Source organism: Prevotella sp. 885, from assembly GCF_002265625.1.
Classification (GTDB): domain Bacteria; phylum Bacteroidota; class Bacteroidia; order Bacteroidales; family Bacteroidaceae; genus Prevotella.
The window spans coordinates 1-53,508 of record NZ_NOVE01000019.1 but is presented as its reverse complement, the minus strand read 5'-3'; the positions used below and the strand labels follow the sequence as shown (position 1 = coordinate 53,508).

The 53,508-nt window shown below is 49.7% G+C and carries 37 protein-coding genes, 1 pseudogene and 1 CRISPR repeat array; of the genes and pseudogenes, 15 read left to right on the top strand and 23 right to left on the bottom strand.

The genetic code is table 11. The features are described 5' to 3' along the window. Positions 1-29: 29 nt before the first annotated feature. Positions 30-585: a CRISPR direct-repeat array (repeat unit 32 nt; unit sequence GTTTCAATCCACGCACCCACGTAGGGTGCGAC). 176 nt (positions 586-761) lie between these two features. From cas2 to CHL74_RS07645, 13 genes are all read right to left on the bottom strand, one after another. Further along, positions 762-1,052, bottom strand: coding sequence for a CRISPR-associated endonuclease Cas2 (cas2, locus tag CHL74_RS07705; protein ID WP_094880583.1), 291 nt, complete (start codon positions 1,050-1,052; stop codon positions 762-764). 3 nt (positions 1,053-1,055) lie between these two features. After that, positions 1,056-2,078: a type I-C CRISPR-associated endonuclease Cas1c gene (gene cas1c / locus CHL74_RS07700; RefSeq protein WP_094880582.1), complete on the bottom strand. Its 1,023-nt coding sequence runs from the start codon at positions 2,076-2,078 to the stop codon at positions 1,056-1,058. Further along, positions 2,062-2,733: a CRISPR-associated protein Cas4 gene (gene cas4 / locus CHL74_RS07695; protein WP_094880581.1), complete on the bottom strand. Its 672-nt coding sequence runs from the start codon at positions 2,731-2,733 to the stop codon at positions 2,062-2,064. Before cas4 ends, cas1c begins: the two co-directional genes overlap by 17 nt. A 9-nt stretch (positions 2,734-2,742) precedes the next feature. After that, entirely contained in the window at positions 2,743-3,594 is an 852-nt protein-coding gene (cas7c, locus tag CHL74_RS07690) for a type I-C CRISPR-associated protein Cas7/Csd2 (RefSeq protein WP_094880580.1), read from the bottom strand. A gap of 27 nt (positions 3,595-3,621) precedes the next feature. Continuing rightward, positions 3,622-5,394 (bottom strand): type I-C CRISPR-associated protein Cas8c/Csd1, encoded by a 1,773-nt coding sequence (gene cas8c, locus CHL74_RS07685; protein WP_094880579.1) that lies wholly within the window; start codon positions 5,392-5,394, stop codon positions 3,622-3,624. Then, positions 5,391-6,083, bottom strand: coding sequence for a type I-C CRISPR-associated protein Cas5c (gene cas5c / locus CHL74_RS07680; protein ID WP_094880578.1), 693 nt, complete (start codon positions 6,081-6,083; stop codon positions 5,391-5,393). Before cas5c ends, cas8c begins: the two co-directional genes overlap by 4 nt. 14 nt (positions 6,084-6,097) lie before the next feature. Next, the gene (locus CHL74_RS07675) at positions 6,098-8,284 is read right to left on the bottom strand and encodes a CRISPR-associated helicase/endonuclease Cas3 (RefSeq protein WP_094880577.1); all 2,187 of its coding nucleotides are present in this window, start codon (positions 8,282-8,284) and stop codon (positions 6,098-6,100) included. A gap of 3 nt (positions 8,285-8,287) precedes the next feature. Beyond that, positions 8,288-9,280, bottom strand: coding sequence for a helix-turn-helix domain-containing protein (locus CHL74_RS07670; RefSeq protein WP_094880576.1), 993 nt, complete (start codon positions 9,278-9,280; stop codon positions 8,288-8,290). Between the two features lie 896 nt (positions 9,281-10,176). Next, a complete protein-coding gene (locus CHL74_RS07665) occupies positions 10,177-12,744 on the bottom strand; it encodes a M6 family metalloprotease domain-containing protein (RefSeq protein WP_094880575.1) in 2,568 nt (855 codons plus the stop codon). 82 nt (positions 12,745-12,826) lie between these two features. After that, positions 12,827-14,227 carry an MFS transporter gene (locus CHL74_RS07660; RefSeq protein WP_094880574.1) on the bottom strand — a complete coding sequence of 467 codons (1,401 nt, stop codon included), beginning with the start codon at positions 14,225-14,227 and terminating at the stop codon, positions 12,827-12,829. A 39-nt stretch (positions 14,228-14,266) separates the two neighbouring features. After that, complete coding sequence (locus tag CHL74_RS07655; protein WP_094880573.1) at positions 14,267-16,438, bottom strand: S9 family peptidase; 2,172 nt, start codon at positions 16,436-16,438, stop codon at positions 14,267-14,269. Between the two features lie 168 nt (positions 16,439-16,606). Further along, entirely contained in the window at positions 16,607-18,508 is a 1,902-nt protein-coding gene (gene yidC, locus CHL74_RS07650) for a membrane protein insertase YidC (RefSeq protein ID WP_094880572.1), read from the bottom strand. Between the two features lie 29 nt (positions 18,509-18,537). After that, positions 18,538-20,148 (bottom strand): CTP synthase, encoded by a 1,611-nt coding sequence (locus CHL74_RS07645; protein ID WP_094880571.1) that lies wholly within the window; start codon positions 20,146-20,148, stop codon positions 18,538-18,540. A gap of 165 nt (positions 20,149-20,313) precedes the next feature. On the opposite strand from CHL74_RS07645, the gene CHL74_RS07640 reads away from it, so the two are divergent. From CHL74_RS07640 to CHL74_RS07630, 3 genes and pseudogenes are all read left to right on the top strand, one after another. Then, the gene (locus CHL74_RS07640) at positions 20,314-21,615 is read left to right on the top strand and encodes a DUF3078 domain-containing protein (protein WP_094880570.1); all 1,302 of its coding nucleotides are present in this window, start codon (positions 20,314-20,316) and stop codon (positions 21,613-21,615) included. A 27-nt stretch (positions 21,616-21,642) separates the two neighbouring features. Then, positions 21,643-22,313: pseudogene (gene tsaA / locus CHL74_RS07635) on the top strand (tRNA (N6-threonylcarbamoyladenosine(37)-N6)-methyltransferase TrmO). 42 nt (positions 22,314-22,355) lie between these two features. Beyond that, a complete protein-coding gene (locus CHL74_RS07630; RefSeq protein ID WP_094880587.1) occupies positions 22,356-23,765 on the top strand; it encodes a hypothetical protein in 1,410 nt (469 codons plus the stop codon). A gap of 636 nt (positions 23,766-24,401) precedes the next feature. Here CHL74_RS07630 and CHL74_RS07625 read toward each other — a convergent pair. Next, positions 24,402-24,812 carry a DUF3127 domain-containing protein gene (locus CHL74_RS07625; RefSeq protein WP_094880569.1) on the bottom strand — a complete coding sequence of 137 codons (411 nt, stop codon included), beginning with the start codon at positions 24,810-24,812 and terminating at the stop codon, positions 24,402-24,404. A 195-nt stretch (positions 24,813-25,007) separates the two neighbouring features. Here CHL74_RS07625 and dnaN point away from each other — a divergent pair, with 195 nt between their 5' ends. From dnaN to CHL74_RS07595, 6 genes are all read left to right on the top strand, one after another. Beyond that, complete coding sequence (dnaN, locus tag CHL74_RS07620; protein ID WP_094880568.1) at positions 25,008-26,132, top strand: DNA polymerase III subunit beta; 1,125 nt, start codon at positions 25,008-25,010, stop codon at positions 26,130-26,132. Between the two features lie 33 nt (positions 26,133-26,165). Then, complete coding sequence (locus CHL74_RS07615; protein ID WP_094880567.1) at positions 26,166-27,017, top strand: 3'-5' exonuclease; 852 nt, start codon at positions 26,166-26,168, stop codon at positions 27,015-27,017. Between the two features lie 37 nt (positions 27,018-27,054). Next, positions 27,055-28,275, top strand: a complete 1,221-nt coding sequence (gene coaBC, locus CHL74_RS07610; protein ID WP_094880566.1) for a bifunctional phosphopantothenoylcysteine decarboxylase/phosphopantothenate--cysteine ligase CoaBC — start codon at positions 27,055-27,057, stop codon at positions 28,273-28,275. Positions 28,276-28,362: 87 nt separating this feature from the next. Further along, positions 28,363-29,223, top strand: coding sequence for a DUF4835 family protein (locus tag CHL74_RS07605; protein WP_094880586.1), 861 nt, complete (start codon positions 28,363-28,365; stop codon positions 29,221-29,223). 17 nt (positions 29,224-29,240) lie between these two features. Further along, positions 29,241-30,908 carry a DNA repair protein RecN gene (gene recN / locus CHL74_RS07600; RefSeq protein WP_094880565.1) on the top strand — a complete coding sequence of 556 codons (1,668 nt, stop codon included), beginning with the start codon at positions 29,241-29,243 and terminating at the stop codon, positions 30,906-30,908. Positions 30,909-30,955: 47 nt separating this feature from the next. Continuing rightward, positions 30,956-32,632 (top strand): tetratricopeptide repeat protein, encoded by a 1,677-nt coding sequence (locus CHL74_RS07595; protein ID WP_176452195.1) that lies wholly within the window; start codon positions 30,956-30,958, stop codon positions 32,630-32,632. A 104-nt stretch (positions 32,633-32,736) separates the two neighbouring features. Here the strand turns inward: CHL74_RS07595 and CHL74_RS07590 are convergent, their stop codons facing one another. From CHL74_RS07590 to CHL74_RS07580, 3 genes are read right to left on the bottom strand one after another with little or no spacing between them, the layout of a single operon-like run. After that, entirely contained in the window at positions 32,737-34,500 is a 1,764-nt protein-coding gene (locus tag CHL74_RS07590; protein ID WP_094880563.1) for a di-heme oxidoredictase family protein, read from the bottom strand. A 27-nt stretch (positions 34,501-34,527) separates the two neighbouring features. Then, the gene (locus CHL74_RS07585) at positions 34,528-35,874 is read right to left on the bottom strand and encodes an imelysin family protein (RefSeq protein ID WP_094880562.1); all 1,347 of its coding nucleotides are present in this window, start codon (positions 35,872-35,874) and stop codon (positions 34,528-34,530) included. 45 nt (positions 35,875-35,919) lie between these two features. After that, on the bottom strand, positions 35,920-37,194 hold the full coding sequence (locus tag CHL74_RS07580; protein WP_254923246.1) for a hypothetical protein: 1,275 nt from the start codon (positions 37,192-37,194) through the stop codon (positions 35,920-35,922). A 419-nt stretch (positions 37,195-37,613) separates the two neighbouring features. Between CHL74_RS07580 and CHL74_RS07575 the strand changes: the two genes are divergently transcribed. The 4 genes from CHL74_RS07575 to CHL74_RS07560 all read left to right on the top strand — a co-directional run bounded on the left by CHL74_RS07575 (position 37,614) and on the right by CHL74_RS07560 (position 42,097). After that, the gene (locus CHL74_RS07575; RefSeq protein ID WP_176452194.1) at positions 37,614-38,570 is read left to right on the top strand and encodes a LuxR C-terminal-related transcriptional regulator; all 957 of its coding nucleotides are present in this window, start codon (positions 37,614-37,616) and stop codon (positions 38,568-38,570) included. A gap of 263 nt (positions 38,571-38,833) precedes the next feature. Next, positions 38,834-40,936, top strand: a complete 2,103-nt coding sequence (gene nrdD / locus CHL74_RS07570; RefSeq protein ID WP_094880560.1) for an anaerobic ribonucleoside-triphosphate reductase — start codon at positions 38,834-38,836, stop codon at positions 40,934-40,936. A gap of 36 nt (positions 40,937-40,972) precedes the next feature. Beyond that, positions 40,973-41,440, top strand: a complete 468-nt coding sequence (nrdG, locus tag CHL74_RS07565) for an anaerobic ribonucleoside-triphosphate reductase activating protein (protein ID WP_094880559.1) — start codon at positions 40,973-40,975, stop codon at positions 41,438-41,440. A 27-nt stretch (positions 41,441-41,467) separates the two neighbouring features. After that, complete coding sequence (locus tag CHL74_RS07560; protein ID WP_094880558.1) at positions 41,468-42,097, top strand: helix-turn-helix transcriptional regulator; 630 nt, start codon at positions 41,468-41,470, stop codon at positions 42,095-42,097. Between the two features lie 102 nt (positions 42,098-42,199). Here CHL74_RS07560 and cls read toward each other — a convergent pair whose 3' ends face one another. The 4 genes from cls to pheS form a co-directional block, all read right to left on the bottom strand. Beyond that, the gene (gene cls, locus CHL74_RS07555) at positions 42,200-43,471 is read right to left on the bottom strand and encodes a cardiolipin synthase (protein ID WP_094880557.1); all 1,272 of its coding nucleotides are present in this window, start codon (positions 43,469-43,471) and stop codon (positions 42,200-42,202) included. A gap of 39 nt (positions 43,472-43,510) precedes the next feature. Next, on the bottom strand, positions 43,511-44,485 hold the full coding sequence (locus CHL74_RS07550; RefSeq protein WP_094880556.1) for a KpsF/GutQ family sugar-phosphate isomerase: 975 nt from the start codon (positions 44,483-44,485) through the stop codon (positions 43,511-43,513). Positions 44,486-44,548: 63 nt separating this feature from the next. Further along, on the bottom strand, positions 44,549-45,316 hold the full coding sequence (gene kdsA, locus CHL74_RS07545; RefSeq protein WP_254923245.1) for a 3-deoxy-8-phosphooctulonate synthase: 768 nt from the start codon (positions 45,314-45,316) through the stop codon (positions 44,549-44,551). A gap of 223 nt (positions 45,317-45,539) precedes the next feature. Beyond that, on the bottom strand, positions 45,540-46,577 hold the full coding sequence (pheS, locus tag CHL74_RS07540) for a phenylalanine--tRNA ligase subunit alpha (protein ID WP_094880554.1): 1,038 nt from the start codon (positions 46,575-46,577) through the stop codon (positions 45,540-45,542). Positions 46,578-46,780: 203 nt separating this feature from the next. Here pheS and CHL74_RS07535 point away from each other — a divergent pair, with 203 nt between their 5' ends. Both CHL74_RS07535 and murB read left to right on the top strand, forming a co-directional pair. Continuing rightward, on the top strand, positions 46,781-47,629 hold the full coding sequence (locus CHL74_RS07535; protein ID WP_094880553.1) for a DUF4348 domain-containing protein: 849 nt from the start codon (positions 46,781-46,783) through the stop codon (positions 47,627-47,629). A gap of 2 nt (positions 47,630-47,631) precedes the next feature. Next, entirely contained in the window at positions 47,632-48,648 is a 1,017-nt protein-coding gene (gene murB, locus CHL74_RS07530) for a UDP-N-acetylmuramate dehydrogenase (protein ID WP_094880584.1), read from the top strand. Positions 48,649-48,787: 139 nt separating this feature from the next. Here murB and CHL74_RS07525 read toward each other — a convergent pair whose 3' ends face one another. Next, a complete protein-coding gene (locus CHL74_RS07525) occupies positions 48,788-49,948 on the bottom strand; it encodes a clostripain-related cysteine peptidase (protein ID WP_094880552.1) in 1,161 nt (386 codons plus the stop codon). A 125-nt stretch (positions 49,949-50,073) separates the two neighbouring features. Then, positions 50,074-52,785 carry a valine--tRNA ligase gene (locus CHL74_RS07520; RefSeq protein ID WP_094880551.1) on the bottom strand — a complete coding sequence of 904 codons (2,712 nt, stop codon included), beginning with the start codon at positions 52,783-52,785 and terminating at the stop codon, positions 50,074-50,076. Positions 52,786-53,508: the final 723 nt, after the last annotated feature.

The window sequence follows — 53,508 nt, the reverse complement described above, 5'->3', positions numbered from 1 at the left end:
TCGGCGGGCTTTACCTGGCGGTTAAGTGGGTTTCAATCCACGCACCCACGTAGGGTGCGACGTTTCTAAACACTTATTAATCATTTATAGTATGTTTCAATCCACGCACCCACGTAGGGTGCGACGCTTTTTATTTATAAAGCATTTGCTTTTATTTCAGTTTCAATCCACGCACCCACGTAGGGTGCGACACGAGCCGCAGAGCAAACGGCAATGGACGAGTTGGGTTTCAATCCACGCACCCACGTAGGGTGCGACAAGAGTAAACGCTTGCACCAAAGCTACATTGGAGTTTCAATCCACGCACCCACGTAGGGTGCGACCAATCGAGAGCAATGTCACAACCTTGCAGCAGGAGTTTCAATCCACGCACCCACGTAGGGTGCGACATGCACAACGTGTTCTGTCATTGACAGAGGAGAGTTTCAATCCACGCACCCACGTAGGGTGCGACCCATTGTGCAGGGCAATCGCAATATGATGAAGCAGTTTCAATCCACGCACCCACGTAGGGTGCGACCGAGAGCCGTTACAAGTCGCCATTACCAGAGCTGTTTCAATCCACGCACCCACGTAGGGTGCGACCGCATATTCAGCAAATGTCTGAATATCATATTACAAAAGTACATTATTTGCGAATAATATGCAAATTTTTGAATACTTATGTGAATCTTATGGGTATATAAATCTATCTATTTGATTTTCAAAGAGTGCGAAAGTCGCTGTATATTATGCAATACTATACGTTCGCACCCTTTATATCAGATTATCAGTTCTCCAGTGACGTCTATCCCCATATTCTTGCCGATAGTCTCCACTTTACGTTTCCAGTTTGAGCCTAATAGATAGAATCTGATGCTGTCTTGCGATGAGTCAATAATGTTCTCTAATTGACTTTTAAGCATAATATATTGCGATTCGGTCAAGACGCATTCAAATACTGAGTTTTGAACTCTCTTCCCATGATTTAGGCAGGCTTTTGCAACATTGCGCAAACGCTTGGCTCCGTTCAGGGATGTGATATTCACGTCATAGGTAATCAGTACGAACATAAGCTATTTGATTAAAAATACGGGATAATCGTCTATGTCCTTTCTTATAAACCTTGCCAATAACATAGACTGAATGTATGGAAGAAGACCAATGCTGACCTTCTCGTTTAAATATGGGTGTGTGATTTGTTCCTTTTTTCTGTTTTGCCAAGCAGACAGAATGGTTTTTCTTGCAGAGTCCGTCATGACTATACCATCATCTCCTTGCTTGACAAAGTCTTTTATGGATATCTGTTTTCTGTTTATTAATGACAATACCAACCTGTCACCCAGGTAGGCTCTAAGCTCTTCCATCATATCCAAAGCAAGAGACGGTCTGCCAGGTCTTAGAGTGTGCATAAATCCCACGTAAGGATCAAGCCCGACTGTTTCAAGGGCTGCTGTTATGTCGTTGCATATTAACGTATATACAAAAGAGAGCATAGCGTTGACCGCGTCTTTGGGAGGTCTGCGATTTCGTCCTTCAAACTTGAAGTCTTCCTTTTGGTTCAGCAACAGGTGTGAGAACACTCCGAAATACTTTGTTGCCGCTTCTCCTTCAATGCCTCTTACTGTTTCTATATTGTCCGCATTAAAGACACGGTGTTTGCATTTATGCAAGTATTCAGCTACGCTTTCTACGTCATGGTCTTCACCATTGTCACGGATGAAACGTCGTAGGATGTTATGATAGTTTTGTATTTTTCCTCCAATGAACAGTTTGCTGATATGCAAAGCATAGTTTGGTTCATCCGAATTCTTGTATTGGGCTTTTCTTAGCAATACATTACCTTTAGTCGGACCTTGCGAACGGCTTATGTATCTTCCTTGCGGTGAAAGGAAGGTTAGGGCGACATTGTTGTCAGCGCATAATTTCATAAGACCAGGACTTGCACCCATATATCCAAAGGTGACAATTTGTTCAATGTTGTGGATGGGTATACGGAATATCTCGTTTTGTTTAACGGATACTACTACATTAAGTCCGTCTTTGCTGAGATAGGCTTCAGGTGTGGTTATGTATAATGTGTTAAGTAATATCCTCATATAGGTTATTGTTTAAATAGGTTGACACTTTTACGCAATCATTCATCTCCGGAATACATATATTTATTAACGAACAGTTCTTGCAATGACGCTGTTTGTTGGCTTTTGGCAATTCACCGGATTTGAAGACCTCGTGCATTTGCTGGGCACAATGAATGGTGGTATTTCTCAACGATTCAGAAATGGATATAATCTCTCTACGTTTCACCTCATCGTAATATAGTGCTCCGTACGGGATGTTGATGCCATACATCTCTTCCATGCACATTGCCTGTGCAGCCAATTGCACCTCGTCCCTTTCATCTGGCTTATGATGTCCTCTTTTATATTCCACAGGGTATGGTTTCCAGTAACCTTCGTATCGGTTATGAGTAATGGCATCTTCTGCTGAATCAGTAGGAACAAGTTCTACGGCATCCGTTATGCCATATAGTCCCAATTCTTTTGAGGCAATAAGAAGAGAGCGAAGCGTGATGACATCACCATTTTTCTGACGATAGAAGGGATTGTCTACGTTCTTGTGCAGAATCTGACCTTCTGTCGTCAGTTTGTTTTCAGCCCATTGCTGTTCGATATGTATCAAAGCCCATTGTCGGGGGCAGAACATAAAGTGCTGTATCCCCGACAACATGAGCATTTCGTCTTCAGTATACATGATGTTATACTAAATCAATTCTTCAACGGTAACGCCGTTAGGAACAGAGTCCTTGTCTATCGAAACAACATAGTCGCTGAACGATCTTGGTGCGGCTTCCGTATTCTTCTTGATTTTCACCAAGTCGAACAATTTGTTGGCTGGAGCATTGCCAAGAACCGAATCGTGACGGAACACGATGAGTTTCTGTGCGCTCATCAGTCCACGTGCGGCAGAACGGTCCACGTCGAACATGTTCTTTAATGCCTCGAAGAATAGCTCCAAGTCTTCCTCCGAGAAGCCCGTTTGCTTGGCAAGACTTGCTGAGATAAAGCCATGGCAGACATAGAGCCCGTAAGGAACTGTAGCCTTGCGACCCATAGTTCGGTTGTCGCCATTTTGTTTTTCTGCTTCTTTTTCTGTAGCCACAGCCATTCGGGTGATAGAATGTTCTGCTGTTGCTATTGGATCAATAGAACGAGCAAAGGTAAACTGGATGGGGCCTCTTACCTGACCAGCATTCTTACCCGTGGACATGACCGCTCCGAATGTACGGATGTCATAATAATTCTTACACATGAATAGACGAGCTGCTGCAGTCTTGTCTTTTGCCTTCTTCACATCTTCGTCATCATGAGCCTTGTCTATCTCGCTGTTAAGAACCGCCTTCTCCTTAATGAAGATATCATAACCGTCTGACAAATCTTTTGCTACTTGAACGTAGTTGCGAACTTTGCGCTTCAGGCAAACGTCTGTTACCAAGCCCATTCCGGTCTCAGCATCAACACGAGGAAGGTTTCCTGCATCAGGATCACCGTTGGGATTACCGTCCTGTACATCAAACAGGTAAACGAAATCGATTCTGTTATTAATTTCAGCCATATTGTTTATAATTTAAATGTTATTATTTTAGTTCTTGTTTTCATCTTCTTTTTTAGTAAAGAAGTCTTGTCTTTGGTGGTAGTATCCTATAAAGAATCTGCCTTGGTCTTGAAGGTCAAGATGTGCAGGGAAGCCGGTTGCAGGAATCTTGTCGATGATTTCTTGCTTCATCTTCTCATAGAATATTTTTCTGCTTTCGTTAGTCAGTTTCTCCATGTGATGGTAAGAAAGATTGAGGATAGTGGCAAACACCGAAGCAGGTGTTGCACTTGCAGCATTCATGTATCTTTCACAAATGCTTCTGATTCCATTTGCATCTTCTTGAATCTTGTCAAGAACTGCAAAGAGGCGACCGCAGAGGTAGCCTTGGTTTGTGTTACTCTTGTCTAACATAGTGTCTATCTTTTTATTGTTATCATTTATTCTGTTAAGATAAGCTTTAATGATTGCCATACGAGCTATGCGAATAGCGTTATTATCTTTATTTCCTGACTCTGCTCTTATTCTGCGGATGCATGCAGAAAACAACGTAAACGGATAAGGTGTTCCTTGGAAGATGCTCTTGACAACAGCCTCGGGTATGTTAGGGGTTGCTTTAGATAGCTCTCCGTTAAGAGTGACAGCTGCAAGCATGCTCTTTATTCCCATATATGGTTTCCCGTCTTTACGAGTATCTATAATCTCCATGTCGTCAAAATGACGAAGAATCTTTTCTGCAAACTCTTTCAAAGAGCATTCAGACCAATACACAACGGCAATTCTGGCAGAGTTTGGAGCGAGTCCAAGTATATAGAAGCGGTCGTCCAATGAAGTCTTCAAAGTTCCAGAATAAATGGAAGTAAAGACTTTACGCACTTGCTCTATTCTTGCATTTGGGTCATCCTGTTCTTCGTCTGCAAAACCTAATAGGTCGAACAGACTCTCTTCCGTCTGTTCTGCTGCCTCGGCATTGGAAGAAGCCCAAAAAACGAAGGTACGATTACCTACACCAAACTTGTTATGCGACCCTTTTTGCAGCATAGCATTAAGAGCTGTGGTATAGGCAAATTCTGCATCCTTTGAAATTGGTGCATTCCCACATTTTTTCTTGCCGTAAGAATCGTAGCCGGAATTAACTTGGAAAGCTACAAGCTTTGCTGTCGCTTGACTTCCTGGAATCATTGTTGCCGTTGTTGTATCAACGGTAGTTCCTTTATTCCCTGTTATCAGACAAAAGCCGTTTCCTTTATTGTCGTCTTCAGAGTTTTCTAATTGTAATAATTCTTTTTTCTCGGCTACAATCTTTAGGTCACCGTCGATTCTGAACGAGAATGTTGAGTACTTTTTTGATAAGTTCTTCTTGATGTCTTCCCATAAACTATCTTGCGAAATACATGCAAGTATTTCTTCTTTGCTTTGCTGATAGAATTTACAAATAGCAGCCAAATCATTATTTTCAGGATAAACCTTGTAGATAGAATCAACTTTCTCTTTAAAGGCTTCAAGACAAGTGCTTTCCTTGTCAGAACGTTTCGTTGTCTGTTCTTCTACATCTTTCTTAGCTTTTGCATTTTCGGCATATCCCAACACATAGGAGCTGTTATCATATAGGTAATTGGCAACGACAGCACTTGACCTGCCTACATGCTTTTTAACAAGATAGGTCTTTGCCTGTTTGTTATCTATACGACAATCTTCAAAACGAACAAATTTTCCTTCTTTAGAAATAACAATCACGAAACCGATTTCTTTTTCCTCCATGCCAGAAGCAGGAAGATTTCCGCATCTGTTATAGTAATCGTATAATGCTTTTAGTATCATCTTAAAATCTCCTCACTATTTATTGGTGGAACAATAATAACGCCTGCTTTCATTTGTGGACGATAGAACATAGGCTGGATGTTCTTCGGGTCTTGGAAATCCATGTCATAGAGCATGATGCCAAGATCTTTTGTGCCTCCCTGCTCTTCGGATATAGGAGGAGTCAAAGCTTCGTCATCTGAATTAACCAAGCGGAATGCTGCCGAGAACTCACGAGTTCCAAGATAAGGCTGATTGAAACATTGACCTTTACTTGCTCTCCGTTCAAACATTTGATAGTATTTCATAGGGTTCTCGTCTCTGCCAGGTTCGTGCGAAAACAAGTCTTTCTCAATTTTTCGTTTGGCAACAGAACGGTATTCCATTTTTGCCCAAATCCTATAACGGACATCCTTAAGCAATAAAGAGTTCTTTTGCTGACGTTTGTCTTCTATATAAATGGCAGACTTGCCGGCAACAGCACCAACTTCATTTCTTCTCACCGATGTCCATTTGACAGGATTTAGTACTTCTATTTTGGTTATTTGCCAATGTATGGCAGGTTTCCAGAATATAGCCTCGAATATGGCGCGTGCAGCCGACGGTGTAATAACATCATAGCTGACGCGCTCCACTTTAAGTTCTGGGCGGATGAAGCAAGCCATATCGCCCCACACCTCCAAACAATATTCTCTGTCTGTATGTTCCATATTATTATTTATCTTTATTGTATTAATATTTCATTTGCCCAATTATTGTCGGTTCTAAGTCCAATATGTTCATCATATTGTTGTTTGTAATCGACAACAAAAAGCCCTTCTTTCTTTTCGCTGACAACCCCCATGTCTGCTAATGTTTTGAAGTCTATCTTGTTGATGTTAACCATATACTTTGACAGCTTTTTCATCAGCATGTATGATGGTCCGTTAACTAATAATTGCTGGACAAGATCTATGCTGTTCTTCCAGCAGACAACAACATTTACACCATCGTCTTCTATTAGCTGGAATTCCTTGGCTGCTGTCTGAAAACTCAAATTGTTTGTCGGATAATAAAGATAATGTCTTATATCTTTCTTGTCAAAAGACTCTTTCCTGCAATAGAGTTGCTTGAAGAAAGAAGTCATTGTTTCTGGAGCAAACCAGTCATGGTCGTTTCCAAGACTTAGTCTTGCGCTATTTGCAGCTTGTATGTCTCCCTTTGTAAGGTTGTGCTCTTTAGACAATGAAAAGACGTAAGTGGTACTTAAGCCATTCTTTCCTTCACGATTACATCTGCCCGCTGCTTGCAGAACAGAGTCTAATCCTGCCTCTTGGCGGAAGACAAAAGGAAAGTCAATGTCAACTCCTGCTTCTATTAATTGAGTGGAGACAACACGGATTATTTCGTTCTTATTGTCTTTCAGAGCGGTTTTTATAGCTTTTATTGTTTCGCTGATATGGTCAGGGCACATCATCTTGGAAAGATGCAATGTAATGCCCTCTTGCGGAAGACGTTCGTATATTTCCTTAGCGTCCCTACGTGTGTTGACAATGCAGAGCACTTTTTTGTGCTGGCTCAGCATCTCTGCCAATTCATCATAGGTTTTTCCTTCGTTATTGATGCTCAGCTTCACTCTACGTAACTTGTCATGTAGCTTGAAATCATCCGGTATTATTTCTGTTATATGGTCTATTCCGTTGAAGGCGGCTTTCGGATTACACCCTTCAATGAGCCCGCTCAACACGGGCTGACTTGCAGTTGTGAACAAGAAGGATACATTGAAAAGTTTATTATAAGTTTTCAGCGAATCTACTATGGGCTGCAGATAATCCGTAGGAAGAGTCTGCACCTCATCTAAGATTATCACGCTGTTTACTATATTGTGAAGTTTTCTGCAAGCCGATGGCTTGTTGCTGAACATAGATACGAACAGTTGCACGTTGGTGGTAACGATAATAGGGTAGTCCCAATTCTCTGTTGCCAACTTCATCTTCTCTTTCAGTTTCTCGTCTTTTATCTGCTCGGGGTCTACACAGCTATGATGTTCCAGAACATTCTCTTCTCCAAAGATGCTTCTCAGGACTGATGCCGTCTGAACAATAATACTTGTGTAAGGTATAGCGATGATAACTCTCTTCTGTCCATTCTTTATTGCATGTTTTATAGCCCAAACCAGTGAGGACAATGTCTTGCCTCCACCAGTGGGTACAGTCAAGCTATAGAAACCAGTAGGAGTATCAGCCATCTTCAAACATTGTTGCTGAATCTGGTTCCTTATGATGTTTATCTCGGAAGAGTCTGCTTTAGTCTTTAAGTCCTTTAGCTTGTTTTCAAGCAATGGCAGTAAATTGTTTAATGCTTCTTTGTTTTGTCTTAACGTATAAGATTCCCTGTCCATAAATGCTTCCGTATCAAGAAAGTCTGCATCTACTAAACATGAGAATAGCATGCGAGCTAAATGATGAAAATCGTTTTCTTGTATTTTAAATTCTGGTCGGTTTAGCTTTTCCTTTGTATGATAGATGTTTACTTCGGAAGGAATTTCTTGATTGATGATTTCTTTTATCTCGTCAGAATCATGCAGTCCGGTATGATGAGACACAATCTGGTTGACAAATAAATTATAGGAAGACTTTCCATAATATTTTTGAGCTAATATCCCTCCTACGTAGGCATGATGATGTTTGCCACAAATTTTAATGTCGGGGGCATATCCGCTTTCCTTTTTAATGTATTGCTGAAAGGCGTCCGTCTCTTTTCCCTTATCGTGGAGTAGTCCCAATACTTTACCCCATTTGCTCATGCCAAACTCTCCTGCAAATTGTGATGCAAGTCTTGCTACACCGACAGAGTGGTCCTCATTGGATTGTGTAACCCAATGTCCTTCATTGTCTTGATATATATGTGATATAATTTCTGTCATATTCATTTTCTATTTTACGTTCTTTTTTATCCTTGCGTCCACTCTCCTCTCTCTGCCGACCGTTTCGGGGAAGGCGTATACTCCCCAACCTTTTTCCAGTCGGTTCTTATTTATGTTCTTGTCGTACCACCAGTCGTAGTGCTCGCGCGAAATCATGCGGAGATCCCAAGCTTCGTGCACTTGGGCTGCGATGGAGACGCCGTACAGTTCCTTTAGGTCTATCATCTCCTCAAGCGTCAGTTCGTCGCGATGCTCGCCGCCCATTTCTTCTATGAATGCGGACTTGGGGAAGAGGAAGAAGCTGGCGAACTTGTGGCAACGCTTTTCTTCTGACAGGTCTGAAGAGGGAGGAAAGGAGAGGAGAAGGTGGGCGAGTTCGTGAGCGGCTGTGAAACGCAGACGGTCGGCTGTGGTCTTTGAAAGGCGGGTGTCAACGACTATGAGCGGCAGACGATGGTCTGCCCATGTGCTGAGGCCGTAAACTTCGGCAGGTAGTTCATCCTCCATGATTCTGATGCCCTTGCGTTCCAACAGGCGAAGCACACTGGCGATGGGACCGTCGCCGCAATGCCAGAGCTGGCGGAGGAGGTTGGCTGCTTGGATGGCATCTTCAAGTGAGGATACCTGAACGTTTTCGATGGGATTCTTAAACTCTTCGGAGATGCCAGCCTCACGTTCTTTGGCGATAAGCCGTTCTGTCCAAAAGGACAGGCGCGCCTCTATAGCCGTGAGAACATCTTCCTGCAGCTTGCCTCCAGATGTGGTGCGTAGCATTGGTATGTTGATGTTTAGGTTGGTGCCGAGAAAATATTCTTCGCTGATATCAAGGGCCTTTGCCAGCGCCGAAAGAACGTTGGCATGAGGACGCATGACGCCTCGCTCATACCTTGAAAGACTTTGCTTTGTTACAACAAAGTCGGCAAGTTCGATGAGCTTATCCATGCTGAGTTTTCGCATGCGTCTTGCTTCCCGTAGTCTGATTGCAAATGAATCGTTAGGCATAGTATTTTGGTTTTGTTTACAAAAGTAATAAAAAACTCGGAAATGTAAACAAATTTCCTCAAACTTTTATTCTTCTTTCCCAAAACTTTTGTTCTTAAGATTGTCAATCAACTGATACACGCTCTCGTGTCATAAGGTACGAGCCTTCATTTCATTTCTTTCAGACAAATAAGCAGCACCTCACCATCTCTTGGTTCCGCGAAGCGGGACCGACTATCATCCTCAACATCATAGTGGATGCGTTAGTCCCCCTTCGGGGAACTCTTTATGGGGGTGTCATATTTACCTACAGCTGCGCTGCTTCGCAGCTTGCAGTAGGTTTCATGATATAGGTCCCGCTCTGCGGAACCCGCAGCTCATACTCAATCTCTTGTTAAACATGGCTTCATGTCCACTATGCAAATATCGTACAAAGAGTAAAAATGTGTTACAAAATAAAAATCAATTCTAGAGAATCAAAAAGCTGTTTTTATGGTGTTCTGCTGAGCAAACAGCACCCCTGCTTAACAATAGTGCCACTTTTACAGTACAATAGTGCCACTATTAGAGTGTAAAAGTGGCGCTATTGTACTGTAAAAGTGGCACTATTGGAGTGTAAAAGTGGCGCTATTGCAACCCTATGAGGCTTGTTTAGCTCAGTCATTCATTGCACACTGCTCTTCTTAGTAGTGTAATTTACAGAGTGTCAGTATGTTGTCGCTGCACGCTCAAAACTCAAGAATTTCGCACCAAAGATTTCTTCGTGCGCTGAACTCATAGTATTGAGCATCAGAAATGCAAATATTGTGTTGGTGGAACCACGCAGCCTCCCATAGCAGATATATAATAAAAAAAGGAAGCCGTTACTGTGTATAACGACTTCCCTTTTTTATTGATTATAATATCTGCACGTCTTATTATCTCACCACTTTCGCTACGCCTTCCTTGGTTTTGAGTATGAAGACGCCGTGGTGGGCGGGGGTGTCAAGGAACTCTCCGTAGGTGGTGTGGCGTAGCCATGTGCCGTCGGCAGAGAAGAGGTCGACTGGTGTGGAGGGGGTGAGCGTGGCTGTGGCTACGGTGCCGGAGATGGAAGAGGCAGCGTTGAGGACCACTGTCTGCCACGGGCTCCACGGAGAGAAGACCGTGCCCTTCACAGCCTGTACGCGCCACTGGTAAGTGGAGGCGGCGTTGAGGTCCGAGAAGCTGTAGAGCGGTTCGCTGATGTCGTTTATCTTCTGTGTGGCTTTACGTGGTGCTGTGGCGGGAGAGGCTGTGAAGTCGTCCTCGGTGAAGTCGCCGTCATAGACAGCCACCTTGCATACGTAGCCGCGCTTCTTGGGCTTGATGGTCAGACGACAGTCTGAGGCGTCCTTGTTGTCGAGGACAACGGTGGTGAGAGTGCCGTCGGGAGTGATGTCGCATGACGAGATGTCCGATCCGTCAGAGGCAGTAAGATAGAGCGTGAAGCGTGCCTCGTCAGCGCCGTAAGGCTTGGTGAGGATGCGCACGGTGATGGCGTCCGACTGGAGATTGGTGAGGAGGGGAGAGGTTAGCTCGCCCTGCACCTTTGCGCTGCCGAGCTTTGCGCAGCCGATGCCCTCGAACACCTTTATGCCGGTCCATCCCTCTGTGGACATCATGTCGTCCAGCTTGGAAGAGATGTCGGTGTTGCCGTCCGACTTGAGATTGGCTCCCCATCCGGAGAGGTCTTCGCTGACGAGCTGGCATGCCTCGGGAGAGGCGTCAGCCGAGCTTTCGCGCAGCTCCACATTGTAAGAATCGGCTTCCTCCACGGCGCTCCATGTGGCGCGGAAGGCGTCTGCCGTGATGTCCTGCGAGGCGAGGTCGGAGGGAGTGTTGACCGTCTCGCCACCCATGAATGTGAACGAGACGAGGCCCTGGAGGCTCTCGCTTATCTCGGTAATGGGCTTGCCCATAAACTTGCGTCCGTCCTTGTTGGCGTTATAGAGTGCGGCAGCGGGCGTGGAGGTGTCGGTAAGCGAGGTGTTGCGCATGGTGCCGGGATATGTGTCGGCGAAGTTGGTGGCAGAGGTGCGCTGATTGTCGGCTGGGATGATGGTGAAGCGCTGATGGTAAGACCGGTTGTTGATGGTGTTGGTCTCCCAAGCGTTATAGTCATAGTCGACATGGATAACGAGCATTCCGCTTGATGGTATCTCCTCGTCGTTGCCTGTGCCCTGACGGTTCTCGAGCAGATAATATTCTGTGGGGTGGGCGTCGTTATAGACGATGTAAGCCTCAGGGCTTTCCGAGAGTGCCTTCATGTCCTTGACGAAGCATGGCGAGGAAAGCTCGGTGGGCTGCAGCCATCCGCTCACCCAGCGCTCGTACGAATTGTAGCCTACGGGGCGATATCCGTCGCCGGCGTACGAACCGTAGTCCATGAGGTCCCATTCGTCCATGCCGTAATTGCCGTTGCCGGAGGTGTCGTAGAGGTCAGGAATGCCGAGGCAATGGCTGAACTCGTGGCATGCTGTGCCGATGCCGTCCATGGATCCTCCGCTGTCGCCGTTAAGCTCTGAGGAGCATCCGTAGGTGTTGATTCTGACGCCGTCGATGGTGAGGCTGTATCCGGCTTCATCCAAATTCCATTCGTGCTGCCAGATGGTGTTGGCGAGAGTGTTGCTGTTGGCAGCCTCGCCGTATCCGGCATAGATGAGATAAACCTGATCTACTTCGCCGTCGCCGTCCCAGTCGTAGTCGGCGAAGTTTACCTGGTCGGCAGCGAGCTGACATGCCTCGTACACCATTCCTGCGGGGTCGACATCATTGCCGTAAGCGTCGTTGGCTCCGTAGGCAGCCATCTTCTTCGATACGGTGACGGGTCCTACGACGTCAAACTCAAGGTCGAAGAGACCGTAGCTCTGATTGTAGAAATAGTCGTGTACGGAACCTGAATTGTTGAGCTTGGAATAGCCCTTGAGGTTGAAGTAGTCGTTCCATTCTGCCTGCGTATGTGTGCGCATCATCTTCGTGTCCTGGAAGTTGACGAGGATGACGAGTCCCTTGCGCTTGCCGGTCACTCCGATGCCTTCGCCTCCGCCAGCTCCTACCATCTTGTGCGGTGCGCGTTTCTGGAGGCGTGCTATGCGTGAGGCATTGCGTGCTGCGCGGCGTTCTGATCCGATCTGCTTCACCTTCTCAGCCTGAGAGGTGTAAGTGCGGAGGAAGCTAAGCTCCTGGGCGCTGCGTGCGGAGGGAGCGTGAGCTATCTGTGAGGAAGGCGCAAGGCGTCCGTCCTTATCGAGCACGGCGTAACAGTAAGCCCCGTCTGTGGCTTGGATGAGGGGCATGCCGTCTTCGGTGGATGTGAAATGGAAGTGTTCGTCGCCTCGTACGGTGATGATGAGGGACGTGCCGTCGGGTTGCTTGACGGCGGTCTTGATGCGCTTGGCGGGAACGGCGTGTGAGGCAGCCGAAGCAAGAAGGCCAAGGGCAAGAATGGCGATGTGTTTAGACATGTCTATAGTTGATGGGGTTATTAAAGCAGTTTAGGAGTTAAAGAAATTCCTTAACTCCTAAACTGTATATATAAATGTTTTCTTATTTCTTGATGTTAGGCTCTTCCAGTCCGTAACCGCCCTTGCGGTCGATGGCCTTAAGATAGAGTCCGAGGAAGAGGGCTGCTACGCCGAGAGAGGCGAAGACCACCATAGGTACGGTGTAGTTGTACTGGAGAGGGTCGGTCACTCCGGGGTTGCTTGCCTTCAGAACGCTACCGATGATCATCGGGAATGCGTAGAGGCCGATGTTCTGAATCCAGAAGATGAGGGCGTAGGCAGAACCGAGCAGCTTGCCGTCGATGAGCTTGGGCACAGAGGGCCAGAGGGCTGCAGGGACGAGCGAGAAGGAGATGCCGAGAACGATGATGGCGGCGAGGGTGATGATGACGCTTTGTGTGGTGGGCACAACGAAAGCGAAAATCAGGTGGCACACGATCATGAGCACGGCTCCGAGGATGAGCATGGAAGCTCCCTTGCCCTTACGGTCGAGGAAGTTGCCGAGGAACGGTGTTACGGCTGCTGCACCAAGCGGGAACATGAAGAACACCTGTCCTGCCTGCTCGGCTGTGAAGTGGAGGTTGCACTGGAGCATGTTGATAGCGTACTTCTGGAAGGGGAAGATGGCTGAATAATAGAGCACGCAGAGCAATGCCACTACCCAGAACATGCGGAGCGAGAGAATCTTGCCGATGTCTGACACCTTGAAGGGATCGTCCTTTTCTTCTTCGGCGCCCTGTGCGTCGAGCTTCTTGTCCATGAAGCCGTAAGAGATGAAGCAGATGAGGCCGATGCAGACGAGGAGCAGAGAGGCTGCTACAGGACGGCTGACGCTGATGGGATTGATGGAAGCCAGGAAGGGTGAGCCGAGCATTACGACTGCTACGCCGATACGGGCTATGGCCATCTCGATGCCCATGGCGAGTGCCATCTCGTGGCCTGTGAACCACTTGACGATACCACGGCTGACGGTGATGCCTGCCATCTCTGCGCCGCAACCGAATATCATGAAGCCGATGGCTGAGAGCTTGGCTGAAGCGGGCATTCCGTCATACCAAGGTGTGACGTTCCACCATGCTTGCGGCAGATTGAGTGTGTTGTCCATGAAGGTCTTTGCTGAAGACGCATCGAAGAGGTCGGTGACGGCATACCAGTTGATGGCTGCGCCAAGCACCATTACCACTCCGGAGAGGACGGCTGTGAAGCGTACGCCCATCTTGTCGAGGATAATTCCTGCGAAGATGAGGAAGAACACGAACACGTTGAGGAACGGCTCGGAACCTGCAAAGTGACCATAGGCGTCAGGATCCCATCCGCGCTGTGTCTGCAGCAGTCCCTGAAGCGGTGAAAGTACGTCTACGAAGATGTAGGCGAAGAACATTGCGCTCGCAAGGAGCACAAGGGCTGTCCAGCGCATAGCTGGAGAATCGCTTAATTTCTGCATTTCTTAATTTATTATTTAGTATTTATTATTTATTACTTGTTACTTGAGCCACTTATCGAGCCATCCGAAGAAGGTGCGCTGCCAGAGCACGCCGTTCTGAGGTTTGAGCACCCAGTGGTTTTCGTCGGGGAAGATGAGGAGCTCGGCGGGGATGCCACGGAGACGGGCGGCGTTGAAAGCGCCGAAGCCCTGGTTGGCGTTGATGCGATAGTCCATTTCGCCGTGGATGCAGAGGATTGGTGTGTCCCACTTGTCTACGAACTTGTGCGGTGAGTTTTCGTAGGTGCGGCGGGCACGGTCTGTCTTGTCCTTGTTCCAGTATGCGTCGTCGTACTCCCAGTTGGAGAACCATGCCTCCTCGGTGTCGGTATACATCGACTCGAGGTTGAAGGCTCCGTCGTGGGCGATGAATGCCTTGAAGCGCTTGTTGTGGTGGCCGGCGAGATAATATACCGAGAAGCCTCCGAAGCTGGCGCCTACACATCCGAGGCGGTCCTTGTCGACGTAGGGGAGATTGTTGGCGGCGTCGTCAATGGCAGAGAGATAGTCGTCCATGCACTGGCCGGTCCAGTCGCCTGACACAGCCTCGTTCCATTCTGATCCGAAGCCGGGGAGTCCGCGGCGGTTGGGAGCGATGACCACGTAGTCGTTGGCTGCCATAATCTGGAAGTTCCAGCGGTAGCTCCAGAACTGGCTGACGGGGCTTTGAGGTCCACCCTCGCAGAAGAGGAGTGCAGGATACTTCTTGTTAGGATCGAAGTGAGGCGGGAGGATTACCCATACGAGCATCTGCTTGCCGTCGGTGGTCTCCACCCAGCGCTGCTGCACCTTGCCCATCTCAAGCTGATCGTAGAAAGCCTTGTTCTCTGAGGTTATCTGCTTAATCTTGGTTTTCTTGACGTCCTTTCCGGGAGTGATGACGTAAAGCTCGTCGCCCTGAGAGATACTATGGCGTGAGGCGAGAATCTTGCCTGTGTTGCCGAGCATCTGGAGCGAACCGAAGTCCATCCAGTCGTCAGTAAGCTGACGTACGTCGCCGTTGAGATTGGTCTGATACATATTGACGCAGGCATGCCAGCAACCGATGAAGTAGAGCGTGCGCGAGTCGGCAGCCCAGCAGTAGTCGTCCACGTTAGAGTCGAACTTCTCTGCCACGTATGTCTTCTCACCGGTGGCGAGATTGTAGACGCAGAGTCGGTTGCGGTCGCTCTCATATCCGTCGTGCTTCATTGACTGCCAAGCCACGAACTTGCCGTCGGGCGAGAACTTGGGATTGATGTCATAGCCCATATTGAGGTCGCCCTGCTGATGGTTGATGGCTTGGTCTTTCTTGGTCTTTGTGGGGTCATACTCGGGGTCCTTATATCCCTCGGGCTTGCAGATATTCTTGGTAGAGCCGGTCTCTACATTATAAAGATAGATGTCAGAGTCGGTGGAAGTGGCGTAATTGACGCCTGTCTTCTTGCGGCATGTGTAAGCGATGGTCTTCGAGTCGGGGCTCCAAGCGAGCTGCTCCACGCCTCCGAAGGGAGCCATCGGGCACTCATACGGTTCGCCTTCGATGATGTCTTTGCCATTGTCGACGCCCTCGGCTGTGACATTGGCAACAAAGGGATGAGCCACGGACTCAACGTAATGGTCCCAGTGGCGATAATTGAGGTCGGTCACCAGTCGGCCTGAAGCCAATGGCAGGTCGTCCGGATTCTTCTTGATGCTTTCGTGATAGGGGAGCGACTTGATGAGGATGACCTTCTTCTCGTCGGGCGAGAAGCGGAATCCTTCGATGTCGATGTCACTCTTGGTGAGCTGTCGGCGGTCAGATCCGTCGGCGTTCATGCTCCAGAGCTGACCCTTGGTGAGGAATGCGATGCGCTTTCCACCGTCAATCCATGCAGCGTCAGTTTCGCTGGCAGCCGTAGTGGTGAGCGTACGCTGTAGCTTTCCGTCAGCGCTGACGGTGTAGAGCATCTGGTGGCTCTTGTTCTGCTTCACGCTGTAATAGCCCACCTGGTAAGCTACTGTCTTGCCGTCGGGAGAAGCAGCTGCTCCTCCGATGCGTCCCATTGCCCAGAGTGTCTCCGGCGTCATGCGGTCGCCCTTGCTGATGGCAGCCACGTCCGTGGTCTTACCGATCATGGTCTGTGCTTCGGCATTGATGCTGGCGCAACCGATTGCGGCGGCGACAGCGATGGTTGATAATGTCTTGTTCATAGTTTGTTTTAGTTAGGCGTATTTTTCTGGTGTTTTCTGAAGAAATAAAAAAAGTAGCTAAGGTATCAAACCTCCGCAGCAAACAGCCCCATTTATCTAAAGCCTGAAAGAAACTAATCTTCTTTTTTGGATGCTGCGGAGGCTGGAAACCTCCGCTACTATTATGTATTACTGAAGTCCCTTGCGCTTGCGCTCGAGTTCCTCACGCTTACGCTGGAGTTCCTGCTGCTGCTCCTGCATGGCCTGGAGACGTGCAGCCAGTCCGCTGAGCTTCTTAGGATTGTTCTTGTTTTCCTCATACTTCTTCTCGAGGATGGCGAGGAGCTTCTCGTCATTGGTGGTCTTGCGGAGCGTCCACATGATGGCGGCGCTGAAGAACAGCGAGATGAAGTAATAGAAGTTAAGACCAGCCGAGTAGTCGTTGAACATGAAGAAGAACATCACCGGCATGAGGAACATCATCCACTGCATCATCTTCATCTGCTCAGCCTGCTGTCCGACCATCTGGTCGCGCTGCTGGCGCATGGTCATCAGCGAGTAGAGGATGTTTGCCACGCAGAAGAGAATACATGTGAGCGAGAGGTGGTCGCCGATAAGCCAGAGATTGGTGTTCCACTCGATGATGGGGTCATACGTAGAGAGATCCTTTATCCAAAGGAAGCTCTCGCCTCGGAGCTGGATGGCGTTCGGCACGAAGTTGAACATTGCAATCCAGATAGGCATCTGTATGAGCATCGGCAGACAGCCAGAGAGAGGCGACACGCCGTACTTGGAGTATTCCGCCATCATGGCCTGCTGTTTCTGCATCTGGTCCTCGGGCTTATTGAGGTGCTTTGTGGCTTCCTCAAGTTTCGGCTTCAGCACACGCATCTTTGCAGACGACATGTAGCTCTTCTTCACCATCGGATAGGTGATGAGCTTCAGGAGCAGCGTAATGAGAATCAGGACGATACCCATGTTGATGTTGAGTCCTGTAAGGAAGTCGAAGACGTAGATGGTGAACCAACGGTTGATGATGCGGAAGAGCGGCCATCCGAGGTAGACGAGGCGCTGCATCTCGAGGTCCTTATTGAATGAGCATTCCTTCTCGATGCGCTTGAGGAGACGGAAGTCGTTAGGTCCGAAATAGAAGTCGAACTCTGACGGTGTGGCTCCGGTGGGGTCGAAGAAAGTCTTCATCTTAGCCTCGTACTGCTTCAGGTAGCCCGAACCCTTCTCCTGCGGGATGCTGGTCATAACGGCGTTCTCGGCGAAGTCGTTTTTGGCAATCATCACGGCAGAGAAGAACTGGTTCTTGAAAGCCACCCAGTCAATCTTCTTCTCTATGGTCTCGTCCTTCACCTCCTTAGCCTCAGAGAGATAGTCGGTGCCGCCGTCCGCCTTGTGATATGTGAGCGAAGAGTAGCGGTTCTCGAAGGTGAAGCCGCGCTCCTGCTGGCGGATAAGGTCCTTCCACTGTACGTCCATCTGTGTGGCAGAGGGAGCGAAGTCGCCACCCAGTCCTACAGCCTGAAGCTGAGTGTGGAGCATATAGTCGCTTCCGAGACGATACCTGATGATGAGCGCCTTGCCCTTGCCGGCTTCTGCGGTCATCGTCACAGTGGAGTCGGTACGTTCAGACGGTGTGAAATAGAGGTCAGCCGTGTTTATGTTCACACTTTTGGCAGCGAGGGCGAAGTTAAGGCTCTGCGTCTTGCCGTCGAAGAGCGTCACGTCCTTGTTGTCGTTGCGGTCCTCAAAGTTCTTGATGACAGCCTTCGTCACCATGCCTCCCTTGGTGTTGAGGGTAAGGCTGAGGTCCTTGTTCTTCAGCGTTACGTCCTGTGCTTTGCCCTGCAGAGCTGCATAGAAGAGAGCTGTGGTGTCGGCTTCTGCAGCAGCCTTGGCTTGTGCAGTCTTCTGCTGTGCTGCCAGTTTTGCAGCATTTTCGGCTTTCATCCTTGCCACGTTCTCAATGGAATCCTTCTGCTTCTGTGCTGCCACCTGCTCTGCAGATGGCCGGCTCCAGATGCCATATCCGATGATGACGGCGGCTATAAGAGTAATGCCGATGATGTTGTTTTTGTCCACGATCTGTTTTAATTATTATTTATTAATTTTTATTTGTTGCTTTTTTGCGCTATTGCTGCTTTAATGAAATCGACGAAGAGGGGATGCGGATGGAGGACGGTGCTCTGGTATTCGGGATGGAACTGTGTTCCGATATACCACTTCATTCCCGGTATCTCCACAATCTCTACGAGGTCGCTCTCAGGATTGCGTCCCACGCATTGCATGCCGGCACGCTCATACTCCTTCTGGAAGTCGTTGTTGAACTCATAGCGGTGGCGATGGCGCTCCTGGATGTGCTCCTTCTTATATATGTCGAAGACGCGCGATCCCTGTCTGAGCACACATTCGTATGCGCCGAGACGCATTGTGCCACCCATATTGGTGATGTTCTTCTGCTCCTCCATGATGTCGATGACGTTATGCGGCGTCTTCTCGTCCATCTCGCGACTGTTGGCGTCGGCGTAACCGAGCACGTTGCGAGCGAACTCAATGACCATCATCTGCATGCCGAGGCAGATGCCGAAGGTGGGGATATTGTGTGTGCGGCAGTAGTGGGCTGCCACAATCTTTCCCTCGATGCCACGCTGTCCGAATCCCGGGCAGATGAGGATGCCGTCCTGGCCATCGAGCTTCTCTGCCACGTTGTCATCTGTGAGGTATTCGGAATTGATGAAGGTGATGTTCACCTTGCGGTCGTTGTATGTTCCGGCGTGAGAGAGGCTCTCACGTATTGACTTGTATGCGTCCTGCAGGTCGTACTTGCCAACGAGTCCGATGTTGACGGTGTCCTTGGCGTTGTTGCGACGCTCGAGGAAAGCACGCCAAGGTCCGAGCGACGGCTTCTCGCCGATAGGCTCGCCCATCTTGCGAAGAATGGCAGTGTCAAGACCCTGGTTCTGCATGTTGATGGGCACCTCATAGATGCTCGGAAGGTCTTCGCTCTGAATGACACAGTCGAGGTCGACGTTGCAGAAGTTTGCCACTTTCTTGAGGACAGGCTCCTCAAGGTGCTTCTCCGTACGGAGGATAAGCACGTCTGGCTGTATGCCCACGCTCTGCAGTTCCTTCACGGAATGCTGCGTCGGCTTTGTCTTCAGCTCACCGGCGGCTCTCAGATAGGGCACGTAGGTGAGGTGGATGTTTATGGCATTCTTGCCCAGCTCCCACTTGAGCTGTCGGATGGCCTCCATGAACGGCGCACTCTCGATGTCGCCGATGGTTCCTCCGATCTCCGTTATTACGAAGTCGTAATGGTATTTCTGTCCGAGCGATTTTACGTTTCGCTTAATCTCGTCGGTTATGTGCGGCACCACCTGGATGGTTTTTCCGAGATAGTCGCCACGGCGCTCCTTGTCGATAACAGCCTTATAGATGCGTCCCGTAGTGAGCGAGTTCGCCTTAGTGGTCTGTATGCCAGTGAAGCGTTCGTAGTGGCCGAGGTCGAGGTCTGTCTCCATTCCGTCAACAGTAACGTAGCACTCGCCGTGCTCGTAAGGGTTTAGCGTACCCGGATCGATGTTGATGTATGGGTCGAACTTTTGGATAGTGATGTTGTAACCTCTTGCCTGCAAGAGCTTACCGATTGACGACGAAATGATTCCTTTACCTAATGAAGATACTACGCCGCCAGTGACAAATATGTACTTTGTTTCAGCCACGGTGATTATATATATAAGAATTAATATTCTATTAAATACGTACAAAAATACAAGGTGCAAAGTTAACATAAAATTGCGAAACACACAAACGATTCAATATTTTATTGTTACCTTTGTCGGGCAAATGAATATGTATACATAACACAGAAAACAACATTATAATATATGAGTTTACGAAATCTTCTTATAGTATTAGGCTTCTTCATGGCCTTTTCGTCATATGCGCAAAGCCGCTACCGCCTCCACCGCACACACCCTACGGACACCGTTCCAGTGATTGTCAAGCAATATACAGATTCGCTTTCGGCTTGCCGTGAGCGCATCGACTCGCTCTCATTGATGCGACGCGAGGCTGATGAGGACAATCTTGACGGCACATACTACCGGCTTTTCGTTCCTCCCACGTTTTATCATGACGTGGTGAGAAGGGCGTTTACGATAGGTGCGGACACCGTAATGGGCATGGAAGACCAGAGCATGATGGACCTATATCTGCGCCGACCGGACCTCGTGGCTTCCACGCAGAGCCAGCTGGAGCACACCGGAGGCATCATCAATCCTGAGCCGGACAAGATGAAGCCCGACGCAGACATGGTGGATGTCATAGAAATGGCGAAGCCAGACCCGGTGTATCCCGACATGGATATGCCCATTAATATATATGTGGAAAAGCCGAACTTCTGGACAGTCTCGGGCGACTACTCGCTGCAGCTCTTCCAGAACTTCGTCTCAAGTAACTGGTATAAGGGCGGCGAGAGCAACTACTCGGTGCTTGGAACCGTGACGCTGCAAGCCAACTATAACAACAAGCAGCGCTTCCGTTGGGACAACAAGCTGGAGATGCGACTCGGACTGCAGAGCTCGCGAGGCGACACGCTGCATGCCGTGCGTGCTTCGGAGGACCTTCTGCGCTATACAGGCAAGGTGGGACTGCAGGCTTCTAAGCGTTGGTATTACACATTTCAGCTTATCGCCAGCACTCAGTTTATGCATGGTCTGAAGAGCAACGACCACACCATCTATTCGGCTTTCCTTTCTCCGCTAACCGTCAATCCCTCTGTCGGTATGGACTATAACGTCAACGGGCTGAAGGGCAATCTTACTGGATCCGTGCATCTCGCCCCGATAGCCTACAATTATACGTACGTGCGCAAGTTGGCGATGGCTACGCGCTACGGCATTGAGGAGGGCAGACGCACGAAGAGCGACTTCGGTTCGGAAATTACCATTGACCTTAAATGGCAGATTACGAAGGACATACGATGGAAAACCCGTATGTATGCCTACACCACATACAAGCGAATGCTGATGGAGTGGGAGAATACGTTGACGTTCGTGGTGAACAAGTATATCTCGAGCAACCTTTTCCTCTATCCACGCTTCGACGACTCTGCCAAGCGTGACGACCATCACGGATTCTGGCAGATGAAGGAGTATATATCGTTAGGATTTAATTACGGCTTCTAACAACATTGTTCAGATTGAGAATAGTTTATGCAGATTGAACCTATAGCATATTTCCGATCGCCGTTCGCCACCAAGTTCGGCGTTCCGAAGCAGAGCGGCCTTGTGGAGAACCTTATGGGCACCATAGAGTTTGTGCCCCAACATCGTAATGCTGATGCGCTGCGTGGCATGGAGGACTTTGATTATCTCTGGCTTATATGGGAATTCTCAGCCAACCGCCACGCTGCCACCAGTCCCGTTGTGCGTCCGCCGCTGCTTGGCGCAACCGCAAAGTGGGAGTGTTCGCCTCGCGTTCGCCGTTTCGCCCTAACCGCCTCGGACTCTCTTCGGTGCGCATATCGGAGATAGAAATTGATGCGACACGTGGACCTCTGATACATGTTCTTGGCGCAGACCTCATGGACGGCACTCCCATCTACGACATTAAACCTTACGTCGTCTATGCCGACTCACATCCCGAAGCCCGCAGCGGATTTGTGGATAAGAACGCCATCCGCTGGTTGGAAGTGGTGGTGCCAGACGCCGTAGCAGCCCATTACTCGTCAGACGAACTTGCCGCCTTGCGCAAGGTGTTGTCCCTCGATCCACGTCCGCACTATCAGGACAACCCTGAGAAGGTGTATGGTATGATGTACGCCGGAAAAGATGTGAAGTTCAGAGTGGAAGGCGACGTGCTGACTGTGGTGGAAGTGGAATAAAGAAAAACTAAATACCTCATAACCTAAAAACTAATGTACAAAATGAAGAAGATGATTTATGCTGCGATGGCAGTTGTCTCAATGAGCTATTCTGCTCCCGCAATGGCACAATCACAGGATTTGCAGACAAAGGTGAATGCTTATTTCACGGAAACGCTGAAAGCGCAGCAGACAGTATTGGAGAAAGCTGACCGTGAGGCATTCTCTCAGAATAAGCCTTCCGACACCAAGCTTCAGCTTGCGCTAAAAGGCAAGGACGTCACCGGCTATCAGAAGATGGTTTGGGCTGCATGGTGCGAGGCCAACAAGAGCCTGAAGGAAGAAAAGCTCATGAAAGCGGAAGACCTGAAGCTTGCCAAGCACAGTTCGTGGAACATTCCGGCTTGTCTTGAGCCTGATGCCGTAATGCCATATTATTATGGTAAGAAGGGCGTGGCTGCGGACGGCAAGTATCCGCTCTTTCTGTATGTCCACGGTTCGGGACCTAAGGACCACGAATGGGAGAACGGCATACAGCTGGGATTGCGATTCAAGGATAGCCCTTCCATTTATTTCATACCTCAGATACCTAACGAAGGCGAATACTATCGTTGGTGGCATTTGTCCAAGCAGTATGCTTTCGAGAAGCTTATCCGTCAGAGCATGGTGAACGGCGATGTTGACGCCAATCGCCTCTATGTGTTCGGAATAAGCGAGGGCGGTTATGGCAGCCAGCGCCTCGCATCCTTCTATGCAGACTATTGGGCTGCAGCAGGACCGATGGCAGGTGGCGAACCTTTGAAGAATGCGCCGGTGGAAAACTGTGCCAACATCGGTTTCTCCTTTCTGACAGGTGCCGACGATACGGGCTTTTATCGCAACGACCTTACCTGGTACACACAGGTGGCTTTCGATTCTGCGCAGCTTGCCCGTCCCTTGGCAGTGGACAATACGCCCCTCTTCCGCCACCGCATCAATCTCTTGCCGGGCATGCAGCATGCCATCAATTATGGACTGACCACTCCTTGGCTGAAGCAGTTCGTGCGCAATCCATATCCTAAGACCGTGCTTTGGGAGGATTTCGAGATGGACGGCAGACATCGTTCAGGCTTCTATAATCTGCAGGTATTGGTTCGTCCGTCCGAGAAACGTACCTACTACGAGATGGATATCGACAAGAACGTGGTCTCTATCAAGGTCAGTGACGTGGATTATGTCACGACTCTGAAGGATAAGCAGTGGGGTATTGACCTGAAGTTCAGTCGTAGCTATACAATGGCAACCGGTGGTAAGTTGCGAGTTTATCTCAACGACCAATTGGTTAACCTTAGCAAGCCGGTAACTGTAAAAGTAAACGGAAAGCAAGTGTTCCGCGGCGTTGTCAAGGCAAACCTACGAGCAATGGTGAATAGTTGCGCAGAATACTTCGACCCATGCCGAATATATCCGGCAGCCATTGACTTGGATTACTGATTGGTCTGCTTTGACATAAAGACAGGTTTTATCCTATCAATTCAAAATTCGGATGGTATGTCGTCCGACACAATATTTGCATTTCTAATGCTCAATACTCCCAGTTGAGCGCACAACAAAATCTTTGGTGCGAAATTCGTGAGTTTTGAGCGTGCAAGGATAATCGGTTTATACACAATGGATTAGAAAGTTTGCGAGGAGAATGTGCAAAAAAAGAAAGCAGCAAGATGCCTATTTTTGCTGCAATAGCGCCACTTTTACACTCTAATAGCGCCACTTTTATCATACAATAGTGCCACTATTAGACTGTAAAAGTGGCACTATTGTATGATAAAAGTGGCGCTATTGTTAAGCATTGGTGCTGTTTGCACAGCAAAACACCGTAAAAACAGCAATCCAGAACTCTAGAATCAATTTTTATTTTGTAACATGTTTTTACTCTTTGTACGATATTTGCATTTGCGGACATGGAGACGTTTTTTCAGACAAGAAGACATGAAGAACATGTTTTTCATACATGAAGTAGCAAAACAATAATAGCTGTGTTTTAGGGGCTGTTCCCTATAACACAGCTATTATTGTTTTGCCATACTTTGTGGCTCTTATGTCTTATTCAGACGCTGGTGCACTGTCCGCTTAGAACGGCAGGTCGTCTACCTTGTCCTCAGCTACGGGAGCTGCGGGCTGTGCAGGAGCAGCAGGCTGAGTGGGAGCGGCTGCTGGAGCTGCGCCGAATGCTGCACCAGGCACTACGCCGGGCTGCATGCCTACAGATGCCGGATCAACCTGACGTACGTCGAAGGCGCGGATGTTGTTGAACCAGCGACCCTGATACTCGTGTGCGTCAATGTCGAAAGATACGGTCACTTCCTGACCGATCTGGATATTGAAACGGCTGATGCGGTCTGCACCGAATACGCCGAAGACCATCTTGCGGGGATAAGCATCGTGGGTCTCAATGACATAGTCCTGCGACTTCCACTCACCACGCTGAGACACTCCGCTTCTTTCAGGCAGAACAGCTATAACTTTACCTTGTAATTCCATGTTTTTATTGTTGATTTATATGTTATTTGTATTTTTACTGGCTTTGTTGTTTGATTTTCGTTCTCAAAACCAAACCATTTGCGAAATTAATAAAATTGTCGTGAAATAAGAAACTTTTAGATGAGTTTTTCTCTTACTCGAACTTTTTTTGCTATTTTTGTACCAAAATAATAACAACGTAAAAACCCAATAGCAATGCAATTTACAGTTTCAAGTGGAGCGCTTACATCGCGCTTGCAGACTCTTCAGAGAGTTATCAGCAACAAGAACACTATAAGCATTCTGGAATGCTTCCTTTTTGAAGTGGCAGACGGCATGCTCACCATAACAGCCAGTGACAGCGAGAATGTCATGCAGATGACTGTGGAGCTGGACGAATGCTCAGGCGACGGACGCTTTGCCATCCCTAACCTCAAGGTGCTCAACGCCGTTAAGGAGCTGGCTGAGCAGCCCCTTCGTTTCTCTATTGACGAGAGCGCATATACAGTGGAGATTGACTATCAGAACGGTACGTTCAATCTTACTGCCGTAAGCGCCGAGGACTATCCCATGATTGTGGAGTCAGGCAAGGAGATGGCTGAGCTTCAGATTCCCTCACAGCTCTTCGCTGAAGACCTTTCTCGCTCGCTCTTCGCTGTGGCATCGGACGATCTGCATCCCGTAATGAACGGCGTCTACTTCGACTTTAATGCTGACAACCTCACGATTGTCGCTACTGACGGTCGCAAGCTCGTCCGCAACCGCGTGCTCACATTAAGCGCCGACACTCCCTCTTCATTCATCCTTCCCCAGAAGCCGGCAACTCTTCTCAAGCAGGTGCTTGCCAAGACCGATGACGACACCGTGATAAGCTATTGCGACAACAGCGCTGAGGTGGAATTCCCCGGTGGCAAGCTCTACTGCCGCCTTATCGAGGGACGTTACCCCAACTACAACTCCGTAATCCCGACTGTCAACACCAACTGCGCCACCATTGACCGCAAGTCGCTCCTCGGAGCCATCAAGCGCGTACTGCCTTTCGCAAGCGAGAGCAGCTCGCTCGTGCGCTTCCACGTGGAGGAAGGCTCACTCCTCGTTTCGGCTGAGGACGTGGATTTCGCTACAAGTGCTAAGGAAACGCTCACCTGCGAATATACAGGCGTGAAGATGGACATCGGTTTCAACGGTTCCACCATCTACGACATGCTCAACAATCTTATCAGCGACGAGGTGATCATCAAGCTTGCCGACCCGAGTCGTGCAGGCATCCTTGAGCCGGCTGTTCAGCCCGAGGGTCAGGATATCCTCATGCTCATCATGCCAATGTTGCTCAACGACTAATAAAGATAATTAGGAATTAGGAGTTACATTATAATGAAACTGAATCTTACACGCCCCCTTATAGTTTTCGATCTTGAGACAACGGGTCTCGACCTTGTTCGTGACCGTATCATCCAGATCTCGTATATTAAGGTAATGCCGGAAGGGGAGGAGATTCGTGGTAATCTCCTCGTCAATCCTGGTCAACCCATCCCTAAGGAAGTGACCGAGCTTACCGGCATCTCTGACGACGATGTGAAGGACGCCAAGTCGTTCAAGGAACTGGCTCCGCAGCTCAACGAGGTAATGACGGGCTGCGATTTTGCCGGATACAACTCAAACCACTTTGACGTGCCGATGCTCGCAGAGGAATTTCTGCGTGCCGGCATCAACTTCGACTTCTCGAAGTGCCGACTTATTGACGCTCAGACCATCTTCCACAAGATGGAGCGCCGCAATCTGGCTGCCGCATACAAGTTCTTCTGCGGACGCAAGATGGAGGACGACTTCACGGCTCACCGCGCCGACGAGGACACCGAAGCCACATACCGTGTGCTGATGGGCGAGCTCGACATGTATGCACCCGGCGTACAGGACGAGCCTGACCGCGTGCTGGAGAACGACATGGACTTCCTTGCCGACTTCTCTAAGCAGAACGACAACGTTGACTTTGCTGGACGCATCGTATGGAGACCGCTGCTTGGTGCCGACGGAAAGCCCCTGCTGGACGCTGACGGAAAGGAGCGCCGCTTCGAGGCGTTCAATTTCGGCAAGTATCGCGGACGCTCCGTTGCTGACGTGCTGCGCACCGATCCCGGCTATTACAGCTGGATGATGGCAGGTGACTTCACCTTCAACACCAAGCAGGTGCTCACACGCATCCGTCTGAAGGGATTCAATAAGTAAAAACAAAAGACTTAAAAGACAATAACATAATAACAGTATGTTAAAAGGAAAGAAAATTGTGCTTGGCATTACAGGCTCCATTGCCGCTTACAAGGCTTGCCTCCTCATACGTCAGCTCATAAAGCGCGGAGCGGAGGTGCAGGTGGTCATCACACCGGCAGGCAAGGAGTTTATAACGCCAATCACACTCTCCGCCCTGACCCACAAGCCCGTCATCAGCGAGTTTTTCTCGCAGCGTGACGGCACGTGGAACTCACACGTCGACCTCGGTTTGTGGGCTGACGCCATGGTGGTGGCGCCTTGTACGGCAAGCACGCTCGGAAAGATGGCGCACGGCATTGCCGACAATATGCTCATCACCACATATCTCTCAATGAAGGCTCCCGTGTTCATTGCCCCGGCTATGGACCTCGATATGTATCGTCACCCGTCTACACAGGCTAACATGAAGACGCTCCTTTCTTACGGCAATCATATCATCGAGCCGGAGAGCGGATTCCTTGCCAGCGGTCTGGAGGGAAAGGGACGCATGGAAGAACCCGAAGTTATAGCTGACCGTCTGGACCAATTCTTCAGCGAGAACAGCCAGCCGTCGCCCATCGCCGGTAAGAAGGTGGTGATAACGGCAGGTCCTACGTACGAGAAGATTGACCCCGTGCGCTTCATCGGCAACTATTCGAGCGGCAAGATGGGATTTGCCATCGCCGAGGAATGTCTCAGAAGAGGTGCCGATGTGACGTTGGTGGCAGGTCCGGTAAGCCTCACGTGCTCAAGTGGCATTCGCCGTTTGGATGTGGAGAGTTGCCAGGATATGTATGATGCAGCCACATCGGAGTTTGCCGATGCTGACGTAGCCATACTCGCCGCAGCCGTGGCAGACTTCCGTCCTGCCCTTGTGGCAGACCGCAAGATAAAGCGCGGCAAGGACGATATGGTCATCACGCTATGCCCCACGCACGACATTGCCGCCGCACTTGGAGCGTCGAAGAAAGCCGGTCAGACACTCGTGGCATTCGCTCTTGAGACCAACGACGAGGAAGCCAACGCCATGCGAAAGCTGGAAAAGAAGAACGCTGACTTCGTGGTGCTCAACAGTCTGCGCAACGAGGGAACGTGCTTCCGTACAGACCAGAATCAGATCGAGATTGTGTCAAGGGACGGAAAGACATCTTACGAGAAGAAATCAAAGGCGGATACAGCGTCCGACATTGTGGACTACCTGGAGAAGGTGGTGCTCACAAAGCAGGGACAAAGCTAAGAACACGCCAACAAACAAAGAGTTATGACAGCAAGATTTTTGAAAACGTCCGTTGTGGCGCTGTCGCTGTTGCTGGGTGGTGCGGGCATGACAGCCCGTGCCCAGGAGCTGAACGCCAAGGTGACCATCAATCACAACCAGGTGCAGGGCACAGACGCAAGCATCTTTGACGAGCTGACGCAGACACTGACGCAGTTCGTCAACGAGCGGCAGTGGACCAATCTGCAGTTTCAGCGCAACGAACGCATAAACTGCAACTTCAATATCACCGTGACCAAGTATGACAACTCCACCAACACATTTACGTGCAAGGCTGTCATACAGGCCACGCGTCCCGTATATAACGCCTCTTACACGACGACGTTATACAACAACACCGACAACGACTTCAACTTCGAGTACGCACAGTTCGATCAGATACAGTTCAATGAGGAACAGGTGGACAACCAGCTGACCGCTCTCTTCGCGTATTACGCCTACCTTATTATAGGTATTGACCTCGATTCGTTTGCGCCGATGGGAGGAGAGGATGTGTTGCAGCGCTGCATGAATCTTGCCAATAACGCCCAGAACCTTGGTTTCCCGGGATGGAAAGCGTTCGACAACAGTCGCAACCGCTTCGCCATCATCAACGATTACCTCGACGGAGCGATGAAGCCGTTCCGCCAATTACAGTACGACTATTATCGTAACGGACTGGACGAGATGGTCACTAATGCTGAGCGCGGACGTGCCAACATCACCACTGCTCTTGAGACAGGGCTGAAAAAGAGTCATGAGGACAGACCGCTAAGTCTGCTCCCGCAGATATGGACTGACTTTAAGCGTGACGAACTTGCCAATATTTATAAGGGTAAAGGCACGCAGAAGGAGAAGCAGACCGTCTACGACCTGCTCTTTGCCATCAACGCAAGCCAGAATTCTGCTTGGGAGAAAATAAAGGAATAATACGGATTTTTTACACTATGCTAAAGATACTTGACATAAGAAACTTTACGCTCATTGGTCATCTGACCATGCAGTTCTATCCCGGTTTCTCCGTTATTACCGGAGAGACAGGAGCAGGAAAGAGCATCATCATCGGTGCCATCGGCCTCTTGCTCGGCAATAGGGCTGACGTCAGACAGGTGAAGCGAGGATGCGACAAGTGTGTCATTGAGGCCACCTTCGACCTGAGTGTCTATCACTCCGATGTGCTGAAGGATTTCTTTATGGACAACGACCTCGACTACGACCCGCAAGAGTGTCTTCTGCGCCGTGAGATTAACGCAAGCGGAAAGAGTAGGGCGTTCGTCAATGACACTCCCGTTACGCTTGCCACGATGCGCGAGCTTGGCGAACAACTCATAGATGTGCACAGCCAGCACCAGAATCTTCTCCTCAGTAAGGAGGACTTCCAGCTTAATGTTGTGGACATCATGGCACGTGATAAGGTTCAAGTGGCTGACTATAAGGCTTCGTATGATGAATATCGTGCTGCCATACGACAGCTCGACGAGCTTCGTGAACAGATTAGCCGCAACCGCGATAACGAGGATTTCCTGCGCTTCCAGCAGAAGGAACTGTCCGAGGCACAGCTGCTTCCAGACGAGCAGGAGGAGCTGGAACAGAAGGCGGAGACCATGAGTCACGCCGAAGACATAAAGCGTGTGCTGCATGAGACGGACGCTTGTCTGTCAGGCGACGAGGGTGGTGTAGTAAGTCAGACACGCCAAGTGGCGTCGCAGCTGCATGGCATAGAGGATGTTTTCCCCGAGGCACGCAGCCTTGCGGAACGTCTGGACAACTGCTTCATTGAGATGAAAGACATCTCGCAGGACGTGGCTGCAAGAATGGACGACGTGGAGTTCGACCCAGCTTTGATGGACGAAGTGACGTCGCGCCTTGACACCATCTATTCATTGCAGCAGAAATATCATGTGTCGAATAACAGCCAGCTGCTCGAAAAGCTTGCTGACATTGACGCTTTGCTCTCCAACATAGATAATGGCGATGAGGAACTGCACGCTCTTGAGGAGCGTGTGGAGGCTCTGCGTGAGGTTTGTCTTAAGAAGGCTGATGTCCTCACGTCGCTGCGTCGTAAGGCAGCAGCGCTTGTGGAGGACGACATTTCGAAGCTTCTTGTGCCGCTCGGCATCCCGAAGGTCCGCTTCAAGGTGGACATATCAGCAGGCGAACTGTCGGCAACGGGTATTGACAAGGTGGTGTTCCTCTTCAGCGCCAACTCCAGCACAGAGATGAGTCCTGTATCGCAGGTGGCATCGGGAGGCGAGATTGCCCGTGTTATGCTGTCGCTGAAGGCTATGATATCGAAGGCTATCGGACTGCCAACCATCATCTTCGACGAGATTGATACGGGTGTAAGCGGTCGTGTGGCGGAGCAGATGGCGCACATTATGCGCGATATGGGCGATGCCCACAGACAGGTAATCTGCATAACCCACTTGCCTCAGATTGCAGCAGCCGGAACCAACCACTACAAGGTGGCGAAAGCTGAGACGGCAGAAGGCACTGTGTCTACGATGACTCACCTTACACACGAGCAGCGTGTGGCTGAGATAGCGCAGATGTTGAGCGGCAGCGACGTATCGCAGGCAGCCATCGACAATGCCCGTTCGCTGCTTGAAGCATAGCACCACATATTTATAATGTATATATATTAATGTATATAAAGAAACAGATGAAGATCAGAACAATACTAACTACATTTTTCCTTGCCGTCACGGCTTTCACAGCTGTGGTGGCACAACCCTCGGCTGTGAAGAACTCCAGCCGTTCCGCATTTCTTCTTACAGCCTATAACGCCAATGGTGGCGTTGTGGCTACGTCATACGGCGTCTTTACGTCAGCGGACGGAGAGGCTGTCGGAGCTTGGAGCGCACTTGCAAATGCAGCACGTGCGGAAGTGACCGACCTTAACGGCAAGACTTATCCCGTGACAAAGCTCATCGGTGCCAACGAACTTTATGATGTTTGCCGCTTCAAGGTTGGCGCTAATAAGGTTCACCCCGCTGTTCTTGCCACATCACCGTTGCAGAAAGACGCAAAGGCTTGGCTTGTGCGCAGCGAAGCAAAGAAGACCATTGCAGACGAATTTGAAGTGGAGCGTGAGGAGACATTCATGGACAAGTATGCTTACTATGTGTTTGCTTATAATCCCAAGACCGGTGTGTCTGGCTGTCCGTTCGTAAACGCTGCCGGTCAGGTGGTGGGACTCTATCAGGCATCGTCGTCTTCGCTTGGCTCAAACGCCGTTGACGCACGCTTTGCTGCCCAGTTGACCTCCAATCCGATGGCGGTCAGCAACGTAATGTTTGCCAAGACGGGTCTTCGTCTTCAGTTGCCCGCAGATCATAAGGACGCCCTTCTGATGTTGATGCTTGCAGCAGAGATGCGCGATTCTGCCAAGTATGAGGGTTATGTAAATGACTATCTGGAGGCGTTTCCGCATGAGGTGGACGGCTATGCCACACGTGCGATGAACAAGGTGGGACGCGGCGATTACGCTGGAGCTGACGCTGACATGAAGACAGCTCTGCGCCAAGCCACCAACAAGGCTGAGGCACATGCCGAGTATTCACGCGTTATGTATCAGAAGATACTCTATTCTGCCGACACGCTCTTCACTGCTTGGACTCTTGACAAGGCGCTTGAGGAGTCGGAGAAGGCTTACTCTATGGATCCTCAGCCCAGTTATCGTCATCGTACGGCACAGATACTCTTCTCGAAGGGCGAGTATGCCAAGGCATACGATATGTTTAAGGAGCTTACTTCCACAACGATGCGCACCGGCGAGGTGTACTTTGAGGCTGCTCAATGCAAGACCCAGCTTGGAGCTTCAAAGGACGAAGTGGTGGTATTGTTGGACAGTGCCGTGGCAGCTTGCAATCATCCTCTCGATGCAACAGCAGCGCCGTACGTCCTTGCACGTGGTCAGATGAATGCCGAACTCAGTCAGTATAAGAAAGCCATCGCCGACTATAATGTCTACGATACGTTGATGTACGGACGTGCCAACGCTGAGTTCTATTTCGCCCGCTACCAGTGCGAGGTTAAGGTTCGCCAGTATCAGCAGGCTCTTAACGACATCGCCCACGCCGCCTACATCGGCGGTCAGAACACTCCGTTCTACCTTGCAGAGATGGCTTCGCTTCAGCTTAGAGTGAACATGCTTGAGGATGCAGTGAAGTCAAGCGACCTCTGTCTCAGTCTTTCACCTGAAAACACCGATGCCCTTATAATAAAGGGTGTGGCTCTTGTCAATTTGAAGAAGAAGGACGAAGGCATGGAGTGCTTCCGCAAGGCAAGCGAACTGGGCGACAAGCGCGGTGACGAATATAAGGAAAAGTATAAGTAAGCATTATAAAAGTTTACTACGAATTAGAAAAAGCAAAAGGGCAAGACAGATAAAGAAACCTGTCTTGCCCTTTTTGCGTATAGTCCGTATTGTTATCGGTTGTCTTAGATGGAGCGGAGGAACATTACCACTGCGTCACGATCGGCCTTCGAAAGGTTATAGAACTTCTCGGCTGACGAGTAAGCGTGGCTGCGCTTGTCGTAGGCGTGCCACATGATGGCTTCCACCTCGTTACGTGCGCGGCAGTCGTGCAAGCGCTCCACACCAGAACCATTGATTTCTGCCAGTCCACGTCCCCAGAGCGGAGTGGTGCGACACCATGATCCGTGGATGTCGTTAATCATGTAGAGCTTGTGCTGCATCATGTCCGAGTAAGGATAGATGGTCTGATTCTTATAGCGCGGCAGCTTCTTGTCGGCAATCATGTTAGGTGTCCAGTAGTTGTCATCGCCAGTTTTCCATGACGGACGGTGGCAGGCGGCACAACCCATCTGAGTGAACAGTTCCTTGCCTCTCTGCACACGAGCGTCGTTGAGGTTACGAGCGCGAGGAATGGCAAGTCCGCGGTGCCATACCATAAACTCATAGAACTTGTCAGCCGACATCTCCGGTGAGAAGTTATGCCACTGGTTGTCAAACTGATTGGTGCCAGGCGAGAGCAGGTTCTTCACCTTGTCGCTGATGGCATCGTCGGTGTCTGCCCAGAAAGGCGATGTGGGATCCTTCTTGATTTTCTCTATCACTTCCTTGTCAGCAGCCATAGCGTCAGCCCAAGCCGTAGTGGTGTAGAGCTTCGGACGGTCCGGACGTGATACGTTAGTGATGTTCCAGATGGCGTTGGCACCGGGACCGTCCTGAAGTGTGGCGCGAGTCAGAGCGTATGTGAAGCGCTTCACCATCTTCTTTCCCTCACCTCCGTCAGCAGTCTTGCCTGCTCCGACGGTGGCTGTATACCATGCGCCGGTGGCGAAATCGTTGGCATCGGCATCCCAGAAGTTAGGATTGACATATTCGCTGACGTTAGCCACCTTGGCTACGTTCTTGTAGTAGTTGGCGGTTGAGGCATACTGAGCCTTGATGTCGTCCTCCGTTATGGCATCGAGCAGACCCGTACCCATCACGCCGATGGTTGACTCCACACGCACAGCCACGGCCTTGTTGCCCGTGTCGTAAGGATTCGGAGTTGTGCGGAAGGCAGAACGCGGTATGGAAATCTCAGGATAGATGAGGTCATACGATTCGCCGTCAGGGAACTTCATCGGCAGTCCGCTCTCCATGGCAGTGACGTGATGCCACTGCATCTTTATCTGGCTCTCGTCAATAGGAGCCTTGAAAGGCTCCGTAGCCTGAGTCTGAGGCATGCCGGTCACCTCTGCTACGTAACCACCGTCGTTGCTGTTGGCACCGTCGGTAGGATGATAGACGGCGAGCAGATAACCGTTGCCGTTGCCATACTGTGTCACGAACGAGTCCATGCGACGTCCATGACCATAGTTGGGGTGGCAGTCCAGGCATGAGCGGCGAACAGAAGCCGGACCTAAACCACCGAATCCTGAAGCTGCAGATGTAAACTGGCGCTCGAAGAATTTCTCTCCAGCGTTGAAGTCGTCAAGCAGTCCCTGCTGCTCCACGGCTGGAGTCTCGTCCTCGTAGCAGCCGGAAGCCACGTTGTCTGTAGTTCCCAGTTCGCCACCAGGATACCATTCCGACTTGTCGAAATTACCGACAGCCTGACCTACGTACTTGGCATCAGCCTCAATAGGATCGGCACCGTTGCCGCCTGGTGTCGGGTCGTCGTCAGAACATGACACCAATGACAACGACAGGCACATTGCCATAGATCCGAAAAGATAGATTCTCTTATTCATAATGTATTTTGTTTATATCACATTCTTTTAGATAGCGTCCTGCAGATTAATCCAAGTGGCAGCTTTCTTTAGCTCGTCGCTGAGGTTAGATACGGCGTCGATGCAGTCCTTTACGCGCTGTGCACCCGGCTCCTCCACGAACGACTTGCCGCTGTTCTTGGCAGTCTCGAGAGTCTGGATGGCGTTGTTGAGAGCTGTAGACAGATCGTTCAGACCAGAATAGTTCATCTTCTTGAGAAGGTTCATCATTGAGTTCTCGGCAGGTGATGTGGCGTTCACGTCACGAGTGCCGTAGAGCGTGTTCTTGATAGAGTAGATGTTGTCCTGATAGTCGATGAACGAACGGTGGCTGTAGGGCGACTCGATATAGTCAATTGACTCTCTTTCGCCATCCTCTGTTACGCCGGCATTGCCTGTGGCAACACGATAAGCCTGACCCAGCTTCTGGTCGGCAACCTCAGCGCAGATGTTGTCGCAGCCGCCGATGAATATCTGGTTCATTGTGCCCTGCCAAGAGTGATAACCGGTTGTGGCAGACGGTGAGAGCAGATGCTGACCGTAGCACATTGTGCCGTTGGCTGCCAGTCCGTTATAGCGGAGCGAAGTGAACACGTAGCTGGCGTTGCTGAGTACGCTCTTTGTCTCGTTGCTTGCTGCACTACCCATCCATGTAAACTCAAGGAGAGCAGTGATGTTCTTCACGTCAGCGGCTACAGCCTGGAGGAATGCCAGCTCGTCGATGCCCTTTACGGATGTCATTTCCTCTTCTGTATCGTTAGCTTTGAGAGCTTCCACTGTGCGGTTCTTTCCATTGCGGAAGAGCACGAACTCCATACCGTGGAAACCGAGCACAGACTGGAATTTTGAGTTGTTCTTAGATACGAACTCTGCAGGGTCGTCGCCCTTGAAGCCTGCAATGAGAGTCTGGTTGTTAAGAGCGTTCTTCAGCTCTTCACGGTCGAGAGGCCATGAGTCGATATGCGGGTCGAGCTCGTTGTCAGAAGCCGAACCGAAGAGGAATGCCTCGCTGCGCTCCCACTCACGACGTGTGTCCTTGAATGCCTCGCATGCTGCGTCAATATGGCTCTGTGTCATAGTGCCAGCCTCTGCAGCCTTATAGAGAGTCTGCGAAGCACTGTAGAGAGTGCGTGCGTTGGCGGCAAGAGCCTGATAAGTGGGATACACTACGTTCTGGACATAGTTCTTTGTAACCTTCTCCATGTCCTTGTCGGAGCTGTTTATCTTTGTGGTGGCCTGTCCTATTTCGGGCAGCTCGAACTTCTCGTCGACTCCGTTGTCGTCACTACATGCACTGAATCCGAGTGTCATGGCTCCGAGAAGGAAAGCCATCACGAATTTCTGAATCTTTTTCATCGTTTTGTTACTATTAAATTATATGATTGGTTTTATTGTTCTTTATTAAAGGAACTGTCCCTGATAAGCCACGCCAATGTTGATGGCTGGCTCGTCGTTATACTGTGCCTTGAACTTGCGGTAGTTGTATTCGGCCTTCACGCATATCTGTGGCATTGGGTAATAGTTGATGCCGCCGGCGAAAATCTTCTTTGAGGTGTATTCCTTCGAGCCTCCGAGATAAGAGTTATAGTATTCGAAGTGGCCGAAGACATACAGCTTCTGACGGTCTGCACGCAGCTTGGCTATCTGCGAGAACACGTCGTAGCCCACCTCAATGCTTGTGGCGATGGCGTGCGATCCGAACGCCTGATTGGTCTGATACGGCTTGACATACTGCGTGTTGGGCTTGCGCATGGCGCTGATGGTATTGGCGTCGCTCATGTAGCCATAGTCGGCATTGCCTCGTGCCACCCAGTTGTGGGCGTTGTAAGTGAAGTCGATGGCTCCGAGATACACGTTGCCTTTCACCTTCTTGTTGTTGCCCTTCTCCATGTCGTGAGGCACGGCGTTGTGCATTGACTGGCCGTAATATCCGCTCAGTCCGACGCGGAGTCCGGGCAGCGTGTAGTTGTCAATGCGGGCAGAGAAGCCGTACTTGTTGGCTGTCTCGAACTCGAACGGCTTCGTAGTGCCGGGATTTATCCATTTATCGCGTGAGAACTGCCATGCGTCCAGGCCGGCAATCATCTGCAACTCATAACGGAAGTCGCCTGAAAGTCCCCAGAACGAAACGCCTGTCTGGTGCCATGTGCATGGGAGGATGGTGTTTTCGCCCTCAGGACGGTAGACGGTGAAGAAATTGAGCGGCTCATGATAGGCGTTGGTCAAACCCACTGGCACTACGATATGACCTGCGCGGATGTTGGCGAATCGTCCGAACGACTTCTGAATCCAGAACTGCTCCAGCTCAACTTCGCCACCGCGCTCCTGCTCCTGCTCAAACTCGATGGATTCCTCTGCCTCGTATTCGATGGCAGAACCAGTGCCGCCGTGCTCAAACTCAATCTCCGTACCGAGAGTCCAGCCCTTGCCGAAGTCGTAACCGAGATAGATAACGGCATGCGGTATGTCGAAGCGTCCGTGGCTCGGGTCGTTCTTGCGTGAGCTTGCCGAGCTGTATCGGTTGCCGGAATCGCTGTAGAAGTTGCGGCTCAGCGCCACCTCGCCATATCCGCCTACGCTAAGACGGTTGCCCTTCGAGTGCTGCATGACGCTGTCGGCAGCCACTGTCTGTGCCTGCATGGCGAGCGGCGAAAGGGCAAGAACCGCACAAGTCATTGAAAGGATTTCAGATTTCTTCATCTTTTTCGTTATTATAATATTGTTATTATTGCTTATCTGTTTGATGAAAATTATAACACAAAGTGTCCTTGATAGGATTTTGTCTTGGTGCTTAATTTTTTCTGCAAAGGTATTTATATCCGAAAAGGTAGACAATACCTAAATTTTGGTAAAATTCCTTAATGGTTGTTTTGGCGTTTTCGTTATTGTCGAAAGTTGGGATATTTGACCATTTTTAGGTAATGAGAAGCTTTAAAAAATACATTATTACGGAAAATACCTACATATAGTGATTGGTAATTTCGTGTTTTTTTTGTTATTTTGCAGCCGTAATAATAATTAATGTGACAAAAGGTAAGCGAATTTTGGCTTTCGTCCTTCGCTATTAGTCACAATTAGGTATAAGCAACTCAAATATGAAGCATCAGAAAATGTACGAGCCCGATGACAAGATGATTTCTCTTATCAGGGACAACTATAACCTGCTGCAGAGCCTTGGAAGCTTCGGCATAAGTCTCGGCTTCGGCGATAAGACCGTAAAGCAGGTGTGCGAGGAGCAGAAGGTGGACACATATACGTTCCTTGCGGTTGTGAATTTCACCATTAACGGCAACAGCTATCTTGAGGATGTCTCTAAATTGTCAGTACCTACGCTCCTTCAGTATCTCAGAGCAAGCCATGCTTACTACATAGAGTTCCAGCTACCGTTTATACGCCGCGAGCTTATGGACGCCCTTGACGAGAATGACAACCTCGCCAAGCTCATAATGAAACTGTATGACGAATACGCTCGTTCCGTCACTACGCACATGAAGTATGAGGAGCGTAACGTCTATCCGTACGTGGAGGCGCTGCTCGAAGGTAAGGTGGCTGGAAGCTTCGAGATTGATATGTACTCGAAGCATCACAGCCAGGAAAGCACGAAGTTGCGCGAGCTGAAGAGCATCATCATCAAGTATCTGCCCAGCGACGGGCTGCATAACAATCAGCTCTCAGCCACTCTTTATGATATATATAATAATGAGGAATGGCTTGCGTTGCACGCCCAGGTGGAGGACAACATATTTATTCCTGCTGTAAGACGACTGGAACAGAAATCGAAGCAGAGCGACGTGACAGCCAAGATATCCAATATGATAAGCAAGAATCAGGAAGGAACGGAGGCTCTCGGCGAGCGCGAAAAGGACGTCATTGTGGCGCTCGTGCAGGGTATGACCAACAAGGAAATAGCCGATCATCTGTGCATTGCCGTCAATACGGTCATCACCCACAGACGCAACATTGCGCGTAAGTTGCAGATACACAGCCCGGCAGGGCTTACCATTTACGCAATAGTTAACAACCTCGTGGATATCTCTACGGTGAAGCTATAAAATCGGCATTCTTTTAACAAGTTTTAAGGCGGAAAATTTTTCCGCTTTTTTTATGTCCAATAGGTACAGGAGTCACTTTTTTATAGTATCTTTGCAAACGTTTCGAGGAGATGAAAGTTGAAACTTTTGCGGCAATGATTATCCGAAAAGTTTTCCAAAACGGACAACTTTTGGAAACTTCGAATTGAAAAAGTTTTCCAAAAGGGGTAACTTTTTAAGACTGCGACATAATATAATTTACTAAAAATATTAAACTAAGCGATATGAAAGATTTTATAATTACCAAGCGTGATGGATCTCACGATAGGTTTTCTTTGGACAAGATAATGAACGCCATAATTAAGGCATTCCAGTCGGTCGGTGAAGACGTCGACTTGAATGCAGTCTCTAAGATTCTCAGTCACTTAAGCATTTCTGAGGGTATCACCGTAGAGGACATTCAGAACCAGGTGGAGGAGGCTCTTATGCGCGAGGGTTATTATAAGGTAGCTAAGTCTTTCATGCTCTATCGTCAGCGTCATAACGAGGATCGCGAGACGTTGGAGAAGCTTAAGTTCCTTACAGATTATTGCAAGGCATCGAATGCTGCCACTGGTTCAAAGTTTGACGCAAATGCAAACGTTGAACACAAAAACATCGCCACTCTTATCGGAGAATTACCCAAGGCAAGCTTCATCCGTCTGAACCGCCGTCTGCTCGTCGACCGCATCAAGCAGATGTTCGGAAAGGACGTGGCTGAGGAGTATATCGACAAGCTCAACCACCACTTCATATATAAGAACGACGAGACATCGCTTGCCAACTACTGCGCATCCATAACGATGTATCCGTGGCTTATGAACGGCACCGGTCCTATCGGCGGCAACTCTACTGCTCCGACCAACCTCAAGTCGTTCTGTGGAGGCTTCGTCAATATGGTGTTCATGGTGTCAAGTATGCTCAGCGGTGCGTGTGCCACACCGGAGTTCTTGATGTACCTTAATTACTTCATCGGTAAGGAATATGGCATCGACTACTGGAAGGAAGCCGACAAGGTGGTGGACCTTTCCGTTAAGCAGCGCACCATTGACAAGATCATCACAGACTGCTTCGAGCAGATTGTCTATTCCATCAACCAGCCTACCGGCGCACGCAATTATCAGGCTGTGTTCTGGAACGTGGCTTATTATGACAAACCATACTTCGAGAGTCTCTTCGGCGACTTTATGTTCCCCGACGGATCGAAGCCCGACTGGAACGGTCTCTCATGGTTGCAGAAGCGCTTCATGAAGTGGTTTAACAAGGAACGCACCAAGACCGTGTTGACCTTCCCCGTGGAGACAATGGCGCTCCTCGCCAAGGACGGCGACGTCATTGACAAGGAGTGGGGCGACTTCACTGCGGAGATGTATTCAGAGGGTCACTCTTTCTTCACATACATGAGCGACAACGCTGACTCGCTCAGCTCTTGCTGCCGTCTGCGCAACGAGATTCAGGACAACGGCTTCAGCTATACGCTCGGAGCTGGTGGCGTTTCAACAGGTTCGAAGAGCGTGCTCACTATCAACCTGAACCGCTGCATTCAGTACGCCGTGAAGAACGGACTCGACTATGCTGACTATCTTTCAGAGGTTATCGACCTCTGCCACAAGGTGCAGTTGGCTTACAACGAAAACCTCAAGGAACTGCAGAAGCAGGGTATGCTGCCGCTCTTTGATGCCGGATACATCAATATGAGCCGTCAGTATCTCACCATCGGCGTGAACGGTTTGGTTGAGGCTGCCGAGTTTATGGGCTTGAAGATCAGTGACAATCCTGACTATCTCCACTTCGTGCAGAAGGTGCTCGGACTGGTGGAGAAGTTCAACAAGCAGTATCGCACTAAGGAAGTGATGTTCAACTGCGAGATGATTCCTGCCGAGAACGTGGGCGTGAAGCATGCCAAGTGGGACCGTGAGGACGGCTATTTCGTTCCGCGCGACTGCTATAACAGCTACTTCTATGTAGTGGAGGACGACTCATTGAACATCGTGGACAAGTTTAAGATGCATGGCGCTCCTTACATCGAGCACCTCACAGGTGGCTCAGCGTTGCACATGAACCTTGAGGAACATCTCTCAAAGGCTCAGTATCGTCAGCTTCTGCGCGTAGCGGCGAAGGAGGGATGCAACTACTTCACGTTCAATATCCCCAACACCATCTGCAACGATTGTGGTCATATCGACAAGCGTTACCTGAAGAAGTGTCCGCATTGCGGCAGTGAGAACGTCGACTATATGACACGTATCATCGGCTATCTGAAGCGCGTAAGCAACTTCTCGCAGGCTCGTCAGCAGGAGGCAGAGCGTCGTTTCTATGCAGGAGCCAATCAGTCGCTGCAGGACTAAGAGTCAGAAACCCCTAATATTATAATTATAGTAATTATGCTTAATTATCTCAATACAGGAATTGTCTTTCAGGAAATCCCGGATGAGGTGACATTGTCCATCAACATCACGGGATGTCCGTGCCGCTGTCCGGGCTGTCACAGCCAGTATCTGTGGGAGAACATTGGCGAACCGCTTACGCCAATGGTGCTCGATAAGTTTATGAGACAGTATGGCGGCGACATTACGTGCATCTGCTTTATGGGTGGCGACGCTGACCCGAAGTATGTCAGCCAGCTGGCGCAGTATCTGCATCGTGAGCACGAAGGGCTGAAGGTGGCTTGGTATAGCGGTCGTCAGACTTTCCCGAAGTCAATACGCAAGCGCGACTTCGACTACATCAAGCTCGGTCCGTACATCGAGCATCTCGGATGTCTCAAGGAGCGCACCACCAACCAACGCCTCTATAAGCGTGCCGTTGGTGATGACTTTACGGATATCACGTCGCGTTTCTGGAAGAAATAAGAGTGTAAGAAAACATGAACTTTGGCAATGAGTGAGACAATTCACAAACCAAGTATAGCAATCATCGACCCCAACACGCTCGCCGTGTTGGGGTTGTCGCATTTATTAGAGTCGGTAATGCCGAAAATCACCGTAGACGCTTACGGGTCGTTTGCAGAACTTGAGGCAAACCATCCCGAGCGTTATTTCCATTTCTTTGTGGACGTTCGTATTGTCCTTTCGCATATGGCTTTCTTTCAGGCGCAGCGCCACAAGACCATTGTCCTCGTCAATTCGCTTGCCGATGAGGACGCGTCCGTAGGTTCGTTCCACACTATATGCGTGAGTCAGTCAGAGAAGCAGCTGCTCCGTTCGCTGCTCATGCTCGAACAGCACGCCCATGCCCATGGAAAGAATCTTCCATCTGTGCTGAAAGAAGACGCGCCAACGGCAGACGACCGAAGCATGGCGTGTCCGCTGTCGGCGCGTGAAATGGAAGTGATGGCGCTGGTGGTGAAGGGAAACATCAACAAGGAGATAGCCGAACGGCTCAGTCTGAGTCTGCCTACAGTGGTGTCGCATCGTAAGAACGTAATGTCAAAGCTCGGCATTCATTCAGTGTCTGCCCTGACCATATACGCCGTCATGCACGGTCTTGTGGATGTGAATGAGATATAAAGATTGTATTGTCTGTTTAGACATATAAAAGAAAAAAGCGGTATAGGAATCTTGCTATTGAGTTCCTATACCGCTTTTTTGTATGCTTTTGGCTGATTTCTACTACAGCACTGGAGCGAGGAAATGGGCGAACCATCCTACGAACTTCTGCCATCCAGTGCGGAATTCTTTCCACTTTTCTGGTGTAAGCTTAAAGCTGCGCGTCTTGTCGTGGTCGAACATGTGCGACAGTTCTGCCGTTGTGCAGGGGTCGATGATTACGGCGTTCTCCTCATAATCGAAGCGCAGGCTGCGTGAATTGAGGTTTGCGCTGCCCACTGTACAGAACATTCCGTCCACCATTATTATCTTAGTGTGATGGAATCCCAGTTCGTAAATATATACGTCCACGCCGTGCTTCATCAGCTTGTGTACGTTGTAGAACACGCAGTCGGGAGTCAATGGGATGTCGCTCTTTGCCGATACCATCACCTCCACCTTTACGCCGCGCTTTACGGCACGCTTAAGAGCGCGTTTCAGCTTGCCGGTTAGGGTGAGGTAGGGGTTGACGAGCTTTATGCTGTCCTTGGCATCGTTGATGGCATTGATGTAGAACTGGCGTATAATCTTGTTGGATGTACGCGGTTCGCGATTGATAATACCCACCATCTTGTGTCCCGCTGTGCAGCAGGTGTCAGGCTTGAGGTCGTGGAAGTAATAGCCTCCGCGTATGCCTCGAAAGTATTTAGCTCCGTGAACGTTTTGTCGTGCCGTCTTGTTCCATATTCTGAGGAAGATGGCCTGCAGCGTGTTCACCTCGTCGCCGTCAATACGGCAGTGCATGTCTCGCCATTCTCCCACCTGCGGTGTTCCCTTGATGTAATAGTCAGCCACGTTCATGCCGCCAGTATAGGCTATTTGTCCGTCTATTACCACAATCTTACGGTGGTCGCGATGTAGCACATGATTAATCCAAGGGAAGCGTATGGGGTCGAATTCATAAATCTCGATGCCACGCTTGCGTATTGCCTTTATGTGCTTCTTGAGAAGCGGCTGATTGTTTGAGTCGTTCCCGAATCCGTCGAAGAGGGCACGCACTTCAACGCCTTCCTTCGCTTTCTCTGCAAGCAGATCAAAGAGTAGGGAGGCTATCGAGTCGTTTCGAAAATTGAAGTATTCGAGGTGCACGCTGCTGCGTGCTTGTCTTATTGCGCAGAACATGTCGTCGAACTTCTCCTGCCCGCTCATAAGCAGCGTCACGCTGTTGTTGTCAGAGAATCGGATGCCTTCTTCACGCAGCTGTCTTACGATGGTTGAGTCGCTTCTCTGGGCGTTGGCTGCGGAGAGGAGGCAGAAGTTGGCGATAATGGTTACGATTAATGTCCTGAATGTCATTCTTGCTTTTGCTTTCTTTATACCTTGCAACGTATTTCTTTATACCATGCAACGGTAATGGTCTACCACTCCGAGTAAGTGTTGCTTGTCGTCTACGACAAGTACAGAGTGGATTTTATATTTGTTCATTATCTTTTGTATCTCGCTGATCTTGGTAGTCGGAAGCACCATCTTAGGCGTTGTGGTCATGATGTCCTCCACGTGCTTGACGAAGAAATGCTCTTTCCATTTCTCCATGGCACGTCTGATGTCGCCGTCCGTAATAAGACCGACCACGCGGTTGTCTTCCATAGCCACGCCCAGTCCGAGCTTTCCTTTGCTGACGAGAATGATGGCGTCGCCGAGATTCATATCGCGTGTCAGCACGGGTAGGTCGTCAGAGCGCATAACGTCTTCAGCCGTTGTAAGGAGTCGCTTGCCGAGTGATCCGCCGGGATGGAACTGTGCGAAGTCGCGCGGCTTGAAGTCGCGCACCTTCATCAGCGCCACAGCAAGGGCGTCGCCCATAGCGAGAGTAGCCGTGGTGCTGCTTGTCGGGGCGAGGTTGAGCGGGCAGGCTTCCTTTTCCACACGCACATTGATATGCGCCGTGCTGTATTTTGCAAGGAGCGAATCGGGATTGCCGCTCATGCCGATGATGGGGATTTGCATGTGCAGCACCATGGGGATGAATCTCAGCAACTCGTCTGTCTGACCTGAGTTGCTGATGGCGAGAACGACATCGTCCTTGGTCATAACGCCAAGGTCGCCGTGATAGACGTCAAGAGGATTGATAAAGAAGGACGGCGTACCCGTGCTGGAAAGCGTGGCTGCTATCTTGGCTCCGATGTGTCCGCTCTTTCCCACGCCAGTAACGATTACCTTTCCGTGGCAGTTGAACATCAGTTCCACTGCTTTCTCGAAGTTCTCGTCCAGTCGTGGTATGAGATTGAGCATTGCTTCTGCCTCGTCTTTTATGCAATGGGCGGCATATTCGTTCACATGCTTTAGTCGTTCTGAAGCTATATCGTTCATGTTGATTATTTTATTGTTTGTCGTTTTATTTGAATCCGGTTTGGAATCTGATTTAGTGAGATTCTATTCAAGAAGCTTTCCCACCAGTCCTTCCAGCTTGTCGAGGAAGAGCATGTTGGGTCCGTCGCTAAGCGCATGGTCAGGGTCGGGATGCACCTCAAAGAAGTAGCCGTTGGCACCGAATGCCTTTGCTGCCAATGCCATTGACGGCACGAAGCGGCGGTCGCCGGATGTCTTGCCTCCGCCAGCTCCTGGTCGCTGCACGCTGTGTGTGCAGTCCATCACCACGCGTGGCGTGATGTCGAGCATATCTGCGATATTTCTGAAGTCCACAACGAGGTTGTTATATCCGTACATGTTGCCGCGTTCAGTGAGCCACACCTCCTTTGCTCCGGCTTTCATGGCTTTCTCCACCGGATAACGCATGTCCATACCGCTGAGAAACTGTGCTTTCTTTATGTTAATGGTCTTTCCTGTCTTGGCTGCTGCCACGAGCAGGTCGGTCTGTCGGCAGAGGAAAGCAGGAATCTGCAGCACGTCACACACCTCGCCGGCAGGTTCAGCCTGATAGCTCTCGTGTATGTCCGTAAGGACGCGTAGTCCGTAGCGCTCCTTGATGTCTGCGAGCATCTGCAGTCCTTTGTCGAGTCCCGGACCGCGGAATGAGTGGATGGATGTGCGGTTGGCCTTATCGAAGGAGGCCTTGAATATGATGTCGGTGCCGAGCTTGGCATTGATGCGCACAATTTCTTCGGCGACGGTGTTGAGCAGCTCCTGCGATTCGATGACGCATGGACCGGCGATGAATAGTGGTTGCATATGAAGGGTTATATCGTTTTTTAGTTTTACAATTGCGTTTCTATAGTATAACAATGCAAAGGTAATAAATTTTCTATACAATTACATTCTACACATCATTAATAAAATAAATAATAAAAAAAAGCTTTACTGTAGATTGCCGGGTGTATTGCCCTTGGAATCTTGCAGTAAAGCTTTCTAAATGTATTGTCTTAACCCTAAAGTAGGATGAATGTATGTCTTAAGATAATGTGTCTTATTCTGCTGAGACAAACTCGTCGAGGAAGCGTGTGTCGTTCTCAGAGAACATACGGAGGTCAGCCACACGATACTTCAGATTGGTGATACGCTCGATGCCGAGACCGAAAGCGTAGCCAGTGTATACCTTGCTGTCTATGCCGCAAGCCTCGAGGACGTTCGGGTCCACCATGCCACAACCGAGAATCTCCACCCATCCGGTGTGCTTGCAGAAGCCGCAGCCCTTGCCGCCGCAGATGTGGCATGAGATGTCCATCTCAGCGCTTGGCTCTGTGAAGGGGAAGTAGCTTGGACGCAGACGAATCTTTGTGTCCGGACCGAAAAGCTCGCGTGCGAATGTCAGCAACACCTGCTTGAGGTCGGTGAACGATACGTTCTTGTCGACGTACAGACCTTCGAGCTGATGGAAGAAGCAGTGGGCGCGTGCCGAGATGGCCTCGTTACGATATACACGACCCGGGCAGATTACGCGGATGGGCGGTTCCTGATGCTCCATGATGCGGCTCTGGTCGTTGGAGGTGTGTGAGCGAAGGAGGATATTCTTTGTGACATCCAAGCCGCTCTGCTCAATGAAGAACGTGTCCTGCATGTCGCGTGCGGGATGGTCAGCGGCGAAGTTCAGCTTTGTAAAGACATGAAGGTCGTCGTCAATCTCCGGTCCTTCGGCGAGGGTGAAGCCCATGCGCTGGAAGATGTCGATAATCTGATTCTTTACGATAGTGAGCGGATGGCGTGTGCCAAGCTGTATTGGGTAAGCTGAGCAGGTAAGGTCGAAGTCGTCAGACGACTCCTCTGCCTCTGCGTTCTGCTCCTTGAGCTCGTTGATTTTCTGCAATGCGAGCTGCTTGAGCTCATTGATCTTTATTCCGACAGCCTTCTTCTGGTCTGCAGCAACGTTACGGAAGTCAGCCATAAGCGCTGTGATTTCACCTTTCTTGCTGAGATACTTCAGTCGGAGCTGTTCTATCTCTTCGGCGTTGCTTGCCTGGAGATTGCTCACTTCTTTGAGAAGCTGATCTATCTTTTCTAAAATCATATCTTGAAAAATAAAGTATTTTTTAATGTATGTTCTTGTATGTTTTATGCGTGTCACCGCCTTTAAATTGTATGCGCCGACAGTGGCTCGTTAAAAAACAATGCAAAGGTAATATTTTTTGATTTAAAAAAGAACTATATCGAAATAAAGTTGTACTTTTGCAGTCAAAATTTGAGGGGTAGGCTAATGTCCTACAATATAGTATGAAAAAAGTAATTGTGTTTATTGTGCTGGGCGTTTTCGTCGGCATGGTATGTTTTTCTTCTGTAGGTTGTTTGGGTAAGAAACCTGAGCCAGTTGACTCCGACAGCATCAGTGCCATTTCTGACACGACGGCTGCAGACACTCTCGACCAGATTATCGCGGAGACTCCGATGCCATCGGCTGCAGACGAGTTGTTCGACGATTTCTTCTTCAATTTCGCCGCCAACAGAAAGCTTCAGATGAAGCGAATCGTTTTCCCCTTGCCCGTCATTGCGGGTAAGGACACTACGTTTCTGCCCAAGAAACGCTGGAAGATGGACCACTTCTTCATGCATCAGGATTTCTACACGCTTATTTTCGACAACATGAAGCAGATGAATGTCGTGAAGGACACCACCATCAATCATGTCGTGGTGGAGCGCATAAACCTTCCGCGCCGTTATGTCAAGGGATATGTCTTCAATCGTATTCGTGGCGAATGGAAGATGACGTCCATTGTCAAGACGAGTCTGAAGGCCAGCAAGAACGCCTCTTTCCTTTCTTTCTACCATAAGTTCGTACGCGATACGGCTTTCCAGGTGAGAAGCGTAAACGACCCCCTTGAGTTTACCGGACCTAATCCTGACGACGACTTCAGCAGCATGTCGGGCATACTTGCGCCTGAGCAGTGGCTGTCGTTCGCGCCTGAACTGCCATCCGGCACCATTTACAATGTCATTTACGGACAACGCTATACGGAGAGCAATCAGAAGATTTTCGTTATCCGTGGCATTGCCAACGGTCTTGAGACCGAGCTGACGTTCCGCCGTAAGGGTGGACATTGGAAACTAATGAAACTTTTAATGTGATGATGAAAGACTTCCTTGATCATAGCCTCTTGGCTCACAACACTTTCGGCATCGAAGCAAGATGCCACCGCTTTATTGAGTTCTACAACATTGAAGAGGCGCAGGCTGCTGCTGGCATTGTGCGTGAAGCTGGTCTTCCTCTCCTCATCGTAGGCGAGGGCAGCAATCTGTTGCTAACGCGCGACTTTTCCGGCATCGTGCTCCATTCTGCCATAAAGGGACGCGAAGCCACAAAACAGGCTGACGGCAACATTATGCTTCGTTGCGGTTCCGGCGAGACTTGGGACGACATTGTGGCGTATTGCGTGGAGAAAGGGTGGTATGGTTCGGAGAATCTGTCGCTCATCCCGGGAGAAGTAGGTGCGAGTGCTGTGCAGAACATCGGAGCTTATGGCGTGGAGGCGAAGGACCTTATATATAAGGTGGAGGCTGTTGAGATAGCCACAGGACGCGTCGTTGAGTTCTCCAATAAGGAATGTCGCTATGCTTATCGTGATAGCCGTTTCAAGCACGAATGGAAGAACCGCTATCTGGTCACCTATGTCACTTATCGTCTTTCATCCTCATTCACTCCCGACCTCGACTACGGCAACATCCGTTCCTCGCTTGAGGCAGAGGGCATTGCCGTGCCTACAGCCAGCCAGCTGCGCCAGACCATCGTGAAGATTCGCGAGGCGAAGTTGCCTGACCCGCGTGTTACGGGCAATGCAGGCAGCTTCTTTATGAATCCGATTGTCGTTCGCGACGTTTACGAACGTTTGGCAGCGCAATATCCCGGGATGCCGCATTACGATATGGGTGAAGCCGGCGTTAAGATTCCTGCAGGATGGATGATAGAGCAATGTGGATGGAAGGGACGTTCGTTGGGACGTGCCGGAGTGCATGACCGTCAGGCTCTTGTCCTCGTCAATAAGGGAGGAGCTACTGGCAATGACGTTGTCTGTCTTTATAAGCGCATAATAGAAGACGTCAAGGCTAAGTTCGGCATTGACATTCATCCGGAAGTTAATGTCATTTAGTTTTATAGAATGCGTTAAAGATAATAGGATACGATAATAAAGAAAAAGGTTGACAATCTTGCTGAACAGGATTTTAATTGTTCAGAGATTGTCAACCTTTTTCTATGTTGTCGTTTTTATTGTTTCCGCTTCACACGTTTCAGTGTGTGGCTTTCCACCAAGCCGTCTGCGTCTTTGTCTCCACCACGCGTTCGTGCTTTGACGGGTCTGAGGTGGTCATGCCGGAGAAAGCGTTTACGGCTATGGCTTTTCTTCCAGTGTAAGAGTAAATCTTTTCCGTGCAAGCCTTATAGGGCACGAGCTGACTGAGTAGCGTGTTGAATTCGGTGAGACTTGCCCCGTCATCCGCGCACAGATGCTTCACGTAGTCGCCGAAGTCGTAATAGACTGTGGGGGTGAAGTGGTCTGCGTCGAGGTCCTGAATCTTGTCGATGTCGGCATCGTTAATAGTGTGAAGCGCATTGATGTTCTTCATAAGAGCCGCCATCTGGTCAATGTAGGCGCAGTCTGTCACGCCAATGGCACCGTATGGCATGTCGTACTTCGAGTAGAAATCATGAAATTCTGTGCATACACTTTTATAGTCGGGCTGCGTCTGCATCAGATATTTGAAGATGTTCTGATAAGGCATGCCGAAAGCCATAATCTCCGATGTGGACGCTATCACGTGGTCAGTAACGGTGCGCAGGTCGTACGCCACTTCTATGGTAGAGAGATAGCAGTCGTCAAAGAGTATAAACTGCATCTTCATTCCTGCATTGGTTATCGACTTTGCAAAGTCGGGTATCTCTATCTGGTATTCGGGCGATGTTCCTCCGAAGAATCTTGTGGCAACGTTCTTCTTTCCGTTAGACGGCAACCATCCCTCTCCGTGGCATCCAACAATCATGGCGTATGTCTTGGCAGGGGCATACACCTTCACCTGTCCCAGCAGGGCAGTGCGTCCCTCAGTGGTGAGATATGTCGGGGATGTGTATGTGGCAACGGTGTCGCGCACGCATCTTTTTCCGTTGTAAGTGATGTTGATAAGATTGCCCACATTGCCGTTCTTGGCAATGAATACGATAAGGTGTGTGTTGCCGAGACCGCCGTTTTCCGCTATTGCTCTCTCCATATCCCCGATGTTGGTGAGGAAGTTATAGTAGAGGCTTCCTGAATTACCGCTGTATGGCATGAAGACGAAGATGGTTTTCTCTGCCGTAACGGGAGGCTTGGGGTTGTCGGAGTTTTCTGCCTTTCCGCACGATGCCATCGTAATGACAGCTATGGCAATGAGAATGGCTGATAATAGTTTTTTCATATAGTCTGTAAAAAAAGCATGGAGGGTGTTACAGGTCTGCGTTGTTTCCGCCGTCCTGCAGCACCCTCCATATTGTTTTTTGTTATTCTGAATGTGTCAGTTTAGTCTTCTTTAAAGACCCTTGCTTACTTTCCCTTCAGAGCCGCGATAGACTCCTTCAAGGCAGCAATCTTCTCTTCCGAGTCGCTCTGCTTCTTGCGCTCCATAGCTACGACAGCCTCCGGAGCGTGTGCCACGAACTTCTCGTTAGAGAGCTTCTTCTTTACACCGGCGAGGAAACCTTCGAGGTGCTTGAGCTGTGCCTCCTGCTTTGCAATCTCTGCCTCCACGTCAATCATGTCGCCGAGGGGTACTGCAAACTCGTCTGTGCCTACCATGAAGGCGGCAGCTGTGGCGTCCTTCTCTGCTACTACGTTGATGGCAGAGAGATTTGCCATCTTTGTGATTACAGCCGCAAAGTCCTCGTATGCGTTCTTTCCTACAGCCTGCAGTGTGAGTGCGTCCTTGTTGGGGATGTTCTTCTGGTTGCGTACTGTACGCACGCCAGCTACAATCTGCTTAACGTTCTCAATGGCAGCAGCAAGGGCGTTGTCCTCCTCTGTGGGAGCGTCCAGCTTCAGCTCGGCACGCATGATCGACTCGCCGTCCTTGCGGTCGTAGATGTGCTGCCAGAGTTCCTCGGTGATGAACGGCATAAACGGATGGAGCATCTTCAGGAGGTTCTCAAAGAAGGCGAGAGTCTGATTGTATGATGTGGCGTCGATTGGCTGTCCGTATGCCGGCTTCACCATCTCAAGATACCAGCTTGAGAACTCGTCCCAGAACAGCTTGTATACTGCCATCAGCGCCTCTGACAGACGATACTTCGAGAAGAGGTCGTTCACCTCCTCGTTGGTCTGCTTCAGCTTGGCCTCAAACCACTTTGCTGCGATGGCGTTAGCCTCAGGCTGCTCACCTTCAGCCACCTGCCAGCCCTTGACAAGGCGGAAGGCGTTCCATATCTTGTTGTTGAAGTTGCGTCCCTGCTCGCAGAGGCTCTCGTCGAAGAGAATGTCGTTGCCTGCGGGAGCCGAGAGCATCATACCCATACGCACGCCGTCGGCGCCATACTTCTCGATAAGGGCAATCGGGTCGGGCGAATTGCCAAGACTCTTCGACATCTTGCGGCCCAACTTGTCGCGAACGATACCTGTGAAGTAAACATTGCGGAAAGGCACGTCCTTCATATACTCCTCGCCAGCCATAATCATACGGGCCACCCAGAAGAAGATGATGTCCGGACCGGTTACAAGGTCGCTTGTCGGATAATAGTACTTTATCTCCTCGTTGCCAGGATTGTTGATGCCGTCGAACAGCGAGATAGGCCAGAGCCATGAAGAGAACCATGTGTCGAGAGCGTCCTCATCGTGGACGAGCTGGTCGGCTGTGATGTTCTCATAGCCCTCCATCTTGCGAGCCTCCTCAAGAGCCTCTTCCTTTGTGAGCGCTACGACGAACTTCTCCTCTTCGCCTTCGGCAGTGGGGAGGAAGTAAGCCGGGATGCGGTGTCCCCACCAGAGCTGACGTGAGATACACCAGTCCTGGATGTTCTCCAGCCAGTTGCGGTATGTGGTGACGTATTTTGTCGGGTGGAACTTGATCTTGCCCTCGAGTACTGGAGGCAGAGCGATGTCAGCGAAGTGTTGCATAGAAAGGAACCACTGCTTGCAGAGGCGCGGCTCTACGGCTGTGTCCTGATTGCGCTCCGAATAGCCCACCTTGTTGTCGTAGTCCTCAATCTTCTCCATCAGGCCGGCAGCCTTCAGGTCTTCAACAATCTGCTTGCGTACGTCCATGCGGTCCATGCCTACGTACATGCCGGCAGTCTCAGAGATTGTGCCGTCAGGATTGAAGATGTCGATGGTCTCGAGGTTGTGAGTCTTGCCGAGAGCGTAGTCGTTGACGTCGTGTGCAGGAGTAACCTTCAGACAGCCCGTACCGAACTCGATGTCTACGTAGCGGTCCTCGATAACGGGGATGACGCGGCCTACGAGCGGCACGATTACCTTATGACCGCGGAGCCACTGGTTCTTCGGGTCCTTCGGGTTGATACACATAGCGGTGTCGCCCATGATGGTCTCAGGACGGGTTGTGGCTACGACAGCGTAGTAGCGTCCGTCAGCGTCCTGATGAAGCACCTCGCCCTCGCAACCGGTAGGTACGACGGGGTTGGTGTCGGCGTCAGCCACGTAATAGCGCAGGTTGAAGAGATGGCTCTTCTCGTCGCGATAGATAACCTCCTCTGTAGAGAGCACGGTCTGTGCCTTCGGATCCCAGTTCACCATGCGGAGTCCGCGATAGATGAGTCCCTTCTTGTAGAGGTCAACGAATACCTTGAGCACGCTCTCCGAACGCTTCTCGTCCATAGTGAACGATGTGCGGTCCCAGTCGCAGCTGGCACCGAGACGACGGAGCTGCTTGAGGATGATGCCACCGTGCTCGTTGGTCCAGTTCCATGCATGCTCGAGGAACTGCTCGCGTGTGAGGTCGCGCTTCTTGATGCCCTGCTCAGCGAGGCGGTTCACCACCTTAGCCTCGGTAGCGATGGAAGCATGGTCGGTGCCCGGCACCCAGCATGCGTTCTTGCCCTCCATGCGAGCACGACGCACGAGAATGTCCTGTATAGTATTGTTGAGCATGTGGCCCATGTGTAGCACACCCGTTACGTTTGGCGGGGGTATTACTATTGTGTAAGGCTGACGTCCGTCCGGCTTGCTGCTGAACAGCTTGTTGTCCAGCCAGTACTGGTACCATTTCGATTCCACTGCTTGTGGATCATACTTTGATGCTAATTCCATATTGTGTGTTATGTGTTATGTTTCTTTTAATTTGCAAAATTAGTAAAAAAGTGTGGGATAACAGCCATTAGCTTTAAATAAAAGTTGCATCTCAGTACTGAGCACTATACCAACAACTCTATCAATAGACTAATTTTTTTTCTTCTCATCGAATATTCGTTCGTAAGGCATCTTGTATTTGGCTTTCAATTGCCACGACCCAGCTGATTATCATCGAACAAAATGATAATCCCAACAATATATACATGAAAATGTCAACCGCTTTTTTCATAAGGTATGGATTAGGCTTTACATATCACGAATTTAATGAAATTATGTATAGAGTGTAAGCGGGAAGCTGTTCTTTTAACAAAGATTATACAATCGGGTTGCACCCGAATTAGGAGTTTGGAATTTTGAGTTCTTGCTTAGGTAAGCGGCAAAGCCGAGCGGTGAATTATTTAGTTTTGAATTGATAGGGTAAATTACAGGTAGAAAGGGACCACTGGAAAAAGTGTGTGGATATCGTAGTACAATAAAAACACTATATTGTCCGTTTATAAAGTCAAAGAACGGATAAATATGGAAAAGTATAGACTCCTTGCAGAATGTCTTTTGCCCGAACACATGCTGGATTGGTTCGACCTTAAAGACGTGTTTGTAGAGCAAAAGAAAGAAACAAAGCTTGTTCACATATACCTTGACGAAAACGAGCTGAGACCAGGTGACAGAACCGATATTCGT

Coding starts and splice junctions, on each gene's coding strand:
- CHL74_RS07675 (WP_094880577.1), bottom strand. CDS start 8,284: ATGAATATGACAGAAATTATATCACATATATATCAAGACAATGAAGGA.
- CHL74_RS07660 (WP_094880574.1), bottom strand. CDS start 14,227: ATGCAGAAATTAAGCGATTCTCCAGCTATGCGCTGGACAGCCCTTGTG.
- nrdG (WP_094880559.1), top strand. CDS start 40,973: ATGCTTAATTATCTCAATACAGGAATTGTCTTTCAGGAAATCCCGGAT.
- CHL74_RS07605 (WP_094880586.1), top strand. CDS start 28,363: ATGACAGCCCGTGCCCAGGAGCTGAACGCCAAGGTGACCATCAATCAC.
- CHL74_RS07640 (WP_094880570.1), top strand. CDS start 20,314: ATGAGTTTACGAAATCTTCTTATAGTATTAGGCTTCTTCATGGCCTTT.
- murB (WP_094880584.1), top strand. CDS start 47,632: ATGAAAGACTTCCTTGATCATAGCCTCTTGGCTCACAACACTTTCGGC.
- cas7c (WP_094880580.1), bottom strand. CDS start 3,594: ATGGCTGAAATTAATAACAGAATCGATTTCGTTTACCTGTTTGATGTA.
- cls (WP_094880557.1), bottom strand. CDS start 43,471: ATGACATTCAGGACATTAATCGTAACCATTATCGCCAACTTCTGCCTC.
- cas1c (WP_094880582.1), bottom strand. CDS start 2,078: ATGAGGATATTACTTAACACATTATACATAACCACACCTGAAGCCTAT.
- nrdD (WP_094880560.1), top strand. CDS start 38,834: ATGAAAGATTTTATAATTACCAAGCGTGATGGATCTCACGATAGGTTT.
- CHL74_RS07585 (WP_094880562.1), bottom strand. CDS start 35,874: ATGAAAAAGATTCAGAAATTCGTGATGGCTTTCCTTCTCGGAGCCATG.
- cas4 (WP_094880581.1), bottom strand. CDS start 2,733: ATGTATACTGAAGACGAAATGCTCATGTTGTCGGGGATACAGCACTTT.
- CHL74_RS07615 (WP_094880567.1), top strand. CDS start 26,166: ATGAAACTGAATCTTACACGCCCCCTTATAGTTTTCGATCTTGAGACA.
- CHL74_RS07520 (WP_094880551.1), bottom strand. CDS start 52,785: ATGGAATTAGCATCAAAGTATGATCCACAAGCAGTGGAATCGAAATGG.
- CHL74_RS07560 (WP_094880558.1), top strand. CDS start 41,468: ATGAGTGAGACAATTCACAAACCAAGTATAGCAATCATCGACCCCAAC.
- CHL74_RS07580 (WP_254923246.1), bottom strand. CDS start 37,194: ATGACTTGTGCGGTTCTTGCCCTTTCGCCGCTCGCCATGCAGGCACAG.
- coaBC (WP_094880566.1), top strand. CDS start 27,055: ATGTTAAAAGGAAAGAAAATTGTGCTTGGCATTACAGGCTCCATTGCC.
- recN (WP_094880565.1), top strand. CDS start 29,241: ATGCTAAAGATACTTGACATAAGAAACTTTACGCTCATTGGTCATCTG.
- CHL74_RS07655 (WP_094880573.1), bottom strand. CDS start 16,438: ATGAACAAGACATTATCAACCATCGCTGTCGCCGCCGCAATCGGTTGC.
- CHL74_RS07665 (WP_094880575.1), bottom strand. CDS start 12,744: ATGTCTAAACACATCGCCATTCTTGCCCTTGGCCTTCTTGCTTCGGCT.
- CHL74_RS07525 (WP_094880552.1), bottom strand. CDS start 49,948: ATGAAAAAACTATTATCAGCCATTCTCATTGCCATAGCTGTCATTACG.
- CHL74_RS07550 (WP_094880556.1), bottom strand. CDS start 44,485: ATGAACGATATAGCTTCAGAACGACTAAAGCATGTGAACGAATATGCC.
- pheS (WP_094880554.1), bottom strand. CDS start 46,577: ATGATTTTAGAAAAGATAGATCAGCTTCTCAAAGAAGTGAGCAATCTC.
- dnaN (WP_094880568.1), top strand. CDS start 25,008: ATGCAATTTACAGTTTCAAGTGGAGCGCTTACATCGCGCTTGCAGACT.
- CHL74_RS07590 (WP_094880563.1), bottom strand. CDS start 34,500: ATGAATAAGAGAATCTATCTTTTCGGATCTATGGCAATGTGCCTGTCG.
- CHL74_RS07535 (WP_094880553.1), top strand. CDS start 46,781: ATGAAAAAAGTAATTGTGTTTATTGTGCTGGGCGTTTTCGTCGGCATG.
- cas2 (WP_094880583.1), bottom strand. CDS start 1,052: ATGTTCGTACTGATTACCTATGACGTGAATATCACATCCCTGAACGGA.
- CHL74_RS07630 (WP_094880587.1), top strand. CDS start 22,356: ATGAAGAAGATGATTTATGCTGCGATGGCAGTTGTCTCAATGAGCTAT.
- CHL74_RS07575 (WP_176452194.1), top strand. CDS start 37,614: ATGAAGCATCAGAAAATGTACGAGCCCGATGACAAGATGATTTCTCTT.
- cas8c (WP_094880579.1), bottom strand. CDS start 5,394: ATGATACTAAAAGCATTATACGATTACTATAACAGATGCGGAAATCTT.
- CHL74_RS07595 (WP_176452195.1), top strand. CDS start 30,956: ATGAAGATCAGAACAATACTAACTACATTTTTCCTTGCCGTCACGGCT.
- CHL74_RS07670 (WP_094880576.1), bottom strand. CDS start 9,280: ATGCCTAACGATTCATTTGCAATCAGACTACGGGAAGCAAGACGCATG.
- cas5c (WP_094880578.1), bottom strand. CDS start 6,083: ATGGAACATACAGACAGAGAATATTGTTTGGAGGTGTGGGGCGATATG.
- CHL74_RS07625 (WP_094880569.1), bottom strand. CDS start 24,812: ATGGAATTACAAGGTAAAGTTATAGCTGTTCTGCCTGAAAGAAGCGGA.